Raw genomic sequence first — 56262 nt, 5'->3', positions numbered from 1 at the left:
ATGAAGATCATGCCGGTGGTCATGGTGATCGCGGTGATCGGCATGATCGCCATGATGGCGATGATGGGCCGTAACCTGCTCGCCAATCCCTTCATGATGATGTTCCCGATGATGATGATCATGTCGATGGTGGGCATGATGGCCGGGTTTCGCGGCGGTGGTGGTAAACGCGCGGTCGAGCTCAACGAGGAACGCAAGGACTACTTCCGCTATCTCGACCAGGTGCGCCGCGAGGTGCGCCGCACCGGTGGGAAACAGCTCGAATCGCTGGGCTGGAGTCATCCCGAACCCGCCGATCTGCTGTCGCTGGTGGGTACCCGCCGGATGTGGGAGCGCCGCCCCAACGACCCCGATTTCGGTCATGTCCGGGTCGGTGTGGGCAGTCATCGGCTGGCCACCAAACTCGCCCGCCCCGAGACGGGCCCGCTCGAGGATCTGGAGCCGGTCTCGACCGTCGCGCTGCGCCGGTTCGTGCGCACGCATTCGGTGGTGCATCAGTTGCCGACGGCCGTCTCGCTGCGTGCCTTCCCCGCCATCAATATCGGCGGCGATCCGGCGGAGTCGCATACGCTGGTGCGCTCGATGCTCATGGAGCTGGCGACCTTCCACGGCCCCGACCATCTCGCCGTCGCCGTGGTCTGCAGTGATCCCGACGCACCGGTCTGGTCGTGGGCGAAATGGCTGCCTCATCTGCAGCACCCGACCCAGCGTGACGGGATGGGTTCGGTCCGGATGATGTACCAGTCGCTCGGCGAGCTCGAGACCGCGCTGTCGTCGGAACTGATCGAGCGCGGCCGGTTCATGCGTAATCCGCAGCCGACCCAGGGCCGGCTGCACCTGGTCGTCGTCATCGACGACGGCTACGTCAGCGGTAACGAGCGGCTGGTCGCGGAATCGGGCCTGGACTCGGTGACCGTACTGGACCTCACCGCACCCGAGACCGGTCTCGCGGTCCGGCGCGGCCTGCAGCTGGTCTGCGCGAATTCGGAGGTTTCGGCCAAGAGCGCGGCCGGCGTCGAACGGTTCGCCGCCGCCGACGAGGTGAGTATCGCCGAGGCCGAGGCGTTCTCCCGGGCCCTGGCGCGGTATCGCCTCGCGACCGCGGCGCAGATAGTCAGCCTCGGGGAGGGCACCACGGCCGACCCCGGGCTGATGGCGTTGTTGAAGATTCCCGACGCCGCCCAGGTCGATCCCGCCCGGGTGTGGCGTCCGCGTACCGCCCGGGAGCGGTTGCGGGTGCCGATCGGCATCACCCCCGACGGCACTCCGGTCGAGATCGATATCAAGGAGTCCGCGGAGAACGGGATGGGCCCGCACGGCCTGTGCATCGGGGCGACCGGTTCGGGCAAATCGGAATTCCTGCGCACCCTGGTGCTCTCGCTGGTCACCACGCATTCTCCCGATGCGCTGAACCTGGTGCTGGTCGACTTCAAGGGCGGCGCGACCTTCCTGGGCCTGGACCCGCTGCCCCATGTCGCGGCAGTCATCACCAACCTGGAAGAGGAACTCTCCCTGGTCGACCGGATGAAGGACGCCCTGGCCGGTGAGATGAACCGCCGGCAGGAACTGCTGCGGTCCTCCGGTAACTACGCCAATGTCACCGATTACGAGAAGGCCCGCGCCGCCGGTGTCCCGCTGGATCCGCTGCCCGCGCTGTTCGTCGTGGTGGACGAGTTCTCCGAACTGCTCTCCCAGAAACCGGATTTCGCGGAGCTGTTCGTGATGATCGGGCGTCTCGGCCGCTCATTGCACGTGCATCTGCTGCTGGCCTCGCAGCGCCTCGAGGAGAACAAACTGCGCGGACTGGAATCGCATCTGTCCTACCGGATCGGCCTGCGTACTTTCTCCGCCAACGAGTCCCGCGCGGTCCTGGGTATCACCGACGCCTACCATCTGCCGAGCGTTCCCGGGTCGGGCTACCTGAAGAGCGACGCCTCCGATCCGCTGCGGTTCAATGCCAGCTACGTGTCCGGCCCGTACGAGGCGCCGCAGGGCGCGGCGACCGGCGAGGACGGCAGTCCGGTCGCCCGGCAGCGTCCGGCCGTCTTCACCGCGGCGCCCGTGGATCTCGCCGAGGCCGGTTCCGCCGCGGCGGCGGAACCGGCTGCCGCGATCAACCCGCTGCTCGAATTGCCGCCCCCGCCGTCGGAAGTGGGTGCGGGCGCCCTGGACGGCGAGGGCGTGCCGGACTCCCTGCTCGATGTCGTCGTCAAACGGCTCACCGGGCACGGCCGCCCCGCGCACGAGGTGTGGCTGCCGCCGCTGGACGAATCGCCGACGGTGGATATGTTGCTACCCGACCCGGATTGGCGCTCGCCGGTCAACCGGCACGGCCGGCTGTGGATGCCGATCGGCGTCATCGACAAGCCCTACGAGCAGCGTCGTGATGTGCTCACCATCAACCTGGCCGGCGCGCAGGGCAATGTCGCGGTGGTCGGGGGCCCGCAGTCGGGCAAATCGACCACGCTGCGCGCCATCATCATGGCCGCCGCCGCCACCCACACCCCCGAGCAGGTGCAGATCTACTGCCTGGATTTCGGTGGCGGCAGTATGGCCGGGCTGGTGGGTGTCCCGCATGTCGGTTCGGTGGCCGGCCGATTGGACGGCGACCGGGTGCGCCGGACCATCGCCGAGCTCACCTCCCTCATGCGTCAGCGCGAAGAGCGGTTCGCCGAACAGGGCATCGAGTCGATGGCCGAGTACCGCCGCCGCAAGTTCGCCGCCCTGCAGCAGGGCATAGCCGATCCGTTTCCCGAGGACGCCTTCGGTGACGTCTTCCTGGTGATCGACGGCTGGATGGCGATCCGGGAGGAGTTCGAGGTACTCGAGCCACAGATCAACGCCATCGCCGGACAGGGGCTTTCGTTCGGTATCCACCTGCTGATCGGCGCGTCGCGCTGGGCCGAGATCCGTCCGGTGGTCAAGGACCAGATCGGGACCCGGATCGAATTGCGCCTCGGTGACCCCTCGGACTCGGAGATGGGCCGCCGGGTGGCGCATCAGGTGCCGGTGGGGCGGCCCGGGCGCGGTCTCACCGCCGACCATCTGCACATGCTCATCGCGCTGCCGCGACTGGACTCCGATTCCGGCACGGGCGATCTCGCCGAGGGTGTGACCCGGGCCCGGACCGAACTCGCGCAGCTGTACCCGAACCGCCGGGCGCCCGAGGTCCGGATGCTGCCGCTGAAGTTCGAGCGTGCCGACCTGATCGAGCAGGCCCGGTCGCGGGGCATCGAATCCGGTGCCACGAAGGTCGTGGTCGGCCTCGGCGAATCCGAACTGCAACCGCTGGTACTGGATTTCAACGCCGAACCCCACTTCATGGCGTTCGCGGACGTGGAATGCGGTAAGACCACCCTGCTGCGCAATATCGTCCTGGGGATCACCGAGAATTCCACCGCCGAAACGGCCCGGGTGATCATGATCGACTATCGGCGCACCATGCTCGGTGTCATCGAGGGCGACCAGCTCGCCGGATATTCCACGTCGTCCCAGACCTGTGCGCCGATGATCAAGGAAGTCGCTGCCTATCTGGCCAAGCGAATTCCCGGATCCGATATCACCCCGCAGCAGTTGCGGGAACGCAGCTGGTGGAGCGGTCCGGAGATCTACATCGTGGTCGACGACTACGATATGGTCGCCGCCGGCAGCGCCAACCCGTTCCAGCCGCTGATCGAATTCCTCCCGCAGGCCCGCGATATCGGTATGCACCTGATCGTCACCCGCCGCATCGGCGGAGTGTCCCGCGCCCTGTACGACCCGATCCTGGGCACGATGAAGAACATGTCGGTGGACACGCTGATCATGAGCGGGTCCAAGGACGAGGGCAAGCTGATCGGCGATGTGCGGCCCACCAAGCTGCCGCCGGGGCGCGGCACGCTGATCTCGCGCAGTCGCGGTATCGAGATGGTGCACATCGCCCATCTCGATCCGCTTTGAAGCCGCTCCGCCCGGTGTGCCCGGTGCGGATTCCGCTGCGGGTCAGCCGGAGACCGGCAGCACGATCGGATCGCGGGCCAGCCGGGTCAGCGGCAGACCGGTCGGGATACCGAGCGTAGGTCCTTCCAGCAGCCAGTCGTCGACATGCCGTTCGAACAGCGCGCAGGAGGGGCTCGGATCGTTCGGGTCGGCGACGCGGGCCAGCCGGAATCCGGCCCGCCGGTAGTAGGCGTGCAGGTCGGTGTTGGTCGTCCACGCATCGAGCCGTACCCAGCTCCGGTCGTGCGCCCGGGCCAGCGCCGCCGCGTGTGCGAGCAACCGCCGTCCGACGCCGGACCCCGCGAAGCGGAGATCCACGATCAGATAGTGCACGACGAGCGCGTCCGCCAGTTCCGTGCCGGTCCACAACTGTCGATCGGCGCGGTCGTTGACGGTGATCGTCCCCGCCGGTTCGCCGTTCACCTCGGCGATCCAGGTTTCCCACGCGGCCACCGACCGGGCCACGGCGCGCGCGAAATAGTCGATGGATAGTCCGGATGCCTCGGTCGACCATTGGTCCGAGCCGCGGGCGGCCAGCCATGACGAGCGTTGTAGCCGCAGGCGGCGGATCAGGTCCAGGTCATCGAGGTCGGCCGGCCGAATCTGCACCGTCATGAGCTAGAACCATATCTCGGACCGATCGGTCTGATCCAGTACGCCACGGATCACTGCGATCCCGGCCGCATCACCGAGCTCGTAGGCCAGCCGATTACTCGCCGCGATGGAACGATGCCGGGTCACCCGGGTGACCCGAGCGTGGTTCGCCCCGATCCGCAGATGATCCAGCAGCACAGTGCCCATGGCGACACCGAGCACCGCGGCCTCCTCGGTGTTCGCCGGACGCGCGACCAGCGAATCCCGGTGCGCGGTCTCGCCTTGCCCACGCTCGGCCAGCCGGCGTGTGGTGCCCTCGGGAATATCGTGCGGTGAATCTATCCCGGTTGCCTCGGCCAGATCCCGGGGATAGAAGCTCACCTCCCACGACCACGGTTCGTTGTCCAGGTACTGCACCACGGTCCGGGCCAGCACCCACGAATCGACCGGAATACCGAGCCACTGCGCGACACGCCGGCCCGCCGGTTCCATTCGCGCGCTGAATTCCTTGGTGGGCACCCGGCCCGCGGCGCGCGCGATCTCGGAGAAGATATCGTGGGCGGCTCGCGGCCGATCGGGGCGGATATGGTCGGTGACCACGGATTCCAGCACCTCGCGGCTGCGGATGATGGTGCCCCGGGAAGTTGCCGTATAGACGAGATTCTCGGTGACCAGCACCTGGATCGCATTACGCGCGGTGGTGAGCGAAACCTGCATCTGCTCGGCCAATTCGGCATGACTGGGCAGGCGTTCCCCCGGTTGCCACTTGCCTGCTCGTATCTCCTCGCGGAGGTGGTCCGCGATCCGTCGATACGTCGGACCGTCCGCCATCGTGCTCCTCGGGTGGTCGCCAGGTAACGAAGTGTACGCTTTTCGTGTTCAGGGGAGCCTGTATCGCTTGACAGTAGCCTTCGGCGGTTTATTGTAATCAACGTACTGACCCGGTGTTGTGCGGCGATGAACGGCGAGGCAACCGTGACAGGTTCGGATACAACAGTCGTAATGGCTCTTCCCGGCGCCCAGCGCGGCGCTGATCCCCTGGCGCAGAGCGGGTCTCCCGGTCTGCCGAATTCGGACCTACTGGTGCGCGCCGCGCGCGGACACCGGGTCGTCGGGGGGCAGCTGCTCTGGTACGCCCGTGATTTAGCGGTACTCCACGAGCGCAGATTGGTGGGCCGCGGCGGTTCCATCGTCACCGATCCCGACCGGCTGGTCGAGATCGACCGGCGCCGGATGGAATTGGTCCTGGCCATCGATGATTGGGTGGGGCGCAATGTCCCGCAGCACCGGCTCGGTGTCACTCTGCACACCGAAACCGTCGGCGCGATCATCGATCGGCTCGCCGAATCCGCGGTCCGCGCGCATCACGCGTTGATGACCCTGGACGCGGACGACGAACTCCTGCACAGCGCCTGGCATCATCTGGCCGAACTGGCCGATGCCTACGACGCGCTGGTCGGCGATGTGCTGGCCGGAAGGCGCAGGTTGCCGGAGTGGTGACACCCCGGGCCGGTCGCCGCCACGGCCGGCTCCGGGGTCCACTACGCGGTACCGGGTCCGAGTGCGGGGCTCACCCGCCCTGATGCGGCTGGTAGCTCTGCGTGAAATCGTCGGCCACGGTCGCCGCCAGTTCCACGTAGGCCCGCTTGGTCTCCTTCTTCAACCGCGGCAGGTCGATTTCGGCGCCCTCGGACATATGCGGATCGAACGGGATCATGTGCACCGCCCGGCAGCGCGACAGGAAGTACTGCCGCAGCTGCTGCACATCGATGTTCGGCGTACCGTCGCGCGGCGAGTTGATCACCACCACGGCGTTCTGCACCAGATGGTGGTAGCCGTGCAGCGACAACCAGTCCAGGGTGGCCGACGCGCTCTGCGCGCCGTCGATCGCGGTGGGGGAGATGAGCACCAGCGAATGCGCCAGTTGCAGTACGCCCGCCATGGCCGAATGCATCAGACCCGTACCGCAGTCGGTGAGGATGATGTTGTAGAACCGCTGCAGGATCCGGGCCACCGCGCGGTACTCGTCCTCGTTGAAGGCCTCCGAGGCGGCCGGATCACGTTCGCTGGCCAGCACTTCCAGGCGGCTGGTCGCCTGCGAGGTGTGCCGCCGGACATCGGAATAGCGTTCGATGGCCGGATCGAGCAGCAGATCCCGCACCGTGGACCGCGTCTGCAGCGGGACGCGCTGCGACAGCGTGCCGAAGTCGGGGTTGGCGTCCACCGCGATCACCCGGTCCCCGCGGACCGAGGCGAAGGTCGAGCCCAGACCGATGGTGGTGGTGGTCTTACCGACCCCGCCCTTGAGGGAGAGCACGGCGATCCGATAGTCGCCGCGCACCGGTTGCCGGATCCGCGCGACCAACTCCTGCAGCCGCCGTTCCTCCGCGGACATGCCGGGATTGATCCGGCCGCCGGACGCGTGGTGCACCACTTTGCGCCAGCCCTGGCCGGAGGCCTTCTTCGCCCGGCGGACCGAGACATCGTCGAGGGACGGCGCACCCGGCCCCGGCGCGCCGAATCGCGCCGGGTTCTGCTGCCACTGCTGCGGGGGTGGTGCACCCTGCTGCTGCCAGGCCGGCGCGCCACCGTGCTGCTGCGGGGGTGGGGACTGCTGCTGCCACTGCGGGGGCGGCGCACCCTGCTGCTGCCAGGCCGGCGCGCCACCGTGCTGCTGCGGGGGTGGGGACTGCTGCTGCCACTGCGGGGGCGCGGGGTTGTACTGGGCCGGAGCCGGGCCGGGGGCCTGCGGCGGCGGTCCCGGCTGCTGCCATTGCGGCCGCGGGCCCGGTGCCTGGGGCGCCGGCGCCGGGGGGAGCGGCTGCCGCGGCCGGCTCGGTTCGGGGGCGTGCCACTGGGCGCCTTCGGCGGGAAGGGGAGCTTCGGGCGCCCGCCACTGGGGGTTGCCGTGATCCGGCGCCGAACGCTCCGGCCGCGCCTGATCACCGAGCTCGCCGGGCCCGCCGTAGTGCGGCGGGGGAGCGCTCTCCGGCGCGCGCGGCCCGTCGTCGGCGGGCCCGGTGCGCGGTGCCGGCGGGGCGGTACTCTCCGGAGCCCGGAAGGGATCCGGCGTCGGGAAGGGCTCCGGTGCCGGGGCGGCCTCCTGTGCGGGGGAGGGTTCCGGCGCGGTGAAGGTATCGGGTGCCGTGAACGAATCCGGGGCGGGCGCCGCCGCATCGGCGGGCCCGGGGACGGCGGGCGCGGACGATTCGGCGGAAGGCGTCGGCTCGCCGGCGGTCCCCGCATCGGCCGCGTCCTCGGCAGGAGGCGGCGGCAGATCGGGAAGGCGCCGTAACGGCTGCTGCGGCACCGGCCCCGCGTCGGGACGCGAACCGTCGGCGGGTGGAACCGGCAGCGGCGGGGGCGGCGGTAGCAACGGCGGTTGCGTGGGGGCCGGCGCGGCGGGTCTGTCCACACCGCCGGCCCACTCGTCCGTGCCGCCGGGCCGTGGCTCGGGCGCCGGCTGCGGCGGGATCGGATGGTGCGGGCGCAACCGGTCGAACTCCGGCGCCGGCTCGCCCGGCTGCCGCACCGGCAGCTCCGGTGGATCGGTCGCCGGGGCACGGAAAGCATTCGGTACCGCAGTGGGCGCCGGCGCGCCGTCCGGACCCCACTGCGGTCCCGGGCCGGGTGCGGGCGGAGCCGGCACGTCGGGCCGGTCGGTGGGCGGATACGGCGCCGGTGTGCCCTGCTCGGCCTGCGGGACCGGGTCGACGCCGGCATGGCGTACCGATTCGGCGCCCTCCGGCCGGGGTGTGGCCCACTCGTGCCGACCGGTCGCCTCGGCCCAGTTGTTGCGCTGGGCGGGGCGGGGGCCGGTGTTGTTCGGGAGGAGCTCCCCGACGCGTTCCTCGAGTGACGGCTGGTCCTTGTTCTTGTTCCGGAACCAGCCCTTACCCTTTTTCCTGTCGCTCTCGGTGGAACGGTCCTCGCCGCGGCCGCGGCGAGCGAAGAAACCCTCCGGCGGTTCGGGGGTCTCGGGAATGACCTCGTCCTGGGGTAGATTCTGGACCGGTGGCGGCTCGTAGTTGCGGAAATTTCCCTCGCCGACCCCGGTGACCTCGGTATCGGCCAGCCATGGTGGCAGCATGGGGAGGCCGTCGTTGCTGCGGCTCACCGGTCCCCTCCTGGAGTGGTCGACCTCGGACAGCGGCCAGTTTACGCGACAACCACCCTTGCACTCAGTGCCGGGGAGCCGGGTCCGGGTTGTGTGACGCGCCTCGCGGAGAGTACCCCCTTTTGCCCGATCACATACCTACCGGTAAGCTGACCAGGCGGTGTATCAAAGCGCCGCCTGTTCGTGTGCGATCGGTTGTCGTGTTCGCCGTTGTACACGGTGTGCCGTTCTCGCGGTCGCACCGGTGTGCGTCGGCCGGTCCCGCGGGCAGTACCAGGGCAATCAGACCAGGTTGAGTGTAACCGGGATCGCGGAGGATATGGCGAAGAAAGACGGGGCCATCGAGGTCGAGGGGCGGGTTGTCGAGCCGTTGCCGAATGCGATGTTCCGGATCGAGCTCGAGAACGGGCACAAGGTCCTCGCGCATATCAGCGGCAAGATGCGTCAGCACTACATCCGCATCCTGCCGGAGGACCGGGTGGTCGTCGAGTTGTCGCCGTACGACCTGTCCCGCGGTCGGATCGTCTACCGCTACAAGTGAACGAGTGGGCCCCGGCTCGCTCCCCGAGATTTCCCCGGTCGCACCCGACCGGGGTCAACTGTGTCCACACCCGTAGGTGTGGACCGCTACGAAAGATTGGACGGACGTGAAGGTTCAGCCGAGCGTCAAGAAGATCTGCGAGAAGTGCAAGGTGATCCGGCGTAACGGCCGGGTCATGGTGATCTGCGACAACCTGCGGCACAAGCAGCGGCAGGGCTGACACCGGGCCTGAGCACCGAACGCGGTTCGGACTGGCACGCAGAAGAACTCCCAGCTCCAGCCGCACACTGAGGATTTTCCGGGGTGACCCGGAAGGTGTGCGCGCCTACCCCCGGAACGGAGGCCGGGGCCCCACCAGACGAGGGGACGGACAGGGAGCAGACCTCCGCAACAGTTAAGGAAACTGCCAGATGGCACGTCTCATGGGCGTCGACCTCCCGCGCGAGAAGCGCATGGAGATCGCACTGACCTACATCTACGGCGTCGGTCGTACCCGCTCCAAGGAGATCCTGGCCGCGACGGGCGTCAGCCCGGATCTGCGCTCGAAGGATCTCACCGACGAGCAGGTCACGCAGCTGCGTGACTACATCGAGGGCTCGTCCCTCAAGGTCGAAGGTGACCTGCGTCGTGAGGTCCAGGCCGATATCCGTCGCAAGATCGAGATCGGCTGCTACCAGGGCCTGCGTCACCGCCGTGGCCTCCCGGTGCACGGCCAGCGCACCAAGACCAACGCGCGCACCCGTAAGGGCCCGAAGCGCACCGTCGCCGGCAAGAAGAAGTAGGGGATAAGCGATGCCTCCGAAGTCCCGGGCCTCCGGCCCGAAGAAGAGCCAGAAGTCGCGCCGCAGGGAAAAGAAGAACGTCCCGCACGGCCACGCGCATATCAAGAGCACGTTCAACAACACGATCGTGTCCATCACCGATCCTTCCGGCAACGTCATCTCCTGGGCGTCGTCGGGCCATGTCGGATTCAAGGGTTCGCGCAAGTCGACCCCGTTCGCCGCGCAGCTGGCCGCCGAGAACGCGGCCCGCAAGGCGCAGGAGAACGGTGTGAAGAAGGTCGACGTCTTCGTCAAGGGCCCCGGTTCGGGCCGCGAGACCGCGATCCGTTCGCTGCAGGCCGCCGGCCTGGAAGTGGGCACCATCTCCGATGTCACTCCGCAGCCGCACAACGGCTGCCGTCCGCCCAAGCGGCGTCGCGTCTAAGCGGGAAGGAAGGTAGAGCACAATGGCCCGTTACACCGGACCCATCACCCGCAAATCGCGTCGCCTGCGCGTCGACCTGGTAGGCGGTGACCAGGCTTTCGAGCGTCGCCCCTACCCGCCCGGCCAGCACGGCCGCGCGCGGATCAAGGAGAGCGAGTACCTGCTCCAGCTGCAGGAGAAGCAGAAGGCCCGCTTCTCCTACGGCGTCCTGGAGCGGCAGTTCCGCCGGTACTACGAAGAGGCCAACCGCCTCAAGGGCAAGACCGGTGACAACCTGCTCCGTCTGCTCGAGACCCGGCTGGACAATGTCGTGTACCGCGCCGGTCTGGCCCGTACCCGCCGTCAGGCCCGTCAGCTGGTCAGCCACGGCCACTTCCTGGTGAACAACAAGAAGGTCAACGTGCCTTCTTTCCAGGTCACCCAGTACGACATCATCGATGTCAAGGAGAAGTCGCTGGCGACCCTGCCGTTCCAGGTGGCGCGGGAGACCGTCGGTGACCGTCCGGTCCCCGGCTGGCTCCAGGTCATCCCGGGCCGGCTGCGCATCCTGGTGCACTCGCTGCCGGAACGCGCGCAGATCGATGTACCGCTGCAGGAACAGCTGATCGTCGAGTACTACTCGAAGTAACGGTCGGCTGTGCCGCTGGTGCGGGTCGTCGAGGTGACGGCCCGCACAACCCCTAGACGAGGCGTCAAATAGCGGGCGCCCAAAACAGGAGGATTGATCCCATGCTGATTTCCCAGCGTCCGACCCTCACCGAAGAGGTCATCGCCGACAACCGGTCGAAGTTCACCATCGAACCGCTCGAGCCGGGCTTCGGGTACACCCTCGGTAACTCGCTGCGGCGCACCCTGCTGTCCTCGATCCCGGGGGCCGCGGTGACCAGCATCCGCATCGACGGCGTTCTGCACGAGTTCACCACCGTGCCCGGCGTGAAGGAGGATGTCACCGACATCATCCTGAACCTCAAGGGCCTGGTCGTGTCCTCCGAAGAGGACGAGCCGGTCACCATGTACCTGCGCAAGCAGGGGCCGGGGACCGTCTCCGCCGATGACATCGTGCCGCCGTCGGGTGTGGTCGTGCACAACCCGGATATGCATATCGCCACCCTGAACGACAAGGGCAAGCTCGAGATCGAGCTGGTCGTCGAGCGTGGTCGCGGTTATGTCCCGGCGGTGCAGAACAAGGCGACCGGTGCGGAAATCGGCCGGATCCCGGTGGATTCGATCTACTCGCCGGTGCTCAAGGTGACCTACAAGGTCGAGGCCACCCGTGTCGAGCAGCGCACCGACTTCGACCGGCTCATCCTGGACGTGGAGACCAAGAACTCCATCAGCGCGCGGGACGCGCTCGCCTCGGCGGGCAAGACCCTGGTCGAACTGTTCGGCCTGGCCCGTGAGCTGAACGTCGAAGCCGAAGGTATCGAGATCGGCCCCTCCCCGGCCGAGGCGGATCACATCGCCTCCTTCGGGCTGCCGATCGAGGATCTGGACCTCACCGTCCGTTCCTACAACTGCCTGAAGCGCGAGGGTGTGCACACCGTCGGCGAGCTGGTGGCGCGGACCGAATCGGATCTGCTGGATATCCGCAACTTCGGCCAGAAGTCCATCGACGAGGTCAAGGTCAAGCTGCACGCGCTGGGCCTCTCGCTCAAGGACAGCCCCGCCTCCTTCGACCCGTCCAGTGTGGTCGGCTACGACGCGAGCACCGGAACCTGGTCCGACAGCGGCACTTTCAGCGATAACGACGGCGGCGAGCAGGACTACGCCGAAACCGAACAGCTCTAGGCCGGCCGGGGCGGGCGCCCCGTAGCGGTCTTTACCAAGGAGAACCCACAATGCCCAAGCCCAAGAAGGGTGCTCGCTTCGGCGGGTCGGCGTCGCACCAGAAGGCGATCTTCGCCAATCTGGCCACGGCGCTCTTCGAGCACGGTCGGATCACGACCACCGAGGCCAAGGCCAAGGCGCTGCGCCCCTACGCCGAGAAACTGGTCACCAAGGCCAAGGCCGGCACCCTGGCCGACCGCCGCGAGGTGCTCCGGGTGATCCGGAACAAGGACGTCGTGCACGATCTCTTCGCCGAGATCGGTCCGTCGTTCGAGGGCCGCAACGGCGGCTACACCCGGATCATCAAGACCCTGCCGCGTAAGGGCGACAACGCCCCGATGGCGATCATCGAGCTGGTCCGGGAGCAGACCGTGACCAACGAGGCCGATCGCGCCCGCCGGGTCGCCGCGTCGCAGAAGGCGGAGGAGAAGGCCCCCGAGGCCGAAACCGAAACCGAAACCGAAGCCGAAGCCACCGAGGCTCCGGCCGAGGAAGCCGCGGCCGAGGAGAAGGCCGAGGAGAAGGCCGACGACAAGGCGTAATTCGTCTGCCGGGGACGCGTGCGACGCGGGTTCCCGGTTCGTCGACGAGCCCGCCGCCCACTACGGGTGTGCGGGCTCGTCCCGTATCCGGAGGATGGTCTGGTGAGCGAACACGAGCCGGGGTACGCGACTACCGGTTCGGCCCCGCGCGGATCCGCCGACCCGCGGGCAGCCGGCGGGTCCGCCACGGCGGCCGGGTCCGCGAGTGGGCCGCGCGGGGAAACAGCGATCACGTCGGTACCGGCGCCGGAAGGCGGGCGGTTCCGCCTGGACATCTCCTACGACGGCACCGAGTTCGTCGGCTGGGCCCGCCAGCCCGGTCTGCGGACCGTGCAGGGTGTGCTGGAGGAATCGCTGGGGAAGGTGCTGCGCGAACCGGTGCAGTTGACGGTCGCCGGCCGCACCGACGCCGGGGTGCACGCCGAGGGGCAGGTCGCACATTTCGATACCGCCGCGGAGGTGGACGGGGACAAACTCGTGCATCGGATGGCCAAATTCCTGCCCAAGGATGTCCGGATCACCGGTGTCCGTGCCGTGCCCGCCGATTTCGACGCCCGCTTCTCGGCGGTCCGCCGCCACTACACCTACCGTCTCACCACGGCGCCCTACGGTGCCGACCCGCTGGCCACGCGCAGCGTGGTGGGTTGCCGCCCGGTCGATGTATCGGCCATGCGGGCGGCTTCCCGCACACTGCTGGGTCTGCACGATTTCGCGGCCTTCTGCCGCCGCCGGGAGGGCGCGACGACCGTCCGCGAACTCCAACGTTACGACTGGGTGCGCGCCGGGGACCGGCTGGAGGCCTATGTCAGCGCCGACGCCTTCTGCTGGTCGATGGTGCGCAGCCTGGTCGGCGCGGTGCTCGCGGTGGGGGAGGGCCGCCGGACACCGGAGTGGGTCGCGGGGCTGCTGGCGGAACGGAGCCGGTCGAGTTCGGTGACCGTGGCGCCGGCGCACGGGCTGAGCCTCGTCGCGGTCGACTACCCGGCGGAACCGGACCTGGCCGCCCGCAACGCCCAGACCCGGGAGATGCGGTCGGTTCCCGCGGGGGACTGCTGTATCTGACCACGGAGGCCGACACTCGGCGTAGACGATAGGTGCGGGTGGGCGCGCCTCGGTCGGCCCGGGTGGGCGGACGACTCGGTGAGTGTTCCATGGTTGGCCACTCGACGAACGGCTCCTGTACGTGCAAGGCCGCTGGAACCGGCGACAGGGAAGCTTTTTCCCACCAAGGGTTTTCGATTCACCGCCGTCGGACGATGCGCGTACGGCCGTCCATCCGCGTCATCGGCCGGTCGGCCGGGCGAAGCCGGACCACGGGGATAGGGTCGGGGCTGGAATAGGTCCCCTCGACGACAAGGTTGCGGTAGTTATGACGATCGATCTCGGACGGTACGGCGTATGGCGCTACTACAAGCTGTTCACCCCGGAAGCGGCGGCGGAACTCGAGCGACTCGGCTACGGGGCCCTGTGGCTCGGCGGCTCGCCGAGCGCCGACCTCCCGGTGGTGGAGGAACTGCTGGCAGCCACCGAGACCCTGAAGGTCGGCACCAGCATCGTCAACATCTGGACCGCGCCGGCCGCCGAAACCGCCGAATCCTTCCATCGGATCGAGCAGCGGTTCCCGGGCCGGTTCGTGCTCGGCATCGGCTGCGGTCACCCGGAGGCGAACAAGCCCTACCGTTCCCCCTACGAGGCACTGGTCGAATACCTCGACGAACTGGACGCGGCCCGGGTCCCGGTCTCCGGCCGGATGCTCGCCGCGCTCGGCCCGAAGGTGCTGAAGCTGGCGGCGGACCGTACCGCGGGCGCGCTGCCCTATCTCACGACTCCCGAGCACACCGCGCAGGCCCGCGAGATCGTCGGTGACGCGCTGCTGGTGCCCGAACAGAAGCTCGTCGTGGACACCGATCCCGACAGCGCCCGCGCCACCGGTCGCACCGTGGTCGAGATGTACCTCGGCCTGCGCAACTACACCACCAATCTGCGGCGTCTCGGCTACACCGACGAGGACATCGCCAAACCGGGCAGCGACCGCCTGCTCGACGCGCTCGCCGTGCACGGGTCGGCCGACCAGGTCGCGGCACAGGTCCGCCGTCATATCGAGGCGGGCGCCGATCACCTCGCCCTGCAGGTCCTCGACCAGGACTACCTGGCCACGCTGCGCACCCTGGCGCCACTGCTCACCCGGCAGTCCTGACCCGGCGGGTGGGCCGCCCGAGCGGGGGCCCACCCGGCGTAGCACTCAGGAGCGAACCAGCCGGGCGATCGCGTCGGTGGCTTCCTTGATCTTGGCCTCGGCATCCGGACCGCCGGCGACCGCCGCGTCCACCACACAGTGGCTGATATGGTCCTCCAGCAGCCCCATCGCGACCGCCTGCAAGGCCTTGGTCATCGCGGAGACCTGGGTGAGGATATCGATGCAGTACTTCTCCTCCTCCACCATCCGCTGCAGACCGCGCGCCTGCCCTTCGATCCGGCGCAACCGCTTGAGGTAGTCGTCCTTGGCGGTGATGTAGCCGTGGTTCGCGTGGTCGTGGGACGTGTGGCCGGTCCCCGTCTCGTCGGCGGATCCCGCCGTGGTGGGTGTGGAAGTCACCGATTGTCTCCTCTGCGCCGGTCGAGAGGACCGTTCATACCCCCCTAGGGTACATCTACGGTCCGGGCTTGTCAGGTACGGGCCCTCGCCTGTGCGCCCATGCGGGCAACGCGGAACAATCGAGACCATGACTTCCCAGGATCGGCCCGCGCTGGCCGTCATCGGCGGTAGTGGATTCTACGATTTCTTCGACGGCGCCACGGACGCGGTCACGGTGAGAACCCCCTACGGCGATCCGAGCGCGCCGATCACGGTGGGGAAGGTCGAGGGCCGCCCGGTGGCCTTCCTCCCACGGCACGGAGCACGGCACGAGTACTCCCCGCACACCGTGCCCTACCAGGCCAATATGTGGGCACTGCGTTCGGTCGGCGTGCGCCGGATCTACGCCCCCTGCGCGGTCGGCAGTCTGCGACCCGACTGGGGCCCGGGCGCCGTGGTCATCCCCGATCAGCTCGTCGACCGCACCTCCGGCCGCCCGCAGACCTATTTCGACGGTAACGGGATCCACGTCTCCTTCGCCGATCCCTACTGCGCCGACCTGCGCGCCACCGCGATGAAATCCGCCGACAGCGCGGTGCACGTCCACCCGCACGGCACCATGGCGGTCATTCAGGGACCGCGCTTCTCCACCCGCGCCGAGAGCCGCTGGTTCGCCGCCCAGGGCTGGGAGCTGGTCAATATGACCGGTTACCCGGAGGCGGTACTCGCCCGCGAACTGGAGATGTGTTACGCGGCGATCGCGCTGGTCACCGATCTGGACGCGGGTGTCACCGAGGGCGAAGGCGTCCGCGCGGCCGATGTGTTCGCCGAATTCGAACGCAATATCGTGCCCTTCAAGGAACTCGTCCGCAGCGCGGTCGCCGCGGTCGCCGATACCGAGACCTGCGAGCACTGCCGGGTCCACGCCGGGGTCGCGCTGCCCTTCGAACTGCCCTGAAACCATCCCGCGGCTCCCCGCGGCCGCGGGATAGTCTCGTCCGGTGGATACGCCCCTGCGACTAGAAGTGATCGTCGCCAGTGTCCGGCCCGAACGCTTCGCGCCCGTGGTCGCCGACTGGTTCCTGCGCACGGCCCGGGCCCGGCCCGAATTCGATATCGGCGTGCTCGACCTGCTGGACGTCCCGCTGCCGCTCGATCTCACCGAGACTCCGGAGACCGCACGATTCCGGGAAAGGCTCGCGGCCGCGGATGCTTTCGCCGTGGTGACCTCGGAGTACAACCACGGCTACCCGGCCTCGGTGAAAACCGCCTTCGACAGCGCGAAACACGAATGGCGGGCCAAACCGGTGGGTTTCGTGTCCTACGGCGGCCTCTCGGGTGGATTGCGCGCGGTGGAACAACTCCGCCAGGTGGTGGCCGAGATCCATATGGTCTCGGTACGTGAATCGGTGAGCTTCCACCGGGCGCGTAAACAGTTCGACGCCGCGGGCAACACGGGCGACGGCGCCGCGATCGACGCGGCGGACCGGATGCTCACCCAACTCGCCTGGTGGGGTGGGGTGTTGCGCGGAGCGCGGGCCGTCGACCCTTATCCGGGCTGAGTTCTCGGCGGAGCCGGTGAGCGCGGGGGACGGCCGTCGACCCATGTGCGTCTCGTAAGGCTCGGCGCCGGGCGTCCGCGGCTACTCGCGGAGGTGATCGGATGGAAGGTCGGCCGGGAATACGGGCTCCGAGAACCCGGCGGCACGGTCGGGCGACCATCGGCGGATCGATTCGGGTCGACGGTGGGACGAGCGGGTGGTGCGACCGCAGGTCCGGTGTTGTGCCGGGACGTGGTCAGCGGTGCTGGGGCTGGTGGGCTGCCGGGCGGCCCTGGGGCGCGGGCTGCCGGGTCCGGGGTTCGCCGATGTAGGTGTGCTCCCGGGGGATGGAGACCAGGTTCAGCGGGATCTGAGTGGTCGCGGTACGGACGACGACCCGGTTACCGATCGCGCCGGGCTGCTGGATCGACAGGTCGGGTTTGGTGGCCGGCCAGCCCATCGGGTCGCCGGTGACATAGATCGTGGTGATACCGGCGTGCGGTGCGGGAGCCAGGACACCGTCGACGACGGTCGCGGTGAACATGGCGTCGGACTGGTGCATTTCGACGGCCAGCATCAACCGTTCCGGATTGCCGATCGTCTCGATCAGCTGATACCAGGCCTGGGGGCGGTCGGTGCGTACCAGGATCCGTTCACCTACGGCCAGCGCGCGGAACACCAGCTGCTGGGCGAGATACAGTTCGCCCGCCACGTACACCGACGAGATACCGGCGCCGACGAGCCGCAATGCCACACCGTTGCCCTCGTCGTCGGACCCGATCAGCTGTCCACAGCCCGACGACGGCAGCGCCAGCGCGTCCAGCACATCGATCGGGTACTCGGCGGTGGGGACGACATCCTCGACATCGGGGATACCGATCGGCAGATGGGCGAGCAGCCCGTCGCGGTGCCGGCCGTTCATCGAGACCATGCCCTTGGACGCGGTCTTCTCGGGGAGTTCCCGCAGGGTGGACCGCCAGGCCGCGCCGACGTGCACGGTATCGGCCGTACTACCGGGACGCAGCCGGACCGTGACCGTGGTGCCCCGGGATTCGGCCACCCACAGCTGCGAAAGGATCTCCGAGCCCAGCTGTTTCGGATCGATCGCCGAGCCGATATTGACGCTGTTGCCGAGTTCGGCGTACCGCCACCGGTGGGTCAGCTCACGCGCGTCGGCCTCGTGCAGCACCTGCCGGACGGCCGCCCGGATCTCCGAGGCGGTCAGCACCCGCGAACCGCACCCCGCGTCCTCCAGCGTTCGCACGATGCGCTGGGTCGCGATGGTGACCGCGCGCGCCGCGCCCTCGTCGCCGCCGCCGCGCCGGTTCGCCGCCCCGGGGCAGTCGACCATATCGAACCCGATCGCCAGCCAGACCGTGCGATACGCGGTGGCGGGCAGTGGCCCCAGCAGTGATTCGTAGATGGCGCCGGCCGGTGTACCGGAGCGGCTGCGGTGGCCGTGGCTGATGATGTCGATACCGCTCAGCAGGATGTCGTGCTGGGCGAGGCAGGTCGCCAACTCCGCCATCGGCAGCAGATGGGAGGCGTGCACCGCGGTGCGATCGATACGGGTGAGTCCGCCGCGCGGCGGCAGCACCTCGACGACCGCGACCACCCGGCTCTCGTCCCAGTACAGGCCCAGCGAGCGGTCGTCGGGTCCGCGGAAATCGCTGCTGTCCCCGATCCGGTATTCGCGGTGGGCCCGGTAGTTACACCAGGTGCCGAACCAATCCAGCAGGACCCGGCGCCCGACCGGGACGAGCGGAATGCATCCGACGACGACCGCGACCCCCAGCGCGATCCACGGGTTCACTCCGGCGACCAAGGTGACCGTGCCCGCGACGAGCGCGAATACCTGTGCGACGAGCAGGTTGCGCATGGAGATACGCCCGAAAAGCAGGCTGCGCCTGCGCCCCACAGCGGCTGCAACGGCCATCAGAGTCCCCCAGGTACCCGGTGTCGGCCGATTATCGGCGGCCGAGCTGAACTACGTCCTCGCGAACTGTACTGTGTTCGGCGAGCACCAGCACAGTTCGGGGGAAGACGATGCCTTCAAAGCCCACAACCAGGTGGCAGATCAGCGGCTACAACTTCCTGGTCCGTCGGATGGAACATGCGCTGGTGCGGCGGGACGTGCGAATGCTCCACGATCCCATGCGTTCTCAGGTGCGCGCCTATGTCGTGGGCCTGGTCCTGGCGGTGGTGGTCCTCGCCGGCTGTGGTGTGCTGGCCCTGCTCCGCCCCCAGGACAAGATCGACCAGAACAAGATCCTGATCGGCAAGGAATCCGGCTCCGTCTATGTGGTGATCAACGATGTGGTGCACCCCGCGTTGAACCTGGCCTCGGCCCGGCTGGCCGCGGGCGAGGCGCCGGACGCGTCGATCGTGAAGGAAGCCGAGATCGGTAAGAAGGCCCGGGGTCCGCTGATCGGTATCCCCGGGGCACCCGGCTCGATCCACTTCGACTCCGCCGGTACCGGACGGCAGTGGACGATCTGCGACGAGATGAAGATCGACGGCAGCCAGGACCGGACGACCTCGGTACTGGCCGGTGACCTCGAACTCGGCGCGAAAGCCGAAACGATGAGTGCGGACAAGGCGCTGCTGGTGCAGGGGGAGAACCACACCTATCTGGTTTACGACAAGAAACGCGCGCGCATAGATATGGCCGACCGCGCGGTCACCGACGCCCTGAAAATCACCGGCGCCACCCCGCGGCCGGTGAGCGAAGGCCTGATCAACGCGATACCGGAAGTGCAGGCCATCGTCCGGCCCGATATCGCCGATGCCGGCGCCACTCCCACCGGGTTCGAGGTCAGCGGCCACCGTATCGGTGACGTCGTACAGGTCGGCACCTCCGGGACCGAGTACCACGTCGTGCTCGCCGATGGGCTGCAGCCCATCTCGGCCCTCACCGGGGAGATCATTCGTAACTCCAACCCGCAAACTCCGGGTGACGACACCATCGACCAGCGCGAACGCACCGATGCTCCGGTCTCGGCGGCCCTGCGGGTGGGTGACTACCCGCGGACGGCCCCGGCCGTGCTCGAACCCAAGGACCATCCGGTGAGCTGCCTGTCGTGGAAACCGATTCCGGAGGCCGGTGAGAACACCGGCACCAAGGCCGAATTGCGGGTACTCACAGGGGTCGGCCTGCCGATGTCGGATAGCGCGAAACTGGTTCCGCTCGCCCAGGCCGACGGGTCGGGCCAGAACGTCGACTCCGCCTACTTGGCGCCGGGTACCGGCGCCTATGTACAGACCACCGGGATAGAACCGGACAGTAGCCGCAAGGACAGCATCTTCTATATCGCCGATACCGGTGTGCGGTACGGCATCAAGAACGCCGACGCCGCGAAGGCGCTGGGTATGCCCGAGAAAGCCGAACCCGCGCCCTGGCCCATCGTCGGGCTGCTGGCCTCCGGGCCGAGCTTGGGCCGGGAAGCGGCGCTGGTCGCACACGACGGAGTCGCCCCGGATCCGTCACCGGCCGCACAGCCGGTCGCCACGGGAAAGTGATCACCCACCGGTGATACCGCCGCCCGACCGATTCGGGCAGCGGTATCACCGGACGGCCGGCGCGGATCCGCCACGTGGCCGTCGAATCGGCCGCCCACGCAGCTCGCCCAGGCATGCCGCTCCACATATCCGCCGCCCGGTTCGCACTGGGCCGGCGTCACCGGAGCATCGAGCGCATCCTCCGGATGGGCATGGGCCGGGGCGATCACGCGCCGGCGATACCGGCCGCGGCGGCCGGCGTGCAGAGGATCGAAGTCGCCAACTCGGTCAGGCGTCGTCTTCGCCGACGCCGAACCGGCGTCGGGTCGGGAACGAGGCGAGATAGCCGAGAACCAAAGCACCGCCGATGATCCCGCTGCCGATGAGCGCCACATTGCGGGCGGTGTGGTCCGGTGGAGTGGGGGGCGCGGGGATCGCGAGCTGCTTGCTGATCGCCGGATTCGGCTGCTTGGGGCGTAGTTGGTCGGGCACCTCGTTGGTCAACGCGGCGATCGGGTCGATCGCGCCGTAGCCCACATACGGGTTCCAGCCCTCGGCCGGTGCGTGCGCGGTCGCCTGAATCCGTTTCATCACCTCGACGGCGGACAATTCGGGAAAGCGGGAGCGCACCAGCGCGACCACGCCGGAGACATAGGGGGCCGCGAAACTGGTGCCGTTGATGGTCTGCTGGCCGCCCTGTGCATTGACCGTCCCATTGATCACCCCGCCACTGTGCACGTCGAGGGAGACGATATTCTCACCCGGCGCGGCGACACTGAGCCAGGGGCCCGGGACGGTGAACTCCGAGGGGGCGCCGTTCGCGCCGATCGAGCCGACCGAGAGCACCAGATCGTCGTAGCGTGCGGGCGTCACGTTGACGGTCGCGTTGCTCCACGGGTCGGCCGCGGGGTCCAGCGGGTCCTGGATACCGGTGTTGCCCTTACAACTGTCGTTGTCGGTGTTACCGGCCGAGGCCACCACGACCACGTTCTTCTGGTGGACGGCATAGTCGAGCGCGGCACCGAGCGAGGCATCGGAGATCGGGCCGGCACTGCACGCGACCTCGGAGATATTGATGACGGTGGCGCCCATATCGGCGGCCCGGCGGACGGCCTGCGCCATGGTGGCGACATTGCCGTAGCCCTCTTTGGAGAGATCTTCCGGCGTTTTGGTGGCATTGCTGCCCGCTTTGACGTACTTGTCGCTCGTCTGACGGATCGTGAGAATGGTCGCCGCCGGCGCCACTCCGGAGAAGCCCTCCTCGGGAGCCCGGCTCGCTCCGATGATGCCGGCCACGATGGTCCCGTGCGCGTCGCAATCCTCGGTGCCGTCACCCCTGTTGGCCACGAAGTCGCCGCCGGCGCGGAGCCCGGGCAGCCGGGGATGGCGGGCGACACCCGTATCGATCACCGCGACGACCTGCCCGGCTCCTTCCGAGAACTGCCACGCCCGCGGCAGGTCGAGGGCGGCCTGCGCGGGTGGCACGGTCGGGCCGCCGCCGCCGGAAACGGTGCTGTTGCAAGCGGTATTCGCCTTGCGCTCGGTGGCCTGCGAGGGTTTCGCCGGATCACCGGCCGGTAGTTGACCGGGATCGACGGGTGCGGGCCGGTCGGCATACGCCACCGGAGACCCGAGTCCGAGCGTCGCGCTCACCCCGAGCACCGCGGCCACCGCCGCGGCGCGGACCCCCCGGTTCACAGCCCGCGGACGAGGGAGTAGAGGTCGGTCACCCAGAACACGAGCGGCAGCACAGCGGCCACGAAGCCGTATTCGATCAGTTCCGCGGCCCGCCGCATCGGCGGAGTGGCCGTCTGGTTGGGGACGATGATGCCGAGGACGAGCGCGGCGATCAGCATCACCAGGGCGACCCCGAACGCGGCCAGCGGCAGATCGGCCACGAACGCCATCCCCACCAGCATGGCCAGCAGGATGGCGGCGCCGCCCGCGATCAGGATCACGGCCTGTTCGGCGCCGGCGTAGGTGCGGCTGCGGAACATCAGGACCGCCGCGCACACCAGCGCGAGCGCGATGCCCTGCCAGAAGAACCCGCCACCGGCGGGATCGGTCGCCACCAGCGCGCCGACCACCGTGACCAGTGTGGTCGCCGAGACCAGTCCGCTCAGATAGGTCCGCGCCCGAGCCGATTTCGCATGCAGGGCACCGAGAGTGGGCAGCGCCCGGTGATCGTCGGGATCGTCTTCGGTCGGATCGATCGGGGTGCCGGGGGAGGGCACCGGCGGCAGCGGCAGTTTCGCCAGCATCATGGAGATCCGCGGGGCCAGCGACAGCGCGGCGAGGCCCAGGGCCGCGACCACCGCGCCGACGGCCTTCATCGGCTGTTCGGTGAGCAGGCCGACCAGCGCGGAGGGCACCGCGAACAGCGCGACCGTGCCCGCTCCGATGAACAGCCCCAGCCCCACACCGGTGACCCGCCAGGCCAGAATCGCCGTGGCCCCGAGCAGCGTGGAACCGAGCAGCATATGGGACCAGTCGTAGTGATCCGGCACGATCAGCATGCCGCCGGTGAACGCCGGCGGCAATGCGCAGCCGCCGAGTACCAGTGAGGTCTTCGGATCGCCGTACACCCGGCTGAGGATCATCGCCGCGACCACCAGCAGCACCGCCACACCCAGCGCGATCGTTCCGGTGATCCAGCCGGGCACCGCGTCCGGCGACGCCAGCAGCGCGATGCAACCCGCCAGCATGGTGAGCACCGCCAGCACCGATCCGGTGATCCGCGCGGTATTCGGATTCCACCCGCGAAAATGTTCGGAATCGGCGACGGCGACGTTGTACATGATGTCGTCGAAGAGCGGGGTCGGCGCGGTGTGGGCCGAATTCTCCAGCATCAGCAGCTCGCCGTCACGCACACCCTGTTCACCGAGGCTGAGTGAATTCGACAGGGGCGGCTGGCCGATCCGGGCCAGAACCCAGTCCGCGGGTTCGTAGCGTTCGCCCTGGTTGTCGAAGTCGTTGGTTCTGCTGTGCGCGGCGATCATATCGACCACACTCGGAATCACCAGGGCAACCGGAACATCGACCGGAATGGCCATATCGACCTGGGTGTGTTTGGCCAGAATGGTGACCCTGGTGAGATCCGGTGCGCGGACTATCCCCCGCGAGGAATCTTCCTCCATATGGTCCAGTCGCGCATGCGTCACGCTTCCCCCAAGTTGGTTCGCTACCCTGCTCGTTTTCCGCATTCTCCCAGGAGATCGCGGGTTGCGTGCCCCCGTTCCGGCCAGCAGAATGCAGGTCGAACTGTACGACATGTTCGTGCTTGCCTCTACACTGAGCCCGAACATCGCATGGCCACAAGGGGGATCTCGTTCGATGACCACTGTCCGTTTTCAGCGGCGTGCGCGCCGGGAGGTTCCACGGACACCGGGCGGCGAGGTCACCCTGCAGCCGCCCCCTGAGATCCCCCGGGTGACACCGGGAAACCTGCTGGGCAAGCTGATGCCGGTCGTGATGATCATCGGCATGGTCGGGATGATGGCGCTGATGTTCACCCAGGGTGGTGGTATCGTGTCGAATCCGATGTCGCTGATGTTCCCGATGATGATGATGGTCTCGATGGTCGGGATGTTCGCCGGCCAGGGCAACGGTAAAGGCGCCAAGGCGGCCGAGGCCAACGAGGACCGCAAGGACTACCTGCGCTATCTCGACCAGGTCCGCAAGGATGTCGGGGTCACAGCGGCCGAGCAGCGGGCCGCGGTGGAGTGGAGTCACCCGGAGCCGGGGCTGGTCTGGATGCTCGCGGGCACCTCCCGGATGTGGGAGCGCCGGCCCAGCGACAAGGACTTCTGCCATGTCCGCATCGGGATCGGCGGGCAGCGTCTGGCCACCCGTCTGGTCGCCCCGGAAACCGGGCCGGTGGAGGAGCTCGAACCGATCGCCGCGGTCTCGCTGCGCCGCTTCGTCCGCGCGCATTCCACGGTGCCCGATCTGCCCACCGCCATCGCGGTGAAGGGTTTCGCCACCATCGCCCTCGACGGCGACCGGGCCCAGGCCCGGGACATGGTGCGCGCGATGCTGGTGCAGCTGGCCATGTTCCACGGCCCGGACCAGGTGCTCACCGCGATCGTCTGCGGTCCCGACACCAGTGCGGAATGGGAATGGAGCAAATGGCTGCCGCATACCCAGCACCCGGACGCCCAGGACGGCGTCGGCACCCAGCGCATGTTCTTCGGTTCGATCCGCGAGATGATGACCGGCCTCGCCCCGATCCTCGGCAACCGGGTCCGCTACTCCCGGAACCAGCCCACCAATTCCGCAATGGTGCACGTGGTGATCGTGGTGGACGGCGGTCTGCTCGAAGCCGAAGAGGATCAGCTGCGCGAATCAGGTTACGAGGGCGTCACCGTCATCGACCTGTGCGGATACGCGCCGCGCCTGGCGGTATCGCGCGGGATCGGCCTGACCATCCGCAACGGTGAATGCATGGGCCGCGGCGCCACCGGGAACCAGGAGCGTTTCGCGGTCATCGACCGGATCAGCCGGGAACAGGCCCAGCAGGTGGCCCGCCGCCTCGCCCCGTACCGCGCGGCCACCCAGCGCAGCAGCGATGTCGAGGTCACCGAAGGGGAGACCATCAACACCTGGGCGCAACTGATGGGCCTGGGCGACATCGGTTCCTTCAATCCCGAGAGCGCGTGGCGGCCCCGCTACGGCCGGGAGCGGTTGCGGGTTCCGTTCGGTGTCGGCGCCGACGGGCTGCCCGTCGTCCTGGACATCAAGGAAGCCGCCGAATCCGGGATGGGTCCGCACGGTCTGTGCATCGGCGCCACCGGTTCCGGTAAATCCGAATTCCTGCGCACCCTGGTGCTCAGTCTGCTCGCCACTCATTCACCGGACCAGCTGAACCTGGTCCTGGTCGACTTCAAGGGTGGCGCGACCTTCCTGGGCCTCGACGGTGTTCCGCACGTCGCGGCCGTCATCACCAACCTGGAAGAGGAAGCCGACCTCGTAGACCGTATGCGCGATGCCCTGGCCGGCGAGATGAACCGCCGCCAGGAAGTGCTGCGCCAGGCCGGTAACTTCGCGAACGTCTCCGAATACGAGAAGGCCCGCGCCGCCGGTGCCGACCTCGATCCACTGCCGGCGCTGTTCGTGGTGCTGGACGAGTTCTCCGAACTGCTTACCCAGCACCCCGATTTCGCGGAGCTGTTCGTGATGATCGGTCGCCTGGGCCGCTCGCTGCACGTCCATCTGCTGCTCGCCTCACAGCGGCTGGAGGAGGGCAAACTCAAGGGCCTGGAATCGCATCTGTCCTACCGTATCGGCCTGAAGACGTTCTCCGCCAACGAATCCCGCCAGGTACTCGGCGTACCGGATGCCTACAACCTTCCCAACAATCCCGGCGGTGGCTATCTGAAATCGGATTCGGGCGAGATCCAGCGATTCCAGGCCTCCTACGTCTCCGGCGCGTATGTGGGTGGCGGGCCGCAGCGCGATATCGCGGTGGCGACGCGGGCCGGCGAAATCGATATCACCGCCCGGCCGTTCCTGGCCAAACATGTCGAGTTCCGGGCGGTGGACCGGGTACCGCTGGCCCCCGAACCGCTCGACGATCCCGAGCCGCTGGTCGAGGACGGCGAACAGATCTCCAATATCGGCATGCTGGTGGCCCGGATCCGCGGCCACGGCCGGCCCGCCCACGAGATCTGGTTGCCGCCGCTGGATGCCGCCCCGCCGCTGGACGAACTCGTCCCGCGCTCGATTCTCACCGGTGAGTACAACGCGCAGGCCGGTCTGCGCGCGCCGATCGGTATCGTCGACCGCCCCTACGACCAGCGGCGCGATCCTCTGGTCGTGGATCTGTCCGGTGCCCGCGGCAATGTGGCCGTGGTCGGCGGCCCGCAGTCGGGTAAATCGACCATGCTGCGCACGCTGATCATGGCGATGTCGTTGACCCATACCGCCGAACAGGTGCAGTTCTACTGCCTGGACTTCGGCGGTGGCACCCTCGCCAGTCTCGAGGGCCTGCCGCACGTCGGTTCGGTGGCCGGCCGGTTGGACCACGACAAGGTCCGCCGCACCATCGCCGAGATGACCACTATCGTGCGCACCCGCGAACTGCGCTTCCGCCAGCTCGGCATCGAGTCGATGTCGGAGTTCCGCCGCCTGCGCGCCGGCGACCCGGCGAGCAGCCAGGCCGCCACCGGCGCCCACGAGGACCCCTTCGGTGACGTCTTCCTGGTGATCGACGGATTCGGCTCGATTCGCCAGGATTTCGAGCCGTTGGAACAGGCGATCATGAACCTCGCGGTCCAGGGCCTGTCCTACGGCGTGCACGTCGTGATCGCGCTCTCGCGCTGGATGGAGGCCCGGCCGCAACTCAAGGACCAGATCGGCACCCGGCTGGAGCTGCGCCTCGGCGATCCGGCCGATTCCGAGTTCGGCCGCAAGGTCGCGGCACTGGTTCCGCAGGGCCGGCCGGGTCGCGGTATGACTCCCGAGAGCCTGCACATGCTCACCGCGCTGCCCCGGGTGGACGGATCCTCCGAAACCGAGGACATCGGTCGCGGCGTCGCCGACGCGGTCGCACGACTGCAGCAGGCGACTCCCGGACGGCCGGCACCGCAGGTCCGGATGCTGCCCGAACAACTCGACCGGGAACAGTTCGTGCGGGCGATCGGACCCTGGCAGGGCCCGGCGGACCGGCGCAATGTCGCGATTCCCATCGGTATCAACGAATCCGAGCTCGCGCCGGTTTTCCTCAATTTCGACGACAACCCGCACTTCCTGATCTTCGGCGATACCGAATGCGGGAAGTCCACGCTGCTGCGCAATATCGTCAGCGGCGTCGTCGAATCCAATGCGCGCGACAAGGCGGCGCTCATCCTGGTCGATTTCCGGCGCACCATGCTCGGCTACTTCGACCAGGATCGCCTGGCCGCCTACGCGACCGGCGCCGAGGGCCTGACCACGAATATGCGTGACCTCGCCGCCCTGCTGCGGTCCCGGATGCCCGGCCCGAACGTCACGCCGCAGGAGTTGCGTGACCGCTCCTGGTGGACCGGACCGGATCTGTTCGTGGTCGTCGACGACTACGATCTGGTCTCCAGTGGATCCAGTGGCAACCCGCTCGCGCAGATCGTCGATTATCTGGCGCACGCCAAGGACATCGGCCTGCATCTGATCATCGCGCGTCGGTCCGGCGGCGCGGGCCGGGCACTGTACGAGCCGGTGATCTCCCGGATGCGCGATTTGGCCACGCCGGGTCTGATCATGAGCGGTAGCCGCGAAGAGGGCGGCCTGCTCGGGAACGTGCGGCCCAGTGCCATGCCGCCGGGCCGCGGCACCCTGGTCGGGCGTTCGGGTAACGACCTCATCCAGACATCGTGGATGCCGACGCAGTAATGCCGGTGGCCGAGATCGCGCTGACCGAGACACGGCTGTGGGCGTGGAGCGCGAACACCCATACCGATCTGATTCCTTCGGTCGTGCCCGCCGGTGACGCCCGCAGTCTGGTGGTGGGTGAACCGCTGGCCCCACCCTCCATCGCGGTGTCGCCGGTGCAGCTGCTCACCGCCGACCGTATCGCCTACGACCCGGGTATGCCGACGCCCGAGGAAGCATTGAGCGCGGTCTTCGGTCATACGCTCGCCCAGCTGCGTTTACCGACACCGTGTGAGCGGCTCACCGTCGTGCACCCGACCGAATGGGACCCGCATCGGTTGACCGTTCTGGAGTCCGCGGCCCGCCGCCACAGCGGTCACGTGACGTTGGAGACGACCGCCGTCCGGGCGGTCGCCGCCGGGCGGCGGCTACGCGATGTGCGCACCGTGGTCCTCGAGTTCGGGCCGCTGTCGACCACCGCCTCCACGGTGGTTCCGGCGGAGGGCGGTCCCCGGCTCGAATACTGCGAACACGAACCTGTACTGGCCGCCGCCGAGATCGCGGCGGGCGATGACGGCCGCGCCGGTTTCGACGCGCTGCTCGAACGGCTGCTGCACGGCTGCCAGGTGAGTTCGGTGCTCGTGGTGGGCCGCACCGATGCCGGCTTCCTGGAGCGGATCGGTGCGGTGGTCGCCGACCGCTGCGGTAACGCCGAATTGGTGGTGGTGGCCGGTACGGACCTGGTGCGGGTGCCCCCTACCGATCCGGGTGATCACCGCCCCGCCCTGCCCCCGGCCGCCGAGACCGAATGGCTGCAACCCCTGCGGGAACGAGCTGCCGCCACCCGGCCACCACGCTCCCGGACCCCGCTCTATCTCGGGGCCGCGGCCCTACTGGTCGTCGCCGTCCTGGTGGCCGCCGGTATCGGTATCGCCCGGATATCCGGCGGTGGCTCCGATGCCGTGGCCGCCGTGCCGTCCACCACCTCTGTCCCGGACAGCGGGGCCACCGGCGACACCGCCCCCGATCCGGGCCCGGTGACCGTCGGTGCTCTCCGTCTCACGGTCCCGGACGGATGGCGGGCCCAGGATTCGTCGGCCGGCTCCGATGAGCGTCTGGAACTGGTGCCCGAGACCGGTCTGCGCGCCCGGATCACGGTGACCCAGCAACCTGTGACAGCCGATGTCGGCTACGAACGCATCGCCGCGGACCTGGAAGCGCAGATCGCCCGTCGCCCAGCGGGTTCGGTGTCCGCGATCCGCCACGACGTGGTCTTCGCCGGCCGTCCCGGACTGGCCTATTCCGAGCATCCAGAGGACGGATCGACCGTTGACTGGCATGTTATCGTCGAGCACAGCATCCAGATCAGTATCGGGTGCCAGTATCAGACAGGGGGGCAGGACTCGATCACACCTATCTGTGAAGACCTCGCGAACTCGCTGGATGTCACTCCATGACTCCGGTCGGGACGTTTTCCGAAATCCTATGGAACCGATTGGGCGTGGATCGCGTCCAATCATCATGAAGGCAAGTTCGGACCGTTTGCGGACGCAGGGGGTCCGGATCCGAACTCTTGAAAAGGAGGACCCATGGCGGGCGAAGTCACTACCGATTTTGCGGCGATGGAGACAGCGGCCAAGCATGTCGAGACCGTGAATGGTGCGTTGGTCAGCGAGCTCGGAAATGTCCGCAATCTGGTTGCGGGCACACAGGGGAACTGGAAGGGCTCCGCTGCCGGCACCTTCCGGAAGGTCATGGACGACTACGACCTTCAGTCGAAGAAGCTGAACGATGTCCTGGTGGAGATCGCCGGTCTGATTCGTGAGAACGGTAAGGGCTACACGGCGACCGAGCAGGCGAACCAGGACGCGATCAATGCCGCGGGTGCGTCCGGAGATCTGGGTTCGGGCTCCAGCCTGAATATCTAGGTCCCGCCTTCCGACTCATAGCCACAAGGAGACACAATGTCAGATGCGATTTCCTATTCCGAAGCCCAGCTGATCACGCTGTCGGGGGACCTGAATACCTCGCGGGGCCGGCTCCAGGAAACTCACGACGAGCTGCAGGGTTACGTCAACGGTCTGGTCGCCCAGTGGGGTGGTGAAGCCCAGGTCGCCTACAGCGCCAAGCAGAAGCGCTGGGACGAAGCGCATATCGCCCTGCTGGACATCATGCAGCGGCTTTCCGATATCGTCCGGGACGGTGCGATCGATATGTCCACCACCGATAAGACGAACGCTGCCCGCTGGATGTGAACAGCGGCACGAGAGGTTTCGGGTATGCCGAACTTCCTCGTTCCATCGTTTTCCGGTTGTGCCCCGAGTGAAATGCTCGGGGCACAACCGTTTCTATGTCAGTGCGCTTGTTCGAGTAGCTTGTACTGCGCCGACGCCTTCTGAGGAATCCTGGATCTGAGTGCCGTTCATGATCACGGAGTAACGGCCCGCGGTGAAACAACATTTCAACGACCCGGTCGAGTCGGGGTCTTCTACACAGTGGGCTTCCGGCATTCCGGGAGGGCTGTCGACGGCCCGATACTCGGGCTCGAGCCGGTCGACGAAATACGCGTGTAAGCGGTCCGCCGCTGGTTCGTCGCCCGCTCGATAGATTTCCGGTTTGCGGTGTACGACCAGATCTATCCGCGCATCGTCGAATATGCGCTTCGTCGGCTCGGATCGATATCGAACGGGAGAACCACGAAATCGCCCAGTCGCCGGGCTTCTCGGTATCGAGCGGCTTCGTTGTCTTCCGCCGTCCCGAACGCGATGGGTTCGGCCGGATAGTTCCCCACCTCGAGCCCCGACAGGTCCGGTCCGGCACGGACCGCCTCAACGGCTACCACACAACCGCAGCCCGCGAGGGTTGCCGGCAGCAGCCCGGCCGTCCGCGAGGCCCGAATTCCGTGCAGCACAGCCCGTCCCGGTCGGTGCAGTGCGGCCCCCTCACGAATCGCGCTCCTGCGGAATCGTATTGCACGGTGTGGCGGCTCAACGGGTTACGTGTGAGCGATCGGGCCGATCAGCGGCGAGGGTGAGGCCAGCGGCCGGGGCCGCCCGGCGTCGAGCCAGCCGGGCGACCGCTGCTACGGAGATTGTGATCTGTGCCGTTCCGCCCCTGCCACGGGGTTCGCGAACCCGTCCGTCTGGATGATGGATGGTGTGCGTTTCCGCAGGTACGGCCTCGTCGCCGCTTCGCTGGTTGCCCTGGTGCTGACCGGGTGTGGGACCGGCGAGGATTTGGTGCCCATTCCCGAGGGGATCCCGCCCGGGCCCGGCGTCCCGGTACCCGTGATCGATATCGATGCCCCCGGCCGGACCGCCGCGCAATTGAACGCGTGGGCGGCCGAGCACGCCGGTGCGTTGGATATGCCGGTGGCCGCACTCGAGGCGTACGGGTATGCGGCGGCGGTGATGGCGCGGGCCCGGCCGGAGTGCGGGATCGGCTGGACGACGCTGGCGGGGATCGGGAGCGTGGAGAGCGATCACGGCCGGCATCGCGGGGCCGAGGTGCGTGACGACGGTCTGGTGGAGCCGTCGATCATCGGGATCCCGTTGGACGGGGCACCGGGAGTGGCGGAGATCCGGGATACCGACGAGGGCGTGCTCGACGGGGACCGGGTGTTCGATCGGGCGGTCGGGCCGATGCAGTTCATTCCGGAGACCTGGCGCAGATGGGGAGTGGACGCCAATGGCGACGGGGTCGCCGATCCGCACAGTATCGATGACGCGGCGCTCACCGCGGCGAGGTATCTGTGCGTGAGCGGCGGGGCACTGGGCACCGCCGAGGGCTGGAGCCGGGCGCTGTTCACCTACAACAGGTCGGAGAGCTATATGAAAGTGGTCCGTGATCGGGCCGCGGCCTACAGCGTCGGCCGGCGCGTCTGAGGTGGCGCCGGAACTGCGGCGGATGCTGCGGGGCGGCGGATGGACTGGCCGCAACCGGGCCTATTAGGCTCGCAATCGCACGGCTCGTCCCGCTAACTACCGTGCCACCAGCCGAAGGAGTGTTGTTTTCGTGGCCATCATCGAACAGGTCGGAGCTCGCGAGATCCTGGATTCGCGCGGTAACCCCACCGTCGAGGTCGAGATCGCCCTCGACGACGGCACCCTGACCCGCGCCGCGGTGCCCTCCGGTGCCTCCACCGGCGAGCACGAGGCAGTGGAACTCCGCGACGGCGGAGATCGCTACCACGGCAAGGGCGTGCAGAAAGCCGTCGAGGGGGTGCTCGACGAGATCGCTCCGGCCGTGATCGGCCTGGACGCCGTCGAACAGCGCACCGTCGACCAGGCGCTGCTGGACCTCGACGGGACCCCGGACAAATCGCGCCTCGGCGCCAACGCGCTGCTGGGTGTCTCCCTGGCGGTGGCGCGGGCGGCCGCGGAGTCCTCGGGTCTGGAACTGTTCCGCTACCTCGGCGGACCGAACGCCCATGTACTGCCGGTGCCCATGATGAACATCCTCAACGGCGGCGCGCACGCCGATACCGGTGTGGATGTGCAGGAGTTCATGGTGGCGCCGATCGGCGCGCCGACGTTCAAGGAATCGCTGCGCTGGGGCGCGGAGGTCTACCACGCGCTCAAGGCGGTGCTGAAGGAGAAGGGCCTGGCCACCGGCCTGGGTGACGAGGGCGGGTTCGCGCCCGACGTCGCCGGCACCAAGGAGGCGCTGGACCTGATCAGCGTCGCGATCGGTAAGACCGGGCTGAAGCTGGGCCGGGATGTGGCGCTGGCGCTGGATGTCGCGGCGACCGAGTTCTACAAAAACGGTGCCTACCAGTTCGAGGGCTCCGCGCGCTCGGCCGCCGAGATGGCCAAGTTCTACACCGAACTCCGGGCCGCCTATCCGCTGGTGTCGATCGAGGATCCGCTGTCGGAGGACGACTGGGACGGCTGGGTCGCGCTCACCGACGAGATCGGCGACAAGGTGCAGCTGGTCGGCGACGACCTGTTCGTCACCAACCCCGAACGCCTCGAGGACGGTATCGCCAAGGGCGCGGCCAACGCGCTGCTGGTGAAGGTGAACCAGATCGGCACCCTGACCGAGACCCTGGACGCCGTCGAGCTGGCGCACCGCAACGGGTACAAGACCATGATGTCGCACCGGTCGGGTGAAACCGAGGACACCACCATCGCCGACCTCGCGGTCGCGGTGGGCAGCGGCCAGATCAAGACCGGCGCGCCGGCGCGCAGCGAGCGGGTGGCGAAGTACAACCAGCTGCTGCGGATCGAGGACGCGCTCGGCGATTCGGCGCGCTACGCCGGTGACGTCGCCTTCCCGCGCTTCACCTTCGAGGACTGAGGTAGATGTCGGAGCGGCGTGCGCGCGGTACCAGTCCCGCGGGACGGGGCGACCGCCGCACGTCGCGCGCGCCGTCGCGCCGCCCCGCCGCCGAGGTGCACGGCGGCGCGGAGCGGGTGCGGCGCACCACCCGCCGGACCAGAGCCGGCGCGGACGGCGCGCGGGACTGGTCGGAACGGACCATCCTGGGTTTGTCCGCCGGTAAGGCGATCATCCTGGCGATGGTGGTGTGCGCGCTGGCGATGACGCTGGCCGTCCCCATGCGCACCTATTTCACCCAGCGCGCCGAGGCCGATCAGCTCGCGGCCGAACGCCGGACGCTGGAGGACGATATCGACCGGCTGAAGGATCGCCGCGCCCAGCAGGAGGACCCGGCCTATATCCGCTCCGAGGCGCGGGACCGGTTGCGTCTGGTGATGCCGGGTGAAACCCCCTATATCGTGCAGGTTCCGGGGATCGAAGTGCCGGCCATCCCGGATCCGCAGGCTCCCCGGCACGAACCAGATCCGTGGTACACGGATCTGTGGCGGAGCATCTCCGAACCGCCCCCCGAAACCGAAACACCCGCGCCGCAGCCGGAAGGATCCAGGTGAGTACACCCGACGACCGAGATCTGCAGATCGTCGCCGCACAGCTGGGCCGCGAACCGCGCGGGGTACTCGCCGTCGCCTACCGGACGCCCGACGGGCTACCCGCGGTGGTCAAGACGGCGCCGAGACTGCCGGACGGTACCCCGTTCCCCACCCTCTACTACCTCACCGACCCCCGGCTGACCGCGGAGGCCAGCCGGTTGGAGTCCGCGGGCGTGATGAAGGGGATGACCGACCGGCTCGGCCGCGATACCGAACTCGCCGCCGCCTATCGCGCCGCGCACGAGAGCTATCTGGCCGAACGCGACGAGATCGAAGCGCTGGGCACCGATTTCAGCGGCGGCGGTATGCCGGACCGGGTGAAATGCTTGCACGTGCTGATCGCGCACGCGCTGGCCAAGGGTCCCGGCGTCAATCCGCTCGGTGACGAGGCGGTGGCGCTGGCGGCGGCGAACGGGCTGCGCGGTAGTGCGATTCCGGCGGACTGGCCGGAATACGTGGTGACGGAAGACGAATGAGGCGATACCTCCGCCTCCGCTGCGGCCTCCGCCGACCGGGTGTGCAGGCTTCGCGGCGGGTGTCGTTAGGCGGTACCTTCGCCTTCGCTGCGGCCTCCGCGGACCGTATGTACAGGCTACGAAGGAGTTGCTATGACCGACCGGGTCGCCGCCGTGGACTGCGGCACCAATTCGATTCGACTGCTGATCGCCGATATCGGCGCAGATTCGACCCTGACCGATGTGCATCGGGAGATGCGGATCGTGCGGCTCGGGAAAGGGGTCGACGCGACGGGACGGCTGAACCCGGAGGCGATCGAACGTACTCGGGTGGCGCTGGCCGACTATGTGACGCTCATGCTCGAGCACGGTGTGCGCCGGGTCCGGATGGTCGCCACCTCCGCCACTCGCGACGCGTCGAACCGGGAGGATTTCTTCGCGATGACCCGGGCCGAACTCGGCCGGGTGGTGCCTCGCGCGTCCGCCGAGGTGATCACCGGCGATGAAGAGGCGCGATTGTCGTTCACCGGCGCGGTCGGTGAACTGGCGGCCGCGGATGGGCCATTCGTCGTGGTCGATCTGGGCGGTGGCTCCACCGAGCTCGTGGTCGGGGACAGCAGTGGGGTCCGGGCGGCTTTCTCCGCCGATATCGGCTGCGTGCGGGTCACCGAGCGGTGCCTGCGGGGAAATCCGCCCGAGGCGGCGGAAGTGGCCGCGGCCCGGGAATTCGCGACCGAAAGGCTCACCGAGGCCTTCACCCATGTCCCGGTGGACGGTGCGCATACCTGGGTCGGGGTGGCGGGCACCATGACCACGCTCGCCGCCGTCGCGCTGGATCTGCCGGAATACGATTCGTCGAGAACCCATCTGGCGCGGATCCCCCTGCCGGAGTTGACCGCCGTCTGTGATCGGCTGATCGGGATGGACCATGACGAGCGCGCGGCGCTGGGACCGATGCACCCGGGCCGCGTCGACGTCATCGGCGGCGGCGCGGTGATCACCGAGGTGCTGGCGGCGGAACTGGCCCGGCGGGCCGGGATCGGCGAATTGGTCGTCAGCGAGCACGACATCCTGGACGGGATCGCCCTGTCCATCGCTTGACAGGGCGGGCACCCGGTGGCGGTGTGTATCACTGCGATTGCGCTGCGGTGGACAAGAGTGAATCAGCGCTCAGTGCCCGGCGAACGCTTCACGGCGGAACCACTGGAGCAGAGTGGGGTTGCCGACGGTGGTGACGAGGCCGACCGTAGTGCGCAGGTAGCGGTCGTCGCCCGCCAGAGCCGGCATCCCGGCGGCCAGGTCCGCACGGGCGGTGAATCTCCCGTCGGCGTGGCCCTCGACGATGGAGTAGTCGGTGCTCGACGGCAGGTGGAAGAGTCCGCTCGGTCGCACGATCGTCCAGTCCAGATCGGACTCGCGGATCAGTGCCTCCATCCGCCGCATATCGTCGTACAGCGTTTTGCCCAGTACCCGGGTGACGTAGGGCAGTAGCACCCGGTTGAAAAGGAATCCGCCCTCGGAGTACGGGCGCGGATCCACCCCGCTCGAACTGACCGCGACCAGCCGTCGCACTCGATGCCGTGCCATCGCGGCGACGATATGTGCCACACCGCGTGAATAGGTGTCGATCGCACTTTTTCCGGGCGGCACCCCGAGGGTCGACAGCACCGCGTCCCGGTTCGCCAGCACCGCGTCGACGGCGGCCGGGTCGAGCACGTCGGCACCGACCACGTCGAGTCGATCATTCTCCAGCGGAAACGATTCCGGTCGCCTGGTAACCGCTGCGACGTGATGTCCGGCGGCGAGTGCCCGGCCGGTGAGCAGGCGGCCGGTGGGTCCGTTCGCTCCGAAAATTACGATCCGCACGATAATTTCCCTTCCTTATCTACTGCGTTCCCGATCGCCGGATAGAAAGCTGTGCGCAGCGCACTGCGTCCCCGGCGATCGGACGGGCGGCCTGCGTGGCCGCGCTGTCCGTTCGGACAGCGATAAGACGCCGGCCACCGGGCCCCCGTCACAGGGTCGGCTGTGTGATGTGTGCCATGAACTGGACGCCGGGATGTGATCGTCGCTCGCGTTCGTGAAGCTGCGGTATCGGTTCGGTCCGGTATGCCACGCGCCGGGCCGGGTGCATGGGACAGTCTGAGGATGTCCGAAGTGCCAGACGTCGCCGAGCGCACCTTTTTCGGTCACCCGGTCGGACTCGTCAACCTGTTCGGTGTCGAACTGTGGGAGCGTTTCTCCTTCTACGGGATGCTCACCATCCTCGGCTACTACCTGTACTACTCGGCCACCGATGGTGGTCTCGGTATGGATCAGGAGGTCGCCGTCGGCCTGGTGGGTGCCTACGGCGGTCTCGTCTATCTCTCCACGATCATCGGCGGCTGGGTGTCGGACCGGCTGATCGGGATGGAGCGGACCGTCTTCTACGGCGGCGTCGTGGTGATGGCCGGGCATATCGCGCTGGCGCTGATCCCGGGGCTCAGCGGGGTGGGCGTGGGGCTGGTGCTGGTAGCGCTGGGCAGTGGCGCGTTGAAATCGAACGCGTCCGCGCTGCTGGGCACTCTCTATCCGAAGGGCGATCCGCGGGTCGACGGCGGGTTCACGCTCTTCTATCTGGGGATCAATCTCGGTGCCTTCGTCGGCCCGCTGCTCACCGGGCTGCTGCGGGAGGAGTGGGGCTTCCACGCCGGCTTCGGGGCGGCCGCGGTCGGGATGGCGCTGGGACTGATCCAGTACGTGGTGTTCCGCCGCAATCTCGGCACCGCCGGACGCGAGCCGACCGATCCGCTGCCGCGTCGCGCCTACGGGCCGCTCGCCGCGGTGGTGGTCGCGGCGATTCTGGTGATCGTGCTGGTGCTGCCGACCGGACTGGTCACCGTGGACAATCTGCCCGATGTCACCACCGCGCTCATCGTCGCCGCCGCCGCCGCGTACTTCGCCGTCCTGCTCACCCATCGCCGGGTGAGCCCGCTGGAACGCAGCCGGGTGCGGGCCTTCGTCCCGCTGTTCCTGGCCAACGTGGTGTTCTGGGCCCTGTTCCAGCAGATCTTCACCGTGCTCGCCGTGTACTCCGACGAACGGATGAACTGGAACATCTTCGGCTGGACCGCGCCGTCGAACTGGATCGGTTCGGTGGAGCCGGTGTGGATCATCGCGCTCTCGCCGCTGTTCGCCGCGCTGTGGACCAAACTCGGGGACCGGGCGCCGACCACCCCGCGCAAGTTCGCGCTCGGCGTGGTCGGGATGGGGACGGCGTTTCTGCTGTTCGTCCCATTGGCCGGGACTTCCGGCCGCTCGGTGCCGGCGCTGGCCGTGCTGTGCATCATGGCGGTGTTCGCCGTCTCGGAACTGCTGATCTCCCCGATCGGCCTCGCGGTCAGCACCCAGCTCGCCCCCGAACATTTCCGGGCGCAGATGATGGCGCTCTATTTCCTGTCGATCGCGCTGGGCACCACATTGTCGGGAGTGCTGGCGCGTTTCTACTCGCCGGACGACGAGTTCGCCTATTTCGGGATCACCGGCCTGGTCGCGATCGCCGCGGGTGCGGTGATTGCCGGACTGTCGTCGTGGATAACCCGTCGTATGGCGGGAGTGCACTAGCGTTCCCGGTACTCGCGCCGGAATCACCAGGAGGCCGCAGTGACGACGCCGACCAGCCGCAATCCGCTGTTCCGCACCAAGAGCGTGGAGCAGTCGATCCGCGATACCGACGAACCCGGGAAGAAACTCCGCAAGGAACTCACCTCGTGGGATCTGGGGGTCTTCGGCGTCGCCGTCGTGATCGGCGCCGGTATCTTCACCCTCACCGCCCGCACCGCCGGTAACGTCGCCGGGCCCGCGGTATCGCTGGCCTTCGTCTTCGCCGCGATAGCCTGTGGGCTCACCGCGCTGTGCTACGCGGAGTTCGCCTCCACCGTTCCGGTCGCGGGCAGCGCCTACACCTTCTCCTATGCGACCTTCGGCGAACTCGCGGCCTGGATCATCGGCTGGGACCTGCTGCTGGAGTTCGCGCTCGCGGCCGCGGTGGTCGCCAAGGGCTGGTCCCAGTATCTCGGCCAGGTATTCGACCGGGGCGCCGCCGTGGTGGAGATAGGCGGGGTCACCTTCGACTGGGGCGCGGTGCTGCTCATCGCCGTGCTGACCACGCTGCTGGCACTGGGAACCAAACTGTCCTCGCGTGTCTCCATGATCGCCGTGGCCATCAAGGTCGGGGTGATCCTGCTGGTGATCGTGGTCGGCCTGAGCTTCTTCGACTCGGCCAACCTGACCCCGTTCATTCCCGAGTCGGTCCCGGGCGAGGGCGGTCAGGGCCTGACGCAATCCCTGTTCTCCTGGGTGACCGGGGCAGGTAACAGCACCTTCGGCTGGTACGGCCTGCTGGCCGCGGCCAGCCTCGTGTTCTTCGCGTTCATCGGCTTCGATGTGGTCGCCACCGCCGCCGAGGAGACCAAGAACCCGCAGCGGGATCTGCCCCGCGGCATCCTCGGCTCGCTGATCGTGGTCACCATCCTGTACGTCGCGGTCACCATCGTGCTCACCGGCATGGTCCCCTACACCGATCTGGCGGGCGACGACGCCACGCTGGCGACCGCCTTCGCGCTGAACGGAGCGACCTGGGCGAAGAACATCATTTCCATCGGCGCACTGGCCGGTCTGACGACGGTGGTCATGGTGATGCTGCTCGGCCAGACCCGGGTGCTCTTCGCGATGTCTCGCGACGGTCTGGTCCCGCGGGGCCTCGCCCGGACCGGGGATCGTGGCACGCCGGTGCGGATCACCCTGATCGTCGGTGTGGTGTGCGCGATCCTCGCCGGTTTCGTGAAGTTCGGAACCCTCGAGGAAATGGTGAACATCGGCACCCTGTTCGCCTTCCTGCTGGTCTCCATCGGGGTGGTCGTCCTGCGCCGCACCCGGCCCGACCTGCCGCGCGGTTTCAAGGTGCCGCTGGTACCGTTCGTGCCCATCCTGGCGGTCCTGTCCTGCCTGTGGTTGATGGTGAATCTTTCGGTCGAAACCTGGCTGCGTTTCGTAGTCTGGATGCTGCTCGGTTTGGTGATGTACTTCGCATACGGCCGACGGCATTCGCTGGTCGGTAGGTCCGCTTCCGAACAGGAGTGAGCGTGATGGGTCTATCGTGGCAGTGGTTCCGGCGCCGGGAGATACAGCCCCTACACCTGCGGGTCCGGGATGACGCGTCCGGTACGGACCTGGTGGTCGAATGGATCGACGCGGTGACCACCGGTCTTGCCACCGCCCCACCGGGCCCTCCCGAAGCCGCGCCCGCCCGGGTGTGCGACGGCATGTTCACCGCCGCGACCATCGTCGCGGTCCTCATCGAGAAGATCGCCGACCGCACCGAGTACCGGGTCGCCAACAACCGCTGTATGGCCTCGGCGGTGGATTTCATGAAGGTCCTCGGCGAGGACACCCTGCGCCGCTACCGCATCGACGGGGTGCAGCCGGTGGGCTGGGAGAACATGGGCACCGAGATGGACGAACTGGTGATCGCCCGCCGGCTCGGGCAGCTGGGCGAAGCCCTGCAGCTGGCGTTGCTGGCGGTGACCACGGACTACCAATTATCCGACGAGGTGCGCGAGGCGGCAGAGGAGTCCGGTTTGCTGGCCGCCGACGTCCTGGTGGAGGCATGCCAGGCGATTCAGACAGATCCCACAGTGTGACTCCCACTCACGGGTATTCCGGTACGGGTGTACGAGTCGGTAGTGTGTGGTCCGCACGCCCCCATAGCCCAATTGGCAGAGGCAGCGGACTTAAAATCCGCCAAGTCTGGGTTCGAGTCCCAGTGGGGGCACCTACCTATTGCTGTGACCTGCGAGGACCGGGCCCGCGGTCGGATCGGTGCCCAGGTCGGCAGGGTGAATCCCTTACTTTCCCCATACTTTCGTTCCGCACTTTCACGAATCGGCCGGGCCCGTGTCCGTGGTGTACCAGGTGTCGAGCGTCGCCCGGACATCCGGCCCGTGAGTCTTACGCTCGAAATAGTGCTGCTCGGTAGTGCTCAGCTTCGCGTGTGACAGCTGGGCCTGAGCCTCAGCAGGGCCGAGTCCATCTCGGACCACCGTCGCGACCGTGGGCCGGAACGAGCGGAATTGGACCCATTTCAGATCGTCCGGCAGGGCGGCTCGCAATGAGCGGCGGAGGTTGGCAAGGCTCATCCATCCGCCGTCCCTGTTCGCGAACACGGGCCGCGGCTTGTCGTCGGTCGGGCGGTCCACGACGTCCTCTACATCAGACTGGCCCACCAGTCCGGCCATCGCCTCGACGGCCAGTCTGGGCAGTGTGAGGGTGTGGTTCGGCGCCTTGCCCTTGCGGTAGTCCTGCCGATGCAGCGGCTTGCCCTTGACCCGGCCGTGGTCGACCAGCTTGCCGGTGATCAGTGCTGTCGGCGGGTCCGCCAGCAGGTCGACCTCATGCCAGCGCAGTGCGAGCACTTCGTTCGGGCGCGCACCAGTTGCCATCAGTACATCTATGAAGGCGAGCAGTAGCCGCCCAGGTTTCGGTCCGCCGGCGCCGGGCGGATCCTGGTGGTAGTCCGACACCGCGGCGCGCACGCGGCGGAACTCGGCCCGGGTGAGAGCTCACGTGGGCGGCCGGTCTATCGGCGTTCGGCTCACTTCCCGGATCGGGTTCACGGGAACCACGTCGTAGCGGGTGGCCAGTGCGAGCATTCCCGACAACACCGTGTGCATGGTCTCGGCCGTCGACGCCTTCCGTGCGGCGAGCTTGCCGATATGCTGCTCGGCGCGGCTGGTGGGGAATTCCGCAATCCGTAGTGCCCCGATCTGCTCGGCACCGTGAAGATTCCACACCTGCCGGTAGAGGTCGGCCGACTGTGGAGCAAGACGGTTTTTCGTTGCTATCCAGATCGTGAACAACTCAGCGAGTGTCGTCCGGTGATTCACCGTGCTGTCCGCCAGCGGTGCGCGCCGTTCCGTCAGGTGCCGTTTCAGGTTCCGCTCGGCATCCTCGCAGCTTATTCCGCTTCGCTCGACCTGGCGTCGTTTGCCGTCGCTGTCCCGGACGTAGGTCGACGCGGTGAACTTGCCCTTGTCGACCTGCCTCGTGGTGATCTTCCCCCACTCGCCAGGGCGCATCCGTTGTCTAGGCATCGTCGACCGGCCAACCTCTCTCGGTGAACTGCTTCTTCAGTTCGTCGATTCGTTCCTGGGCCTCCCGGAGAACCGACAGCGCGTGATCGGCAGTCCACTCCGCATCCCCGGGGATGAGTTGCGAAATCATCCGCTCCCGAGCAGCCCTCTTGCGGAGATTCGTAAGCCGCACGTATTCCCGCGACTCGCGAACGCGGACGTTGGTACTGCCGGCCGTGACGTAGTTGTCGACGACTTCGCGAGCCGAGATATCGCCGGAAAACCACTGCAATGCTTCGACGCTGGGGCATACGGTGTCTGGCCAGATCGATACCGGGCCATCCGGCAGTTCTGGGTACAGCAGCTGGACTGGGGGCACTCCGAGCGCGAGCGCCAGAGTGATCAGTTCGGGAACGGTGATCGTCTTCTTCCGCCCAAGTTCCAGGTCGCTGACCTGCGCTTTAGTCATTGTGTAGCCGCACTTTTCTGTGCGCTCGGCCAGTCGAGCGGCCGACAGTTTCGGCGTCTCCTGCTCACGCAACCTCTTCACCGCCTTGCCGACCCGCTCGGCCAGCTCCACATCCCATGATGTCGTCATGGGTACGAGATTAGCGGGTCTGCTTGCGTTGTCCATACGCGTCCATGCATACTCGTCTACACAACGGCAAACAATCAGCGTTTGTCGTATGAGCAACGAATAGGAGGGGAGATGCAGGCCACTGATCAGCTGCATCCCATCCCAGCAGCCTGCGAGCGGCTCGGCATTGGTCGTAGCCATCTCTACGGACTCATGGACTCGGGCGTACTGCGCTCGGTCAAGGTCGGCCGTAGGCGGCTGATTCCGGAAAGCGCAATCGCGGACTACATCACGCGACTCATCAGCGGATCGGATGCCGCTTGATGTCTACCCCGCCCACCGAACAGAACGGCCCGGGAGCGGCGCCCACCGCCGCTACCCAGGCCAACCAGAAGACCACACACCAAATGAGGAGTTCTGCTTTGACCACGATAGACCACCCCGCCCCGTTCCGTCCCGGTGACCGGGTACGAATCGAGGAGATCAACCAGATCGGTCAGTTGGCCGGTACCCACCTCACCGGCGAAGTGCTCGAATCGCCCGACGCTGCCGGGTTCGTGCGGGTGCGGGTCGACGGATCCGGCGCGCGCATCGTGTTCCACGTCTACCGCGTCCAGCTCGACGGGCCGACGGAACTGGACCTCATCGAGCAGTCGGCCCAGCTGCGGGCACAGGCCGAGAAAGACAGGCTCGCCGCACTCCGGGCCGAAAGCGAGCAGTTGGCCGCCGAGGTGTCTCAGCGTGTCGGCGACGCCCTTGAAGCATCGAAACGCCCGGTGCTCGAGCTGCTGGAAGGTACCGGGATATCGGTCCATCGGGTCGCCGAGGTGTTCGACGGCCGCGACTGCTTCACCGTCTCCGAGGCGATCGTCTTGGCGCTCGCGGCCGGGGTGTCCGACCTGCGCGCACTGTTCGGCCCGGCCGACGCGGAGGTGACCCGGTGACCGCACCTACCCGGATCGAAACCGCGGCCGCCATCGGCGTGCACCTCGACGAACCGCACGGCGATATCGCCATCGTCGGCCGTGGGTTGCGCGTCGGCAGCATCGTGGTCCGGCTCGACGGCGAGATCCACGCCGTTCCCCGCCATGGGATCGGTGCCGCGTACACCGCCGAGCTGCTGTCCGTGGCTGAGGATGTCGCGCTCGCTGGTCGGGACCGGTCGGTTATGGGCCGGGACCGTTCCGCCGCATGGGGATATCACGCCGCCCTTGGCTGGCACGCCGGCGTGGTCGTCCCGCTGCACCGCCGGACCGAGATCGCCGAGGAGGTGCGGGGATGACACCCCCTTACCCCACTCCCGGCCCCACACCTGATGAGAGCAATGGAGGACCGATGAACGACACACCACCGCGGTTCATGGTGATCGGTGACGACGGGGTGCCCCGCGGCATCGTCGAACTCGCCGACCTCCAGAGCGACGCCACCCGGCTCATGTACCAGATGGCCGCCGCCGCGGGGAACGACGCGGAGGTCGACCGGATCGGCATCGAGTGGTCGGCCCGGTTGGACCCGGACGCCATGGGCTACACCACCGCCGGCGCGCTGTCGCTGATGACCAGGAACATCCTCGCGCCGCTGCTGGAAGTGCTCGACGAGGTGATGCCGAAGGCCGGATTCCGGGCCAAGCTCGCCGAGTCCCGCGACCACGCCGAACGCACCCTTGGTGGTGGCCGGTGACCATCGAACGCGAAGACCTCTCGGGCGCAACCACACCGGTTGCGCCCGGGGGGCGCCCCCTCAGCGAACGTGAAGAAGACCGGCTCGACGCCCAGGTGTTGGCCGCCGCCCGCGACCGCGGGTTCCGGCTCGCTGTCCGCTGCCACCGGTGCGGGCAATGGGTGGTCGCCGCGAAGTCCGTAGCGCTGCACCTGGGCCCGACGTGCCGCCGCAAGCTGGGCGTCGGCGAAGAACGGGAGGCGTCATGACAGTGGACGCGCTCCCCCTGGAATACGCGCTGGCCTACGCCCGCGCGGGGCTGGCGGTGCTGCCGCTGGCCCCGCGGGGCAAGCTCCCGGCTTGCGAACACGGCAAGGACGACGCCACCACCGACCCCGAGCAGATCCGGGCGTGGTGGCACCAGAACCCGCGCTACAACATCGGGATACGACCGGCCGACACCGTGGTAGTGCTCGACATAGACCCGCGATCCGGTGGTGACCTCGACCAGCTGGGCGCCCCGCCGGAGACCTGGGCGGCCCGCACCGGCGGGGGCGGCTGGCACCTGTGGTTCCGGTACCGCGGCCGCTGCCGGGGCAAGCTCGCCGGCGCTCAAGGAATCGACATCAAGACCAGCGCCGGATATCTGGTCGTCGCGCCCAGCGTGCACCCGTCCGGCCGCCGCTACGAGTGGGCGAACAAGGCACGGATCGCGTGGCTACCCGCGCACCTGGCCGAGCGGGTGGCCTACCCCGAACCGGTCCGCCAGCAGTACCGCGCTCGGCCGTCGACGGACCGGAACGAAGGACTGATTCGCACCGTGGCCACGGCCGCCCCGGGGAACCGGAACCAGGCGTTGTTCTGGGCCGCCTGCCGTGCAGTCGAGCAGGGCGCCGATCCGGCGCTGATGGACCTCCTACGCGCTGCGGCCGCCACAGCGGGGCTCAGCGCCCCCGAAATCGAGCGGACGCTGATGTCCGCAGAACGGAGACATGCATGAGCGACGGCATCGAGTTCTCACACGCGGCCGTCGACGCCGCGCCAGACCTACCGGAACCGCCCCGCGCTTGCCCGGAGCATCGTCCGCAATACCGCCCCGACTGCACGGCATGCCGGGCCCTCTATGACGAACAGATCGCCCAGCGGCGCCAGCGGCTCGACGGACGGCCGTCCCCGGGCCGACCCGACGAGCACACGCCGAACTCGATGCCGCGGCGTCGGACCCGCCACCGCAACGAGGATCGAAAGGCTGGTTTCGGGACGCGGCCCGGTATAGGTACACGGCCGCCCCCCGATTCGGAAAATGACAGGTCAGAGGTAGTTACGCCGATCCGCGCGTCCCAAGTGCGTCCCGATCGCGGCCCCGCAGAGGATGAACCGCGGTCCATGTTGTCGGGGATGGTTTCGGGCGCGTGGCTGGACGCCCAGGAATTCCCGCCACTGGAATGGCTCGTGGAAGGCATCCTCCCCGAGGGATTCGGCCTGTTGGTGGCGCCACCGAAGGCCGGGAAGTCGTGGATGGTCGCCGGTATCGGGCTCGCGTGCGCGGCCGGCGGGTACGCGCTCGGCAAAATCGTGGTCAAACAGCGCCCCGTGCTCTATCTCGCGCTGGAGGACGGGCACCGGCGGTTGCAGTCCCGATTCCGCACTCTCACCGAGGGCGAGCCGATCCCGAACCGGATGCACGTAATTATCTCTGCGCGACCCAACGAGGTGCCGGGAATGATCGGGGAGTTCCTTCATCTGCACCGGACAGAGAAGCCGCTCGTGGTCCTGGACACCTTGGGCAAGGTGAAGCCGCCCAAGCAGTCTGGGCAGGAGGCCTACGCCGCCGACTACGCGATCGGTACCCGGTTGAAGGAGCTCGTGGATTCCGTGCCCGGGTCCTGCCTGGTGGCCGTGCACCACACGAGGAAGGCCGAGAGTGCCGATTTCGTGGACGCGGTGAGCGGCACTCAGGGCATCGCCGGGTCGGCGGACTTCATCTTGGTGCTCGCCCGCAAGCGCAAGGACGACCAGGCCGTCCTGTCGGTCACGGGCCGAGATGTTCCGGAGAACGAGTACGCACTCGTCACCGAGGAGGGGCGCTGGCGCCTCGACGGCATGGACCTGGTGGACGCCGCGGCGACGGTCGATAAGCGGCGGGAGTCCAAGAGTCTGGGAGACCGGAGCATGGACATCCTCGCTCACGTCATGACGAACGGACCGACCACGCCCCGCGATATCGCCGACCGGTTCGGGATGGACAACAAGCTCGCCAGCAACGCCCTGGCGCGGCTGTACGAATCGGAGCGGATCACCAAGACGGGCCGCGGTGTGTACGACCGCCTACCAACAGGTGGTGAAAGCGGTGAAAGCGGTGAAACGGATGAGTTGTTGCAGGTCAGAGCATGATTCGGTTTTCACCACCCAATTCACTTTCATCACCTGCCGATTCATCACGGTTTCACCAGTCCGCAGTGCGCGTGAATCGCAACAGCCTTGCTGACCTGCAGATACCTACCTGATTCACCAGTTTCACCAGTTTCACCACGTCTATCTACCGGAGGAGACCTCAATGCCCGACCAACCCACCAGCCGTGGCGCCTACGTGAGCGCCGATGACCTTCTCAACGATCGCCGAGACTGGCTCTCCGTCCATGCTGTGGAAGTCATGCCCGGCGCCTACGACGTGGTGCTCAAGATCGACGGAACCTATTTCGACCGGGATACCGCCCACGAGGTCGCCGAGTCCTTCACACGCGATATCCGGTATCTGCTCGCGAATATCGACCCGGACAGACTCCTGGTCCCACCTACCGATGCCGCATGACCCGCCGACCCGGCGCCGGGTTCCCGTCCATTGTTGAGCTGGCCGCCGCCCTCACCGATACCCGGCTCACCGGTGCCGAGTGCGTTGGTCTGGCACGACTGTTCGACCCGCGCGGCCAGAGCGAGCCCGACGCCGCATTCACCTACCGGACTGACACCGCGGGGAAGGTGTGTGCCCGGTGCCCGGTCCAGGGTGAGTGCGCCACGGTCGCCGGCGAACTCGGCGCCGCGGCGGTCGGTATCTGGGCCGGGGAGATCCGAAGCGCTCCGGCCCCGGTCGGGCGACCGAGGAAGGAAGGTGCCGCGTGACCGCACCCGAGATACCGCCCGCCTACATCTGCGAACGGAAGCGCAACAGATACACCGGCATCCGCTACACCCGAGTGCGCTGCCCCCACTGCCGCGTCCGGCACTGGACCCCCGAGCCGACTACCGGCACCTGCCCGCGCACCGGCCAGCGGTACCAGATCGCTGTCCGGCCGCGGGTATTCGATCCCTGGGAGGGTGTCCGTGACGCTCCGTGAGGAAGACCTACGCGCCTGCTGCTACGCCGTAGCCGAGCAGATCCGCACCCGACGCCGCACCGGTGCCCCCATCCCGGAATGGTTACGCCGCACCCACGCCCGCCTATCCGCCGAGCTGGTCTCCGCTGTGTCCGACGACGGACCCGCCGCCCCGCCAACTGCTCGAGACTCGAAGGTGATCGGCGTGAGTGAAGCCGCCCGCATCCTCGGATGCAGCACCCGCCACGTCCGCCGCCTGGCCGCCGACCTCGACGGCCAGCACGCCGGACGGGAATGGGTTTTCACACTCCGCGCGGTCACCGAATACGCCCGAGCCCGCAAGGAGTAAAGACCATGGCCGATCCGAACATCCTCACCGACGCCGTGCAGGCGTACGCCGCATCCATGACCGATGCCGAATTCACCGCCTTCACCGCGGCCGTGCGCGAACCGCGCGACGACACCAAACCCGCACAACCGAAGGCCAAACCCGCACAGGCCGGATCCACCGACTACCCGGCGAACTGGAAGTGACGACCGAGCCGGGCGCCGACGACGACACCGACCAGGGCCCGGCGCCCTACCGCGGCTATCTGCGGTCCGGGATGGGCTGGAGCAACCACAGCGAGCCCGACCATCCCTACCCGCCGCACTGGAACCCGAGCGCGAAGGAAACCACCCGATGAACCTCACACCCCTCGAGCCCGGCCCCGGACCCTGCACCGAACTGTGCACGCGAACCACCGAACTCGGTGGCACCGTCCCGGCCGAACTCCGCCGGCTGCTCGACACCCACGCCGCGGTGCGCGCCTGGCAGCCCGCCGCCACCGCTGACCATCTCGCCCGCGCGATCACCGACGGATCGTTCACCGCGAAGAACGCCGGCGAATACCTCGACACCGAACTCGCCCGGCCCACCACCGAACCGCGGGAGATCCGCGGCAAGGCCGAAACGATCATCCTGCGCACCTTCGCCACCGCGGTCCGCAACGGCGCCGGAGACGCGATCGTGGAATCGGTGCGCCCGGTGTTCGACAAGGCCAAAGCCGGAGTGGTCGACGCCTCCGCGTGGATCACACCCAGCACCACCGCCGAGCAGGTGATCGAATTCGGTCCCGATGCCCTGCAAGCCTGGTACGACCTCGGCCACCACCACCGGACCCTCGAGCAGGTAAATGGTCTGGTCGCGCTGTTCCTCGACGCGTTCCGCCTGGTCGCACGCCAGCCGTTCATGCGGCACGGATCCGCCCCGCGGGCAGCGTTCTACGTCCGAGACGAAACGGTAAACCTCGACAGCGCCGCCGAAGCCCTGGCACCGGAGAACAACACCGGCCGTGGCGGTCGCTGGCTGCGCCTTCTCACGGCATCGGACCTCACGCTCAACACCCCGACCCGGGCCGCCGAGATCATCGCCGCCCAGCAGGCCGAGTACGAGCGGTTGCAGCGCGAAGAGTACGACGCCAGCCACCCCGCCTACGAGTCCGCGTAAGGAGCCATCATGGCCAACGAATGCAGCCCACTGTTCCGGCCCGGCTGGCATGTCACAGCCCGGGCTACCGCCCAACTCACCGGTAAACGGTTCGTCGACATCTCCGCCGACCTCGACACCGACGGCGTTATCCGAGTCGGACTCCCGGCCGCAGGCGTGAGAACGTTCGGTGTCGCAGCCCACGACGCAGCCACCGGCACAGTGCTTACCATCCTGCGCCGCGGCATCATCCCCGTGACTGCCGGTGGAACCATCACCGCAGGGCAGGAAGTCCAGGTCGACAACGTCGGGCGAGTGGTCACCCTCACGGCCGGTGTCTCCATTGGGCAGGCAGTCGAGGACGCCACCACCGGCCAGGACGTAGCCGTCTCGCTCCGGTGACATGCCTACGACCTGCACGTTGTCACGACAAGAACGAGGCCGACCGTATGAGCGACCAGAACAGCGCGAGGGTAGACGAGAGTCATGCGGGACGTGCTGACCGGCCAGCGTGCCGCCCAGGGGACCGGAGAGGGGTGGGGGAGCACTCCGACTCGGCCCTCACCTCGGGCGGTACTGCATAGCTCCCGCCATCCAGTGCATCGCATGAGCGGTAGGAAACACGACAGGAGGCCCGAAGGATGCCACGCAAACCCCTGACCGAGGGCCAGAAGCTCGTCCGGTCAATCGAACGGGACCTGGCGGACGGCCTGGAACTCGACAACCGCGACCGCGCAATCCTCGATCTCATCTCGGCTACCCGCGATGACATCGCCCGTCTCGAGGGAGAACTCGACCAGGTGCTCATCCAGGATGTTGCCGGTACCCGGAAGCTGAATTCGGCCTACACCGAGGTGCGGTTGGCGCGTGCGCAGCTGCACCGGCTGATTACCTCGCTGAAGCTGACCGCGGATGAGGTGCCGGCGGTGAAGTCGGCCCGACACCAGTTCGCGGCCAATGCTCGATGGCATCGGGGGACCGCGTAATGGTGCGCAAAATCGGCCGCAATCGGGTGCTTCGGGAGGCTATGACGGCCCGGTGGGAGGCATTCGCGGAGCGTTGGCCTACGAAGGGCGCGCGGGAGCGGTTGGCCGAGCTGCAGGCCGGTGCCGAAGTGCTCACATCCTCCGCCGAGGTGTTCTCGGCCCTGTTCTCGGTCGGCGACCCGGCCGCGATGCGGTACGCCGTCACCGGGGAGCAGGGAGACCGGCGGTACCTGTTCGGCGCCGACGACGTGTTGCGCGAGGTGTCGTAGTGGTCCGTCGCAAAGCAGCACCAGCCACCGATACCCCGTTGCGGGTGTATCTCGCCGAACAGGCGCGCAGTCTCCGGGAGACCTACGGATCCACCGACCCGATCCTGTGGCGCGAGCTGTCGAAACCGGTCGAACAACTGGAGTCGGGACAGCCGCACCAGTTCCGCCGCTATGAGCTGCCCGGCAACCATCCCGCACGGTGGCCGGAGGGTGATTCGAGCAATCTGCTCACACTCACTGCTGATGACGTGTTGTCGACCAGCGAACCGACCGCGACCGGTTGGTGAGATCCGCTCAGCGGACACCAGGTGTCACAGTGACGATTGCTCGAGCTATGCCGGTGTCAGTCGTCGATGCCCGCAGCGTTCGCCAGGCTCCGAAGGCTGTCGTTGGCACGCCGCTGCTGCTGCGCTGTGGTGCGGATGGCGTTCTTCACGGCCGGACTCGACCGAAAATGCTCCGGCGCGGCCAGACGCGATTCCAGGAGTGCGCCGATCGCGGAATCGGGGTCTCCATTGAGCAGGTGCGCCCGGGCGGCATCGACCCAAAAATACGCCTGCCGCTCGGCGGCCATCCCTTGCGGAAGCCGAGTGCCTTTCGCGATGTCGACCGCACGCCCCGGCTCGCCCAGGTCGACCTCGGCGCACAGCTGATACAGGCGCACGTTCGCGGGACCGACCGGGCTGCCGTAGATCACCCGGTCGCCGATCTGGGGCGCGAGACGTTCCGCTACCGCGAGGTGGCCGCGGGAGGTATCAGCGTCGCCGGTCGCCGCGGCGATGGTCCCGGCGCGCATATGCAGGATCGAATACACGGCCGCCGCGGTCGCGTCCTCCTCGACGAGCGGCTCGATATCGGACATGGACCGATTCAGCAGCCGCAGAGCGTGTGCAGACGCACCGATACGGGCCAGACTCGCGGCCTTCACGTAGTGCGTGGTCGCCAACAGCAGTGGATCGCCGGACCGGGTGGCTGCCCACTCCATGCGCTCTGTAGCGGTGAGAGACAGGTCGGTGTATCCGAACTTGTGCGCAACTGTGTTCGCGGCCCGGTAGGCGTCGGTCAGCATGGCATAGGCCGGCCGCCCGGTCCGGTCACCGGCGACCAGCAGTGAGTCCACGAGGTCCGGCAGCACATCAGCTATGCGTCGATACCGGGCGTCGATACGCCAGCGAGCGACCTTGGCCGACAGGCGCCGCAATTCGTCGATCGGCGCCGGCTCGCTATCGGGTTCCAGCGGGTCGGTCGCAGCGAGCGCGCGGCGTAGGACCGGCAGCACATCCGACAACTGTTCGGGTTCCTGGCCGGTGCCGTAGAGCCGGGAGGCATCGACTCGTAGCGCGTTGGCGATGGCCCCGACCCATACCGTGGACGCTGAGGCCTTCCCGGTTTCCACCTGGGCGATCATCGACCGGGATACGTTGGCGCGGGCCGCGAGTTGGTGCTGTGTGAGTCCGCGGACCTTCCGCCAGTGCGCGATGTTCTCTCCGACAGTCTCGCCTTGCTGCATGTCCTCGACGGTACATGTTCGTTTCGAACATTCGTCGAACATTCGTTGTCTACCAGCAGATTTAACGTCAATGTAGCCCCGCCGCCGGGTATGCCCCCGACTGCCCCGGCGGCGGGTGCTTTCCAACTCCAGCGGTCGGGGATGCAGGGGTGAATAGTGGTCGGGGAACTGCCGAAGTCGATCGCGTTGGTCCGCAGGGACGTACAGGGCGACGGGGTAGACGTCTACAAGGTGGCCGAGCGCCACGGCTACCGACTGGTGTGGACGGTACGACTCGATACCGGCCCGCTGGCAACCGCGCTGATCATGGCCGGCGCCGTCATGGAACACGGCGCGGCCGCGGTAGTGGTCCCGTCGTTCGAGCATGCCGACGCGGTACGGCACGCGATCACCGAGCACGCCGCTCTGGTCACTCCGATGCAGATCTACCCGCGCGGGTACCGCTGGCCGGTCGTGCAGCTGTGAGCGGTCACGGCGTCGCCCTGGTCCTGCTCTCTGCCGGGCTGGCCTGGTTCGCCCTGGTGATGTTCCGGTCGTAGGTGTTGCATCTGCAACAGGTGAGCAAGAGTGCTCACCTGTGCGGTGCTGGTGACCGTGCAGGTTCGGATGCCGTCCGCCCGGCGTAGGGAATTCCCAGGTCGCCCAGCTTGCCGAGGTCGACAACCTTCGCGATGTCACGAAGGTAGCCGGGTACTCAGTAGTGAGTACCCCGGCTGATCATTTTGTCGGCGCCGGCAAAATGGTCCCGAGTTGGAGTTCTTCGGCGATCACCGGACCGGGAATCTCATACTTTCCCCGCATAAACGTCCGTGATCAGTGGTGGACAGCGACGGACGTTAGAAGACGAATATCGGCAGGAATGACCTGCTGAGCCTGCATGTTGCTGGATTCCGGCGGACATGTACGGACGTACCGGAACGACCGAAAATACACCCGCCAAGTGTGGGTTCGAGTCCCACTGGGGGCACTGCCGCGCCGCAGGTCGGACACTTTGTCCTAAGGGCCGGGGTGTCCGAGGGCATCGGGGCGCTTTCGGCGGGCAGCCGGCCCCCACCCGTCACAAGTGCGATGCCGAGGCTTGAAAGCTCCGCGGATCAGGCTGTGTCAGTGGGCGACGAACGCGACACGGATGTTGTCGACGTCGAGGGTGATGCCGGCGGTAGCGTCGAGGGCGCCCGCCAGATCAGCGAGCAGCAGGCTCGGTACGGTGTCGGAGCCTCCTATGCGAGTTGACGCCCGTCGTGGATGACCTGACCCGCATCGTTGTGCAGCGGGTCGTCCCAACCGGCCAGGAATCCGCGTTCGACGACATGCGCCTACCGATTCGGGTGGGTCGCGGAGCCCATGCGGGGTACTTTCCCCCTATGACGGAACCGCCGCACAATTACGGGCGCCAGGACCCTCACCGCCAGGGTTACCCTCGGACGCAGGCATACCCGCAGCAGGGTTATCCCCAGCAAACGGGTTACTCGACGGAGCCGGAGTACGGGCACCAGGTCGAATACGGGTACCAGCCGGACCAGCCCGAGCGGCCGACCGAGCGGCCGAACGAACCGAAGATCAATGTCGGACGCCTGTGGGCGGGCGGTGTCGGTACGGCCATCGTCGTCGCGCTGGTGATCGTGGTGCTGATCATGCTGGTGCGCGGCATCCTGAACATCGCTGTCCTCTCCCCGGAGGGCGAGGGAGCCTACGGCACGGTCTCGACCACCTCGTACGCCGTGGCCGGTGGTGCCGCCGCGATTGCCGCGACCGGTCTGCTGAACCTGCTGCTCGCCCTGATGCCCAGCCCGATGCAGTTCTTCTACTGGATCACCGGACTGGTCACCGCGCTGGCGACGCTGGTGCCGTTCACCCTGGTCGCCGGGGTGGACGCCAAGATCGCCACGGCCGTGATCAACCTGATCGCGGGGTTGTGCATCATTTCGCTGCTCGGCGGGGTCGGGTCCGGGGCGATCATCCGGCGTCCGCGGTCGCAGTACTGAGTTCTTCCGTCCGGCGCCGTCGCGCCGGGTCCCGGGCGCCATGGGGTGGCCCCGGGACCCGGGTGCGCGACGCATGCGCTGGTCTCAGCCGGTCCCGGGGTCTTCCGGCCGGACTCGGACAAGCTGTTTACCGAGGTTGGCCCCGTCGAAAATGCGCTGCAGGGCCGCCGGGGCGTTTTCGAGACCGTCGACGATATCCTCGGCCCAGACCAGCTCACCCGCGGCGACCCAGCTCGCGAGCCGAGCCAGGGCGGCGGGGAAATCGGCGTGATGGTCGTAGAAGATGAAGCCCTCCATACGGGCACGGCGGAAGGCCAGCTGGATGTAGTTGGCGGGGCCGGCGCCGTAGCCGGCGGCCGTGTACCCGGAGGAGATCGATCCGCAGAGCGCGATCCGGGCATGCAGGGCCAGGTGGTCCAGCGCGTTCTCCAGTAGATTTCCGCCGATATTGTCGAAGACCGCGGTCAACCCTTCGGGGGCGAAGGCGCGCAGCGCGGCGGGGACGTCGTCGGCGCGATAGTCCAGGCAGGCGTCGAAACGGGCGGTCTCGCGCACCCAGTCCACTTTCTCCGGCGTACCCGCGGTGCCGAGCACCCGCGCCCCGAGGAGTCGCGCGATCTGCCCGGCCAGCGATCCGACGCTGCCGGCCGCGCCGGTGACCAGCACCGCATCGGATTCCGCGACCTCCAGCACTCGGGTGATGCCGATATAGGCGGTCAGCCCGCTCACGCCGAAAACGGTGAGCATATGGCGGGGGTCGATCCCCGGGGGCACCGGATTCACGCCGAACAACCCGGCTGTGCGGGCCACGGTGTATTCCTGCCAGCCGAGCTCACCGTAGACCCACTGTCCCTCCGGCAGCGCCGGGTCACGGGAGGCGACCACCCGCCCCACCCCGCTGCCGCGCATCACCTCGCCCACACCGACCGGCTTCGTGTACGTTGTCGCGGGGTTGAGCCAGGTGCGCTGGGTGGCGTCGATACCGAGCCACTCCACCCGCACGAGGGCCTCACCGTTCTCCAATACCGGGAAGGCGCTAGCCTTTTCGGCAAAAGTACCGGCGGTGATTCCGGCGGCCGGCCGCTCGCGCAGGACCATCTGACGGAAGGTGTGGTCGGTCACGGCGGCCAGTGTGCCCCAGGAATGCCACCGGTGTCGCCTTCATTTCCGCGCCCTCCGGGGCGCCGTACCGGCTGCCGCTCGGGCAGGCCGGCAGTATTGCGTTCACGGTGATCGCAACCCGTGTCAACCGCGTGACCACGTCGTACCCTCGGATCTTCGGTCCAGGTTCGGGGAGCACACCGTCATGATCAAGTTACTGGTTTTCACCCTTGTGGGTATCGGCGCGCAGATCGTCGACGGCACGCTCGGGATGGCCTTCGGCGTCACCGCGACGACACTGCTCGTCCTCAGTGGCACGGGTGCCGCGCATGCGAGCGCGGCGGTCCATTTCGCCGAGGTCGCCACCACCCTGGCCTCCGGGGCATCGCACTGGCGGTTCGGCAATATCGACTGGAAGATGGTTCTCCGGCTCGGCGTGCCCGGCGGTATCGGCGCCTTCCTCGGCGCGACCGTGCTGTCGCGGATCTCCACCGAAGCCGCCGCGCCGATCACCGCCGGCATCCTCCTCGCGATCGGTGTCTTCCTGGTCGTCCGGTTCTCGTCGCGACCGCCGGTGGAATTCGCCACCACGGAGAAGACCGCGCATTCCGCGAAATTCCTGACCCCGCTCGGCCTGTTCGGCGGTTTCATCGACGCCAGCGGTGGCGGCGGCTGGGGGCCGGTCACCACCAGCACCCTGCTGACCACCGGCCGGTCCGCGCCGCGCACGGTGATCGGTTCGGTGAGTGCCTCGGAGTTCATCGTCTCGGCCTCGGCCAGTGTCGGCTTCCTGCTGGGGCTCGGCTCGGACTTCTTCGACAACCTGCTGATCATCGCCGGTTTGGCGCTCGGCGGCGTGATCGCGGCACCGATCGCCGCCTGGCTGGTCAGCCGGATCACCCCGGGTGTGCTGGGCACCGGCGTCGGCGGGTTGCTGGTCCTCACCAACGTTCGCACGCTGTTCAAGCACTTCGATATCGAGGGCGCGCCCCGCACGATCGGTTACGTGTTGATCGTCGTGGTGGCGGTCGCGCTCACCGTCTTCGCGTGGCGGAAGTCCCGGACGGCCCCGGCTACCGAAGGCTCCGCCGAGACCACGGGCGCGGACGCTGCCGAGCCCGCGGTGGCAGGGTCCGCCGGGACCGAAACCGCCGGTGAAGGCTCCGCGGACGCGACGCAGGTGCCGGTCAGGTAGCTGCCGATCACCCGGTCCGCCCCGGTGGGCGGTACGACCGGAGGGTGAGGGGACAGCGCCCGGCTGCCCGGACAATACGTCCGGGCAGCCGGGCGCCTTCGTCTGTGTGCGCGGCCGCAGGTCCCGGATGATGAAGAGACCGGCAACCACCTGCCTCTGGCACTCGACGACGATACCCGCCCGGAAAAGCAAGAAACCCGCGCGGATCGCGCGGGTTTCTGTTCTCGTCGGCTCCTAGATGGCGCGGACGTCTTGGGCCTGCGGGCCCTTCTGACCTTGGCCGATCTCGAACTCGACACGCTGGCCCTCATCGAGGGACTTGAAGCCCGAGCCGGAAATCTGGGAGTAGTGGACGAACACATCGGGGCCGCCCGCGTCCTGGGCGATGAATCCGAAGCCCTTTTCGCCGTTGAACCACTTCACACTGCCTTGCGACATTCTTTTTTTACTTCCTGTTGCGAGCCGGGCGATCACTGCAACAACCCGTGCCCATCACCCAGCATGCCACACCCCGGACGGGGGACTGTGCAACCGCTCGACGGCGATCAGTACTTCCGCTGCTGCCCGCGCCGGCCGCAGGAAAAATTCTGTAGCGGTGACAGTAGACATTTCTCAAAAGTTGCGGTAGCTTCTGTGTCGTTGGAAGCGAAGGAAGTATCCATACGGCACGGGAGATGATGAACTGCCCGTGATGCTAGGACGGCGGGCGCGGCCGCGGGACCAGCAGGTATGACGGTCCTACCGCCCGCCGGGCAGTACCTGAAGTTGCACGGAAAGAAGATGATGTAACACCGTGAGAAGAAAGGAGGCGTTGCCCGTCGGGTCACCCATGAAGTTATGTGGTTCGGGTGATCGCCGACGTATCGGTTACATGTCGGAAGACGAAGTAATTCCCCCTTTCAGTGCCCCGGCGCCAGCGGCGCCGGGGCACTTCGGCGCGT

60 protein-coding genes, 1 tRNA gene and 1 pseudogene (1 of these 62 only partly in view) are annotated in these 56262 nt (G+C 67.7%); 49 read left to right on the top strand and 13 right to left on the bottom strand.

Going from position 1 to position 56262, the window contains the following annotated elements:
• A protein-coding gene (gene eccCa, locus AB0H42_RS04550; RefSeq protein WP_357049749.1) for a type VII secretion protein EccCa crosses the window boundary here: on the top strand, window positions 1–3939 show its 3' portion. The gene continues 117 nt to the left of window position 1, outside the view; the window shows 3939 of its 4056 coding nt (coding positions 118–4056); its start codon lies beyond the left edge, outside the window; it ends in the stop codon at window positions 3937–3939.
• Window positions 3940–3981: 42 nt separating this feature from the next.
• Here eccCa (AB0H42_RS04550) and AB0H42_RS04545 read toward each other — a convergent pair whose 3' ends face one another.
• Window positions 3982–4593 carry a GNAT family N-acetyltransferase gene (locus tag AB0H42_RS04545; RefSeq protein ID WP_357049746.1) on the bottom strand — a complete coding sequence of 204 codons (612 nt, stop codon included), beginning with the start codon at window positions 4591–4593 and terminating at the stop codon, window positions 3982–3984.
• Between the two features lie 3 nt (window positions 4594–4596).
• On the bottom strand, window positions 4597–5403 hold the full coding sequence (locus AB0H42_RS04540) for a GntR family transcriptional regulator (RefSeq protein ID WP_357049743.1): 807 nt from the start codon (window positions 5401–5403) through the stop codon (window positions 4597–4599).
• Window positions 5404–5574: 171 nt separating this feature from the next.
• Here AB0H42_RS04540 and AB0H42_RS04535 point away from each other — a divergent pair, with 171 nt between their 5' ends.
• Window positions 5575–6072, top strand: a complete 498-nt coding sequence (locus AB0H42_RS04535) for a DUF4254 domain-containing protein (protein WP_030522616.1) — start codon at window positions 5575–5577, stop codon at window positions 6070–6072.
• A 70-nt stretch (window positions 6073–6142) separates the two neighbouring features.
• Here the strand turns inward: AB0H42_RS04535 and AB0H42_RS04530 are convergent, their stop codons facing one another.
• Window positions 6143–8689, bottom strand: a complete 2547-nt coding sequence (locus tag AB0H42_RS04530) for an AAA family ATPase (protein WP_357049740.1) — start codon at window positions 8687–8689, stop codon at window positions 6143–6145.
• Between the two features lie 319 nt (window positions 8690–9008).
• Between AB0H42_RS04530 and infA the strand changes: the two genes are divergently transcribed.
• From infA to AB0H42_RS04485, 9 genes are all read left to right on the top strand, one after another.
• Entirely contained in the window at window positions 9009–9230 is a 222-nt protein-coding gene (gene infA, locus AB0H42_RS04525; RefSeq protein ID WP_003418601.1) for a translation initiation factor IF-1, read from the top strand.
• Window positions 9231–9336: 106 nt separating this feature from the next.
• On the top strand, window positions 9337–9450 hold the full coding sequence (rpmJ, locus tag AB0H42_RS04520) for a 50S ribosomal protein L36 (protein ID WP_025347279.1): 114 nt from the start codon (window positions 9337–9339) through the stop codon (window positions 9448–9450).
• 190 nt (window positions 9451–9640) lie between these two features.
• Window positions 9641–10012, top strand: a complete 372-nt coding sequence (rpsM, locus tag AB0H42_RS04515; protein ID WP_030522614.1) for a 30S ribosomal protein S13 — start codon at window positions 9641–9643, stop codon at window positions 10010–10012.
• Between the two features lie 10 nt (window positions 10013–10022).
• Window positions 10023–10436, top strand: a complete 414-nt coding sequence (gene rpsK, locus AB0H42_RS04510) for a 30S ribosomal protein S11 (protein WP_030522613.1) — start codon at window positions 10023–10025, stop codon at window positions 10434–10436.
• Between the two features lie 22 nt (window positions 10437–10458).
• The gene (rpsD, locus tag AB0H42_RS04505) at window positions 10459–11064 is read left to right on the top strand and encodes a 30S ribosomal protein S4 (RefSeq protein ID WP_063127908.1); all 606 of its coding nucleotides are present in this window, start codon (window positions 10459–10461) and stop codon (window positions 11062–11064) included.
• 101 nt (window positions 11065–11165) lie between these two features.
• The gene (locus AB0H42_RS04500; protein ID WP_327148365.1) at window positions 11166–12224 is read left to right on the top strand and encodes a DNA-directed RNA polymerase subunit alpha; all 1059 of its coding nucleotides are present in this window, start codon (window positions 11166–11168) and stop codon (window positions 12222–12224) included.
• Between the two features lie 50 nt (window positions 12225–12274).
• The gene (rplQ, locus tag AB0H42_RS04495; RefSeq protein WP_357049735.1) at window positions 12275–12805 is read left to right on the top strand and encodes a 50S ribosomal protein L17; all 531 of its coding nucleotides are present in this window, start codon (window positions 12275–12277) and stop codon (window positions 12803–12805) included.
• Between the two features lie 228 nt (window positions 12806–13033).
• Window positions 13034–13867, top strand: coding sequence for a tRNA pseudouridine(38-40) synthase TruA (gene truA / locus AB0H42_RS04490; protein ID WP_357050211.1), 834 nt, complete (start codon window positions 13034–13036; stop codon window positions 13865–13867).
• Between the two features lie 307 nt (window positions 13868–14174).
• Window positions 14175–15002: an LLM class F420-dependent oxidoreductase gene (locus AB0H42_RS04485; protein ID WP_357049732.1), complete on the top strand. Its 828-nt coding sequence runs from the start codon at window positions 14175–14177 to the stop codon at window positions 15000–15002.
• Between the two features lie 45 nt (window positions 15003–15047).
• On the opposite strand, the gene AB0H42_RS04480 is transcribed toward AB0H42_RS04485, so the two are convergent.
• On the bottom strand, window positions 15048–15401 hold the full coding sequence (locus AB0H42_RS04480) for a metal-sensitive transcriptional regulator (RefSeq protein ID WP_030522607.1): 354 nt from the start codon (window positions 15399–15401) through the stop codon (window positions 15048–15050).
• 127 nt (window positions 15402–15528) lie between these two features.
• Between AB0H42_RS04480 and AB0H42_RS04475 the strand changes: the two genes are divergently transcribed.
• Window positions 15529–16338, top strand: coding sequence for an S-methyl-5'-thioadenosine phosphorylase (locus tag AB0H42_RS04475; protein ID WP_357049729.1), 810 nt, complete (start codon window positions 15529–15531; stop codon window positions 16336–16338).
• Window positions 16339–16381: 43 nt separating this feature from the next.
• The gene (locus AB0H42_RS04470; RefSeq protein WP_357049726.1) at window positions 16382–16942 is read left to right on the top strand and encodes an NAD(P)H-dependent oxidoreductase; all 561 of its coding nucleotides are present in this window, start codon (window positions 16382–16384) and stop codon (window positions 16940–16942) included.
• A gap of 235 nt (window positions 16943–17177) precedes the next feature.
• On the opposite strand, the gene eccE is transcribed toward AB0H42_RS04470, so the two are convergent.
• Window positions 17178–18857: a type VII secretion protein EccE gene (gene eccE, locus AB0H42_RS04465; protein ID WP_357049723.1), complete on the bottom strand. Its 1680-nt coding sequence runs from the start codon at window positions 18855–18857 to the stop codon at window positions 17178–17180.
• Between the two features lie 110 nt (window positions 18858–18967).
• On the opposite strand from eccE, the gene eccB reads away from it, so the two are divergent.
• Entirely contained in the window at window positions 18968–20440 is a 1473-nt protein-coding gene (gene eccB / locus AB0H42_RS04460; protein ID WP_357049719.1) for a type VII secretion protein EccB, read from the top strand.
• 267 nt (window positions 20441–20707) lie between these two features.
• Here the strand turns inward: eccB and mycP are convergent, their stop codons facing one another.
• Together mycP and eccD are read right to left on the bottom strand one after the other, a co-directional pair.
• A complete protein-coding gene (gene mycP / locus AB0H42_RS04455) occupies window positions 20708–22117 on the bottom strand; it encodes a type VII secretion-associated serine protease mycosin (RefSeq protein ID WP_357049716.1) in 1410 nt (469 codons plus the stop codon).
• Window positions 22114–23580, bottom strand: coding sequence for a type VII secretion integral membrane protein EccD (gene eccD, locus AB0H42_RS04450; protein ID WP_357049713.1), 1467 nt, complete (start codon window positions 23578–23580; stop codon window positions 22114–22116). Before eccD ends, mycP begins: the two co-directional genes overlap by 4 nt.
• A 172-nt stretch (window positions 23581–23752) precedes the next feature.
• Between eccD and eccCa (AB0H42_RS04445) the strand changes: the two genes are divergently transcribed.
• The 9 genes from eccCa (AB0H42_RS04445) to AB0H42_RS04405 all read left to right on the top strand — a co-directional run bounded on the left by eccCa (AB0H42_RS04445) (window position 23753) and on the right by AB0H42_RS04405 (window position 35249).
• The gene (gene eccCa, locus AB0H42_RS04445) at window positions 23753–27784 is read left to right on the top strand and encodes a type VII secretion protein EccCa (protein ID WP_357049710.1); all 4032 of its coding nucleotides are present in this window, start codon (window positions 23753–23755) and stop codon (window positions 27782–27784) included.
• Window positions 27766–29220 carry a type VII secretion-associated protein gene (locus AB0H42_RS04440; RefSeq protein WP_357049707.1) on the top strand — a complete coding sequence of 485 codons (1455 nt, stop codon included), beginning with the start codon at window positions 27766–27768 and terminating at the stop codon, window positions 29218–29220. The genes eccCa (AB0H42_RS04445) and AB0H42_RS04440 overlap by 19 nt, the downstream gene beginning before the upstream one ends.
• 132 nt (window positions 29221–29352) lie before the next feature.
• Window positions 29353–29691: a WXG100 family type VII secretion target gene (locus AB0H42_RS04435; RefSeq protein WP_030522598.1), complete on the top strand. Its 339-nt coding sequence runs from the start codon at window positions 29353–29355 to the stop codon at window positions 29689–29691.
• A gap of 36 nt (window positions 29692–29727) precedes the next feature.
• Window positions 29728–30018, top strand: coding sequence for a WXG100 family type VII secretion target (locus tag AB0H42_RS04430; RefSeq protein ID WP_357049704.1), 291 nt, complete (start codon window positions 29728–29730; stop codon window positions 30016–30018).
• 894 nt (window positions 30019–30912) lie between these two features.
• Window positions 30913–31647 carry a lytic murein transglycosylase gene (locus AB0H42_RS04425; protein WP_357049701.1) on the top strand — a complete coding sequence of 245 codons (735 nt, stop codon included), beginning with the start codon at window positions 30913–30915 and terminating at the stop codon, window positions 31645–31647.
• 130 nt (window positions 31648–31777) lie between these two features.
• Window positions 31778–33061, top strand: coding sequence for a phosphopyruvate hydratase (eno, locus tag AB0H42_RS04420; RefSeq protein WP_357049697.1), 1284 nt, complete (start codon window positions 31778–31780; stop codon window positions 33059–33061).
• A 5-nt stretch (window positions 33062–33066) separates the two neighbouring features.
• Window positions 33067–33654, top strand: a complete 588-nt coding sequence (locus AB0H42_RS04415; RefSeq protein ID WP_357049693.1) for a septum formation initiator family protein — start codon at window positions 33067–33069, stop codon at window positions 33652–33654.
• Window positions 33651–34169 carry a DUF501 domain-containing protein gene (locus tag AB0H42_RS04410; protein ID WP_357049691.1) on the top strand — a complete coding sequence of 173 codons (519 nt, stop codon included), beginning with the start codon at window positions 33651–33653 and terminating at the stop codon, window positions 34167–34169. The genes AB0H42_RS04415 and AB0H42_RS04410 overlap by 4 nt, the downstream gene beginning before the upstream one ends.
• A gap of 132 nt (window positions 34170–34301) precedes the next feature.
• Window positions 34302–35249, top strand: a complete 948-nt coding sequence (locus AB0H42_RS04405; RefSeq protein ID WP_357049688.1) for a Ppx/GppA phosphatase family protein — start codon at window positions 34302–34304, stop codon at window positions 35247–35249.
• 69 nt (window positions 35250–35318) lie between these two features.
• On the opposite strand, the gene AB0H42_RS04400 is transcribed toward AB0H42_RS04405, so the two are convergent.
• The gene (locus AB0H42_RS04400) at window positions 35319–36014 is read right to left on the bottom strand and encodes an NAD(P)H-binding protein (RefSeq protein ID WP_357049685.1); all 696 of its coding nucleotides are present in this window, start codon (window positions 36012–36014) and stop codon (window positions 35319–35321) included.
• Window positions 36015–36296: 282 nt separating this feature from the next.
• On the opposite strand from AB0H42_RS04400, the gene AB0H42_RS04395 reads away from it, so the two are divergent.
• From AB0H42_RS04395 to AB0H42_RS04380, 4 genes are all read left to right on the top strand, one after another.
• Window positions 36297–37751: a peptide MFS transporter gene (locus tag AB0H42_RS04395; RefSeq protein ID WP_357049682.1), complete on the top strand. Its 1455-nt coding sequence runs from the start codon at window positions 36297–36299 to the stop codon at window positions 37749–37751.
• Window positions 37752–37790: 39 nt separating this feature from the next.
• Entirely contained in the window at window positions 37791–39269 is a 1479-nt protein-coding gene (locus AB0H42_RS04390; RefSeq protein ID WP_357049679.1) for an amino acid permease, read from the top strand.
• A gap of 2 nt (window positions 39270–39271) precedes the next feature.
• Window positions 39272–39829 carry a hypothetical protein gene (locus AB0H42_RS04385; protein WP_357049676.1) on the top strand — a complete coding sequence of 186 codons (558 nt, stop codon included), beginning with the start codon at window positions 39272–39274 and terminating at the stop codon, window positions 39827–39829.
• A 57-nt stretch (window positions 39830–39886) separates the two neighbouring features.
• Window positions 39887–39960 (top strand) — tRNA-Leu (locus AB0H42_RS04380).
• 103 nt (window positions 39961–40063) lie between these two features.
• Here the strand turns inward: AB0H42_RS04380 and AB0H42_RS04375 are convergent.
• A pseudogene (locus AB0H42_RS04375) lies at window positions 40064–41278 on the bottom strand (tyrosine-type recombinase/integrase).
• On the bottom strand, window positions 41271–41855 hold the full coding sequence (locus tag AB0H42_RS04370; protein WP_357049673.1) for a helix-turn-helix domain-containing protein: 585 nt from the start codon (window positions 41853–41855) through the stop codon (window positions 41271–41273). Before AB0H42_RS04370 ends, AB0H42_RS04375 begins: the two are co-directional and overlap by 8 nt.
• A gap of 111 nt (window positions 41856–41966) precedes the next feature.
• Between AB0H42_RS04370 and AB0H42_RS04365 the strand changes: the two genes are divergently transcribed.
• From AB0H42_RS04365 to AB0H42_RS04280, 18 genes are all read left to right on the top strand, one after another.
• Window positions 41967–42158, top strand: a complete 192-nt coding sequence (locus tag AB0H42_RS04365; RefSeq protein WP_357049670.1) for a helix-turn-helix domain-containing protein — start codon at window positions 41967–41969, stop codon at window positions 42156–42158.
• Between the two features lie 98 nt (window positions 42159–42256).
• A complete protein-coding gene (locus tag AB0H42_RS04360; protein ID WP_357049667.1) occupies window positions 42257–42778 on the top strand; it encodes a hypothetical protein in 522 nt (173 codons plus the stop codon).
• Window positions 42775–43116: a hypothetical protein gene (locus tag AB0H42_RS04355; RefSeq protein WP_357049664.1), complete on the top strand. Its 342-nt coding sequence runs from the start codon at window positions 42775–42777 to the stop codon at window positions 43114–43116. The genes AB0H42_RS04360 and AB0H42_RS04355 overlap by 4 nt, the downstream gene beginning before the upstream one ends.
• 53 nt (window positions 43117–43169) lie before the next feature.
• Window positions 43170–43514 (top strand): hypothetical protein, encoded by a 345-nt coding sequence (locus tag AB0H42_RS04350; RefSeq protein WP_357049661.1) that lies wholly within the window; start codon window positions 43170–43172, stop codon window positions 43512–43514.
• Window positions 43511–43762, top strand: a complete 252-nt coding sequence (locus AB0H42_RS04345; protein WP_357049659.1) for a hypothetical protein — start codon at window positions 43511–43513, stop codon at window positions 43760–43762. The genes AB0H42_RS04350 and AB0H42_RS04345 overlap by 4 nt, the downstream gene beginning before the upstream one ends.
• Entirely contained in the window at window positions 43759–44493 is a 735-nt protein-coding gene (locus tag AB0H42_RS04340; RefSeq protein ID WP_357049656.1) for a bifunctional DNA primase/polymerase, read from the top strand. Before AB0H42_RS04345 ends, AB0H42_RS04340 begins: the two co-directional genes overlap by 4 nt.
• A 386-nt stretch (window positions 44494–44879) precedes the next feature.
• Entirely contained in the window at window positions 44880–45887 is a 1008-nt protein-coding gene (locus AB0H42_RS04335; protein ID WP_357049653.1) for an AAA family ATPase, read from the top strand.
• A 163-nt stretch (window positions 45888–46050) separates the two neighbouring features.
• Window positions 46051–46305 (top strand): hypothetical protein, encoded by a 255-nt coding sequence (locus tag AB0H42_RS04330; RefSeq protein WP_357049651.1) that lies wholly within the window; start codon window positions 46051–46053, stop codon window positions 46303–46305.
• Window positions 46302–46613 carry a WhiB family transcriptional regulator gene (locus AB0H42_RS04325; RefSeq protein ID WP_357049648.1) on the top strand — a complete coding sequence of 104 codons (312 nt, stop codon included), beginning with the start codon at window positions 46302–46304 and terminating at the stop codon, window positions 46611–46613. Before AB0H42_RS04330 ends, AB0H42_RS04325 begins: the two co-directional genes overlap by 4 nt.
• Window positions 46610–46828 carry a hypothetical protein gene (locus AB0H42_RS04320; protein ID WP_357049645.1) on the top strand — a complete coding sequence of 73 codons (219 nt, stop codon included), beginning with the start codon at window positions 46610–46612 and terminating at the stop codon, window positions 46826–46828. Before AB0H42_RS04325 ends, AB0H42_RS04320 begins: the two co-directional genes overlap by 4 nt.
• Complete coding sequence (locus AB0H42_RS04315; RefSeq protein WP_357049642.1) at window positions 46815–47156, top strand: hypothetical protein; 342 nt, start codon at window positions 46815–46817, stop codon at window positions 47154–47156. Before AB0H42_RS04320 ends, AB0H42_RS04315 begins: the two co-directional genes overlap by 14 nt.
• 5 nt (window positions 47157–47161) lie before the next feature.
• Window positions 47162–47341, top strand: a complete 180-nt coding sequence (locus tag AB0H42_RS04310; protein ID WP_357049639.1) for a hypothetical protein — start codon at window positions 47162–47164, stop codon at window positions 47339–47341.
• On the top strand, window positions 47338–47493 hold the full coding sequence (locus tag AB0H42_RS04305; RefSeq protein ID WP_357049636.1) for a hypothetical protein: 156 nt from the start codon (window positions 47338–47340) through the stop codon (window positions 47491–47493). Before AB0H42_RS04310 ends, AB0H42_RS04305 begins: the two co-directional genes overlap by 4 nt.
• Complete coding sequence (locus AB0H42_RS04300; protein WP_357049633.1) at window positions 47490–48296, top strand: hypothetical protein; 807 nt, start codon at window positions 47490–47492, stop codon at window positions 48294–48296. Before AB0H42_RS04305 ends, AB0H42_RS04300 begins: the two co-directional genes overlap by 4 nt.
• A 9-nt stretch (window positions 48297–48305) precedes the next feature.
• A complete protein-coding gene (locus tag AB0H42_RS04295) occupies window positions 48306–48677 on the top strand; it encodes a DUF2190 family protein (protein WP_357049631.1) in 372 nt (123 codons plus the stop codon).
• A gap of 239 nt (window positions 48678–48916) precedes the next feature.
• Complete coding sequence (locus AB0H42_RS04290; protein ID WP_357049628.1) at window positions 48917–49261, top strand: hypothetical protein; 345 nt, start codon at window positions 48917–48919, stop codon at window positions 49259–49261.
• A gap of 41 nt (window positions 49262–49302) precedes the next feature.
• A complete protein-coding gene (locus tag AB0H42_RS04285; protein WP_357049625.1) occupies window positions 49303–49530 on the top strand; it encodes a hypothetical protein in 228 nt (75 codons plus the stop codon).
• Complete coding sequence (locus tag AB0H42_RS04280) at window positions 49530–49817, top strand: hypothetical protein (protein ID WP_357049622.1); 288 nt, start codon at window positions 49530–49532, stop codon at window positions 49815–49817. The genes AB0H42_RS04285 and AB0H42_RS04280 overlap by 1 nt, the downstream gene beginning before the upstream one ends.
• A 56-nt stretch (window positions 49818–49873) precedes the next feature.
• On the opposite strand, the gene AB0H42_RS04275 is transcribed toward AB0H42_RS04280, so the two are convergent.
• Window positions 49874–51040 (bottom strand): helix-turn-helix transcriptional regulator, encoded by a 1167-nt coding sequence (locus AB0H42_RS04275; protein ID WP_357049619.1) that lies wholly within the window; start codon window positions 51038–51040, stop codon window positions 49874–49876.
• Window positions 51041–51196: 156 nt separating this feature from the next.
• Here AB0H42_RS04275 and AB0H42_RS04270 point away from each other — a divergent pair, with 156 nt between their 5' ends.
• The 3 genes from AB0H42_RS04270 to AB0H42_RS04260 all read left to right on the top strand — a co-directional run bounded on the left by AB0H42_RS04270 (window position 51197) and on the right by AB0H42_RS04260 (window position 53025).
• A complete protein-coding gene (locus AB0H42_RS04270; RefSeq protein ID WP_357049616.1) occupies window positions 51197–51505 on the top strand; it encodes a hypothetical protein in 309 nt (102 codons plus the stop codon).
• A gap of 636 nt (window positions 51506–52141) precedes the next feature.
• The gene (locus AB0H42_RS04265) at window positions 52142–52273 is read left to right on the top strand and encodes a hypothetical protein (protein ID WP_357049613.1); all 132 of its coding nucleotides are present in this window, start codon (window positions 52142–52144) and stop codon (window positions 52271–52273) included.
• 131 nt (window positions 52274–52404) lie between these two features.
• Window positions 52405–53025, top strand: coding sequence for a DUF6069 family protein (locus AB0H42_RS04260; protein WP_357049610.1), 621 nt, complete (start codon window positions 52405–52407; stop codon window positions 53023–53025).
• A gap of 84 nt (window positions 53026–53109) precedes the next feature.
• Here the strand turns inward: AB0H42_RS04260 and AB0H42_RS04255 are convergent, their stop codons facing one another.
• A complete protein-coding gene (locus tag AB0H42_RS04255; RefSeq protein WP_357049607.1) occupies window positions 53110–54147 on the bottom strand; it encodes an NADP-dependent oxidoreductase in 1038 nt (345 codons plus the stop codon).
• 184 nt (window positions 54148–54331) lie between these two features.
• On the opposite strand from AB0H42_RS04255, the gene AB0H42_RS04250 reads away from it, so the two are divergent.
• Window positions 54332–55321 carry a sulfite exporter TauE/SafE family protein gene (locus AB0H42_RS04250; protein ID WP_357049604.1) on the top strand — a complete coding sequence of 330 codons (990 nt, stop codon included), beginning with the start codon at window positions 54332–54334 and terminating at the stop codon, window positions 55319–55321.
• A gap of 234 nt (window positions 55322–55555) precedes the next feature.
• On the opposite strand, the gene AB0H42_RS04245 is transcribed toward AB0H42_RS04250, so the two are convergent.
• Window positions 55556–55759: a cold-shock protein gene (locus AB0H42_RS04245; protein WP_039828343.1), complete on the bottom strand. Its 204-nt coding sequence runs from the start codon at window positions 55757–55759 to the stop codon at window positions 55556–55558.
• Window positions 55760–56262 lie beyond the last annotated feature (503 nt).

The organism is Nocardia sp. NPDC050799 (assembly GCF_040654015.1).
Taxonomy (GTDB): domain Bacteria; phylum Actinomycetota; class Actinomycetes; order Mycobacteriales; family Mycobacteriaceae; genus Nocardia.
This window is presented reverse-complemented; position numbering and strand designations above follow the sequence as displayed.

Coding starts and splice junctions, on each gene's coding strand:
- AB0H42_RS04325 (WP_357049648.1), top strand. CDS start 46,302: ATGACCCGCCGACCCGGCGCCGGGTTCCCGTCCATTGTTGAGCTGGCC.
- AB0H42_RS04535 (WP_030522616.1), top strand. CDS start 5,575: ATGGCTCTTCCCGGCGCCCAGCGCGGCGCTGATCCCCTGGCGCAGAGC.
- rpsD (WP_063127908.1), top strand. CDS start 10,459: ATGGCCCGTTACACCGGACCCATCACCCGCAAATCGCGTCGCCTGCGC.
- AB0H42_RS04365 (WP_357049670.1), top strand. CDS start 41,967: ATGCAGGCCACTGATCAGCTGCATCCCATCCCAGCAGCCTGCGAGCGG.
- AB0H42_RS04245 (WP_039828343.1), bottom strand. CDS start 55,759: ATGTCGCAAGGCAGTGTGAAGTGGTTCAACGGCGAAAAGGGCTTCGGA.
- AB0H42_RS04275 (WP_357049619.1), bottom strand. CDS start 51,040: ATGCAGCAAGGCGAGACTGTCGGAGAGAACATCGCGCACTGGCGGAAG.
- AB0H42_RS04290 (WP_357049628.1), top strand. CDS start 48,917: ATGCCACGCAAACCCCTGACCGAGGGCCAGAAGCTCGTCCGGTCAATC.
- AB0H42_RS04545 (WP_357049746.1), bottom strand. CDS start 4,593: ATGACGGTGCAGATTCGGCCGGCCGACCTCGATGACCTGGACCTGATC.
- AB0H42_RS04310 (WP_357049639.1), top strand. CDS start 47,162: ATGGCCGATCCGAACATCCTCACCGACGCCGTGCAGGCGTACGCCGCA.
- AB0H42_RS04295 (WP_357049631.1), top strand. CDS start 48,306: ATGGCCAACGAATGCAGCCCACTGTTCCGGCCCGGCTGGCATGTCACA.
- infA (WP_003418601.1), top strand. CDS start 9,009: ATGGCGAAGAAAGACGGGGCCATCGAGGTCGAGGGGCGGGTTGTCGAG.
- AB0H42_RS04540 (WP_357049743.1), bottom strand. CDS start 5,403: ATGGCGGACGGTCCGACGTATCGACGGATCGCGGACCACCTCCGCGAG.
- AB0H42_RS04370 (WP_357049673.1), bottom strand. CDS start 41,855: ATGACGACATCATGGGATGTGGAGCTGGCCGAGCGGGTCGGCAAGGCG.
- AB0H42_RS04475 (WP_357049729.1), top strand. CDS start 15,529: ATGACTTCCCAGGATCGGCCCGCGCTGGCCGTCATCGGCGGTAGTGGA.
- AB0H42_RS04425 (WP_357049701.1), top strand. CDS start 30,913: ATGGATGGTGTGCGTTTCCGCAGGTACGGCCTCGTCGCCGCTTCGCTG.
- AB0H42_RS04430 (WP_357049704.1), top strand. CDS start 29,728: ATGTCAGATGCGATTTCCTATTCCGAAGCCCAGCTGATCACGCTGTCG.
- AB0H42_RS04500 (WP_327148365.1), top strand. CDS start 11,166: ATGCTGATTTCCCAGCGTCCGACCCTCACCGAAGAGGTCATCGCCGAC.
- rpsK (WP_030522613.1), top strand. CDS start 10,023: ATGCCTCCGAAGTCCCGGGCCTCCGGCCCGAAGAAGAGCCAGAAGTCG.
- AB0H42_RS04435 (WP_030522598.1), top strand. CDS start 29,353: ATGGCGGGCGAAGTCACTACCGATTTTGCGGCGATGGAGACAGCGGCC.
- AB0H42_RS04285 (WP_357049625.1), top strand. CDS start 49,303: ATGACGGCCCGGTGGGAGGCATTCGCGGAGCGTTGGCCTACGAAGGGC.
- rpsM (WP_030522614.1), top strand. CDS start 9,641: ATGGCACGTCTCATGGGCGTCGACCTCCCGCGCGAGAAGCGCATGGAG.
- AB0H42_RS04335 (WP_357049653.1), top strand. CDS start 44,880: ATGTTGTCGGGGATGGTTTCGGGCGCGTGGCTGGACGCCCAGGAATTC.
- rplQ (WP_357049735.1), top strand. CDS start 12,275: ATGCCCAAGCCCAAGAAGGGTGCTCGCTTCGGCGGGTCGGCGTCGCAC.
- AB0H42_RS04330 (WP_357049651.1), top strand. CDS start 46,051: ATGCCCGACCAACCCACCAGCCGTGGCGCCTACGTGAGCGCCGATGAC.
- eccB (WP_357049719.1), top strand. CDS start 18,968: ATGCCTTCAAAGCCCACAACCAGGTGGCAGATCAGCGGCTACAACTTC.
- eccCa (WP_357049710.1), top strand. CDS start 23,753: ATGACCACTGTCCGTTTTCAGCGGCGTGCGCGCCGGGAGGTTCCACGG.
- AB0H42_RS04260 (WP_357049610.1), top strand. CDS start 52,405: ATGACGGAACCGCCGCACAATTACGGGCGCCAGGACCCTCACCGCCAG.
- AB0H42_RS04415 (WP_357049693.1), top strand. CDS start 33,067: ATGTCGGAGCGGCGTGCGCGCGGTACCAGTCCCGCGGGACGGGGCGAC.
- AB0H42_RS04405 (WP_357049688.1), top strand. CDS start 34,302: ATGACCGACCGGGTCGCCGCCGTGGACTGCGGCACCAATTCGATTCGA.
- AB0H42_RS04250 (WP_357049604.1), top strand. CDS start 54,332: ATGATCAAGTTACTGGTTTTCACCCTTGTGGGTATCGGCGCGCAGATC.
- AB0H42_RS04485 (WP_357049732.1), top strand. CDS start 14,175: ATGACGATCGATCTCGGACGGTACGGCGTATGGCGCTACTACAAGCTG.
- AB0H42_RS04300 (WP_357049633.1), top strand. CDS start 47,490: ATGAACCTCACACCCCTCGAGCCCGGCCCCGGACCCTGCACCGAACTG.
- eccE (WP_357049723.1), bottom strand. CDS start 18,857: ATGGCCGTTGCAGCCGCTGTGGGGCGCAGGCGCAGCCTGCTTTTCGGG.
- AB0H42_RS04340 (WP_357049656.1), top strand. CDS start 43,759: ATGACAGTGGACGCGCTCCCCCTGGAATACGCGCTGGCCTACGCCCGC.
- AB0H42_RS04350 (WP_357049661.1), top strand. CDS start 43,170: ATGAACGACACACCACCGCGGTTCATGGTGATCGGTGACGACGGGGTG.
- AB0H42_RS04395 (WP_357049682.1), top strand. CDS start 36,297: ATGTCCGAAGTGCCAGACGTCGCCGAGCGCACCTTTTTCGGTCACCCG.